This is a genomic window from Streptomyces sp. NTD107 (genome assembly GCF_059510435.1).
On sequence record NZ_JCAJZV010000020.1, the window covers coordinates 1 to 55,595 of the forward strand.

Consider the following 55,595-nt stretch of genomic DNA (forward strand, 5'->3'; position numbering starts at 1 on the left):
ACAGAGTAGGCCCGTTGGGGATTTCGATCCCCAACGGGCCTACTCTTGTTTTATGGACACGTACACGATCCGGGAGACCCGCCGCGAGGACTGGGCGCGGCTGCGGGAGCTGCGGCTGGCCGCGTTGCTGGACCCGTTGGCCGAGGTCGCGTTCTACCAGACCTATGAGGCCGCCCTGGAGATTCCCCAGGAGGAATGGGAGCGGCGGGCCGCCGGGGAGCGGGCCACCACCTTCATCGGCGAGCCCGGAGCGGAAACGGAAGTGGCGGGCACATCCTGGGCCGGCATGGTGACCGTGTTCCCGGAGCCCGCCCCCGGGGCGGGCCATTTCGTCGTGGTGGGTGTGTACGTACGCCCCGAGCATCGGGGCACCGGGCTGGCCAAGGCGCTCATGGAGCGGGCCATCGCCTGGGCCGGCGGCTGTGAGCTTCGGCTCCGCGTCCACGAGAACAACCCCCGGGCCGCACGCTTCTACACGTCGCTCGGCTTCCGCCCCACCGGCACCGACCACCCCGACCCCCGCATGCCGGGGTTCCGGGCGGTCGAGCTCACGCTCTCCCGATGACCGTCAGCTTCGGCTGTTCGGTGGTGAGGGCGTCCAGCAGGGCGGCACGGAAGGGGGCGGTGGGTGGGTGGTCGCCGATGATGTAGAGGGTGCCGCCCTCGTTGGCGAGGTTGTCCAGGGCCAGGGTGTCCACCCGGCCCGGGGTGCAGGACTGGCGGATGTGCAGCTGGTCAAGGCCGTCCAGGGCGCGGCCGATGAGGACCAGGGCGGCGTCCCTGCGCTCCGGCATGGTGGTGAGGGCGCTCTCCAGCTCCATGGCGGCGCCGCCGGCGGCGCGGGGGTGGGTGCGCAGGATCTTTCCGGGTTCGCCGGCGGCCTTGCCCGTCGCCTTGCCCTGGGTCCAGCGCTGGACGCTCTGGATCGGTTCGCCGGCCAGGGCGGCTGCGTGCAGATAGCAGCGCAGCAGCGTTTCGGCGGTCTCCGCGTCGAGTTGGAAGATGGGCTCGGTGGGGCGTACCGGGCCCAGCAGGGCCTTCGCCCGGGCCCTGGCACCTGGCATGTCCTCGGCCCCGCGCTGGGGCGTCCAGCGCAGCCGTACGGGGGCGTCCGTGGCGTGGCCCGGGTCGTAGACGTGGACGGGGCCCTGCTTGCCGCGCCGGGTGGCGGTCCTGGTCCACAGGCGGGCGGTGGGGTCGATGACGATGAGGCCCTCGGGGGCGGCCAGGACGGCTGCCACCAGATCCACCGGGTCCACCCGGTCCACCGGATCGGGGGCGGCCACCGGCTGTTGGGGCCGGGGCGACGCGTAGGTGGTGGCCGGGTTCGGGCTCGGAGCCGGGGCTGGGGCTGGGGCTGGGGCCGGGGTGGCCTCGTACACCGGTTGCTGCTCCGGCTCCTGCTGTACCTGTGGCTCGCGGCCGGGGCGGGCGCGCCAGCGGGAGACGTGGATGGCGATCCACAGCACGCCCCCGAAGAGCATGATGACCAGCACCAGGAAGACCAGCCACAGCAGCGGGGCGGCCGGCAGGGTTGCCGGGTCGGCCTGGGGCCAGGCGCCGGGGATGTCACCGGGCTGGGTGAGGAAGTGGCGCAGGGCGGTGGCGGTGCGCAGGAAGGTGACGCCGTCCGGCCAGGCGCCGTGGGTGACCCAGCCGGCGAGGCCGGTGGCGGCCCAGGTGAGGACGGTGAGGCCGAGGACGAAGCCGAGCCCGCCGACGAGGAGGGCGTCAGGGACGCCGCCGCGGCGGGGCGGGGGTGGGGTGCTGGTGCTCATCCGACGCCCTGCCGTTTCTCGAAGGAGATGACCCGTTCCTCCGTCTCGGCCTCGAAGGGGTCGGTGAGGCCGAGCGGGTTGGCGTTCTCGTCCGTGCGGCCGGCTTCGAGCGCGGCGCGTTCCTCGGACTGCTGGACGGAGGACTCGGTCATGGCGCGGTCGGTGAAGACGAGGGGGCGTTCTGACTCGGTGACCAGGTGCTTGACGACCTGGACGTTGCCGTTGACGTCCCACACGGCCATGCCGGGGGTGAGGGTGGGGATGATCTCGACGGCCCAGCGGGGCAGGCCGAGTACCTGTCCGGTGGTGCGGGCCTCGTCGGACTTCTGGGCGTAGATGGTTCTGGTGGAGGCCATCTTCAGGATCGCCGAGGCTTCCTTGGCGGCGGCGCCGTCCACGACGTCGGAGAGGTGGTGGACGACGGCGACGAAGGACAGGCCGAGGCGGCGGCCGAACTTCAGCAGCCGCTGGAAGAGCTGGGCGACGGAGGGTGAGTTGATGATGTGCCACGCCTCCTCGACCAGGAAGATGCGTTTCTTGCGGTCCGGCCGGATCCAGGTGTGCTCCAGCCAGACGCCGACGATGGCCATCAGGATGGGCATCGCTATGGAGTTGCGGTCGATGTGGGAGAGGTCGAAGACGATGAGCGGGGCGTCGAGGTCGATGCCGACGGTCGTCGGGCCGTCGAACATGCCGCGCAGGTCGCCGTCGACGAGGCGGTCCAGGACGAGGGCGACGTCCAGGCCCCAGGCGCGTACGTCCTCCAGGGCGACGTTCATGGCGTCGGCGGACTCGGGGAGTGGGTGGCGCAGGCGTTCGACGATGTCGGTGAGGATGGGCTGGCGGCCGGCTCCGGCCTGGGCGGCGGCCTGGTTGACGTAGGCGTGGGCGACTTTCAGCGCGAAGCCGGAGCGTTCGTCGAGGCCGCGGCCGAGGGCGACCTCGATGATGGTGCGGAGCAGGGCGAGCTGTCCGGTGGTGGTGATGGCCGGGTCGAGGGGGTTGAGCCGTACGGTGCCGTCGAGGGCGGCCATCGGGTCCAGGCGGATGGGGGTGATGCCCAGCTGCTGGGCGACGAGGTTCCATTCGCCGACGCCGTCCTCGCCCTGGGCGTCGAGGACGACGACCTGGCGGTCGCGGAAGCGGAGCTGGCGCAGGACGTACGTCTTCTCCAGGGCGGACTTGCCGTTGCCGGACTCGCCGAGGACCAGCCAGTGGGGGGCGGGGAGTTGCTGGCCGTAGAGCTGGAACGGGTCGTAGATGTAGCCCTTGCCGGAGTAGACCTCGCGGCCGATGATCACGCCGGAGTCGCCGAGGCCGGGGGCGGCGGTGGGGAGGTAGACGGCCTGGGCCTGTCCGGTGGAGGTGCGGACGGGCAGGCGGGTGGTTTCGGTGCGGCCGAAGAGCAGGCTGGTGAACGCTTCGGTGATGAGGTTCAGCGGGTCGCGGGCCGGCATGACGGCACCTCCTTGGGCGCCTGGGGGGTGATCATCGCCTGATCCCGGTGGCGAAGGGGAGGGTGTTGACGAACGCGCGGTGGTGCTCGCGGTCGCACCATTCCAGCTTGAGGTACGACTTGCCGGCGGAGGCGCGGATGGTGCGCTTGTCGCGGGCGAGGGCCTCGGGGTTGGGGGAGGAGACGGTGAGGTAGCCGACGAGGTTGACGCCGGCGGCGCCGGAGGCGAGGTCGTCGCCGCGCTGGTCGACGCGGCTGTGGGCGGCGACGTCGCGGGGGTCGACGGTGCGGTTCATCTTGGCGGCGCGGGCGGCCTCGGCGTCGTCGTTGGTCTTCTCGGTGAGCATGCGCTCGATGGCCAGCTCGGTCGGTTCGAGGTCCATGCAGACGGCGACGGTGCGGATCACGTCCGGGGTGTGGACGAGGATCGGGGCGAGGAAGTTGACGCCGACGGGCGTCATCGGCCACTCCTTGATCCAGGCGGTGGCGTGGCACCAGGGTTCGCGGGTGTCGGACTCGCGGGTCTTGGCCTGGAGGTAGGTGGGCTCGCGGGCGTCGAGCTCGGCCGGCCAGGCGTTGCGGCGGGACATCGCCTGGAGGTGGTCGATGGGGTGGTCCGGGTCGTACATGGAGTGGATGAGGGAGGCCAGGCGGGCCTCGCCGAGAGGCTGGCGGACGCGGATGTCGGCCTCGGTGAGGCGGGCGCAGATGTCGGCGAGTTCGCGGGCCATGATGACGGCGAGGGCGTCGTCCTGGGACATGCGGCGCCTGCCGCCGCGGCCCGGGTGTTCGGCGCGGTCCGCGCGGGCGACGGTCTGTGCCTCGGTGCTGAGGTCGCGGGAGTAGTGCATGCAGGCGACCAGGTAGGCGCGGTGCTGCTCGCTTGAGGTGGACACCATCGACTGGAGCTGTTCGTAGGAGTCCTGGAGCCAGGCGGGGGAGTTGGGGTCGCCGCGGTCGGTGACGTCGTTGGCGTGCGCGTCGGGGTCGGCCGGGAGGGTACGGGCGAGCATCTGGAGGCGGGTGACGTGGCCGTCGCCGTTGGCGACGTGCTTGAGGAGGGTGCCGAATCGTTCGACCAGGGCCTCCTGGTCCTCGCTGTCGCGCAGGCCGACGCCGGGGCCCTCGATTTCTATGGCGGCGGTGATGGTGCGTTTCTCGGTGTGGAGGAGGACGGCGATCTCGTCCGGGCCGAAGGGCGCGGCGAGCCACTGGACGCGGCCGACGCCGGGGGGTGCGCCGATCTCGACCTCGCGGCCGGCGAGGCTGGTGCCGGCTTCGGCGGCGGCGGAGCGGTAGGTGGCGCCGGTGCGCTGGGTGCGGCGGAAGTGTCGGTTGATTTCGAACCACTTGTAGAAGGTGCGGCCGTTGTAGGGCATGTAGATGGCCGCCAGGGCGAGGAGGGGGAAGCCGGCGAGGCCGACGATGCGGATGGTGAGCTGCGGGATGAGGATGCCGCTCATCATGCCGAGGAAGGCGCCGGCGACGATCAGGGCGATCTCGCCGGTTTCGCGGTTGCGGCCGACGAGGGCCTGGGGGCGGGCGCGGCCGATGAGGTACGTACGGCGGCGGGTGAGTGTGTGCGGCGGGCTGGTCACCTGCTGCTGCCTCCTCCTCGGTTACCGGGGGCGGCCGGGCCGCTGGGCGATCCGGCGCTTTTGCCGCCCCCGCCGCCCCGGCTGCCGTGCGCGGCGACCCCGCCGGCGACGCCGCTGCCGCCGCCCTGGGCGCCTTGCCCGCCGCCGGTGGCCTGGGCGGGGGCGGCATCACGGGCCCCGTGCGTACCCATGCCCTGGCGGAGGACGGTGGCGGGGGTGGCGATGGCGGCCTTGGCGGCGCGGCTGGAGGTGTCCTGGCGGGCGGCGCGGTGGCTGACGATCTCGTCGCCGAAGCCGGGGACGAAGCGGTAGATCATGGCGGACGCGAAGATCGCCAGCAGGATGATGGCCAGCCCGGAGACGACGGCGGAGAAGGCGGAGGGTCCCTCGGTGGTGGACAGGGCGGAGGCCAGGCCGAGGACGATCACGATGACCGGCTTGAGGAGGATGACGGCGATCATGATGCCGGCCCAGCGGCGTACGTGGCCCCACAGGTTCTTGTCGACCAGGCCGGCGTAGACGGCGGTGCCGAGGAGGGCGCCGACGTAGAGGAGGGCGGCGCGGATGACGAGTTCGAGCCACAGGACACCGGCGGCGAGGATGGAGATGAGGGAGACGACGATCAGCATGATCGGTCCGCCGCCGATGTCCTCGCCGGCGGCGAGGGCGGCGGAGAACGAGCCGAAGAACTGGTCGGAGTTGTCCCCTGTGCCGGTGACGATGCCGTCCGTGACGCCGTCGGTGGCGGCGACGACCACGTAGAGGATGAGGGGGGTGAAGGCGGAGGCCATGACGGTGAGCCAGAGGAAGCCGATGGCCTCGGAGATGGCGGTGGTCAGCGGGACGCCGCGGATGGCGCGCTTGGCGATGGCCAGCAGCCAGAGGATGAGCGTGAGGACGGTGGAGGCGGCGAAGACGACGGCGTACTGGCGCAGGAAGGCGCCGTTGGTGAAGTCGACGTTGGTGGTGCCGGAGACGGCGGCGGACAGCTGATCGACGATCCAGGCGGCGGCGTCGGCGCAGCCCTGGGCGAGGGAGGAGAGTGGGTCGAGGGTGGAGTCGAGGCGACTGGTGCCGCCGCCTCCGCCGCTGCCACTGCCGTTGCCCTCGCAGTAGTCGCGGGCGGAGCCGGTGATGAGTTCGCAGTCGGGGTTGCCCTCGTCCTCCGGGGCTGTCTCGTCGTCCTCGTCGGCTCGGGCGCGGGTGGCGAAGGCGAGGCTGGTGACGAGAAAGGCGGCTACGGTGGCCGTGAGTGTGGCCAGGCGCGGCCGGAGGCTAGCGCGCATAGGTGAACCCTCCGAACTCCTCGACGGCTTCCGCGATCTCATCGGCTCCGGATGCCCGGTTGTCCCCGGGGACCGGGGTCGGCCCCTCGGTCTGGGTGGTGCCGGTGACCTTCCAGTCGCCGGCTTCCCAGGTGAGGGTGAAGTTGATGGTGAACCAGGAGCTTCTGACGGGGGTCAGTGACTCGGAGCCGGCGAGGCCGAAGAGTCCTGAGCACCACACGGACACCTCGGCGGTGGTGCCGTCGGTGTAGGCGGTCAGATAGGAGCCGATGGGGGTGGCGCGGCTGACGAAGGTGAGGCCGTCGGGGGCGTTGCCGTCGGCGTCGAGGCCGACGCGTTCGTTGAACGCGGGGCTGTAGTCGGCGTTGAAGGCTTGGAGGAGGTCGGTTGCGGTGGCGGAGGCGCTGATGGTGGTCACGATCAGCTCGCGCTGTTGCGCGTTGAACATGCCTTCACCGCCGAGCGCGACGGCATAGTTCGTGGCGGCGCTTTCCGCGCCCTGCGCGGTCTGCGGGTGGCCGGAGGGGATGCCGTTGGTGAAGCCGTCCACGGGCTGTTCACCGGAGGGGGCGGTGGGGTTGGCCCCGGGCCGGTCGCCGTCGCCCGACCCGCCGCTGTCCCCGCCGCCGTTGCTGTCGTCGGCGCGGTTGGCGAAGACGATGGCGGCGATCAGGATGAGGACGATGCCGACGATGGTGACCACGCTGCGGCCCGGCGAGGCGGCGGGCTTCCGGGCGCCGAAACCGTCCTGTTCGGGCAGCCGGGTGCGGGTCTGTGAAGGGACGCCACGGTCGCGTTCGTCGTCGTAGCCATCGCCGCCGTAGCTCATGATCGTGCCCCCTCAACAACCGCCGTGAGTCTATTACCTCCTCACATGACGTTAGCGTCCCGGACCGACAACGGTGAGCTTTGGCCGGAACGATCAGTCAGCCTTGCCTGAGTTGGCCCGGTACGCGTTGTGAAGGTCTAGTGTGTGGCCCGCTCGGCGACGGCCCGCAGGAGGGCCGACCAACGGGCCGGCGTGGTGACCAGGACGGTGGCGGGGTCGTCGCTCTCCCGGAAGAGGAGGAGACCGTCCGGGCTGCGAGCGGATTCGAGGCAGTCCTGGTTGGGGTTGCCACTGCTGTAGCTCGACTTCTGCCACTCAAGGTCCGACACGGTTCGCCTCTTTCATGCTGTACAGCAGGTGTTGCAGCAATCCGAATGAGCCCTCGCCGTACGGGCTTTCAGGATCGAGGGGCGCCAAGGACACGTTACTCAGCCGCGCGAGGTGTGTCGTGAACTGGCTGATCTGATGCAGGTCGCCGAGGAACCCCGACGTAATCGGCTGCTCAACGTGGACGGTTCGCAGCTCAGGGACCTTGGCGTCGAAGATGGTGAAGGGTGCTCCTGGGGCGGCTGGGTTGGATGGGGTGTTGAACGGCATCACCTGGATGTTGATGTGGGGGAACTGCGATACCTCAATGAGGTACTCGACCTGAGCGCTCATGATCTTGCTGTCCACAAAACCCATGTGGAAGGCGGATTCGTGGATGATGGCGTGGAACTGTGGCACGGGGTCCTCGGCGAGTACCTGCTGTCGGTGCAGCCGGAAGTCGACGAATCGGTCGATGAGGTCTGCGGAGAGGTCGAGGTCCCCGTTCTGGAAGAGCGCCCGGATGTAGTCAGGGGTCTGGAGAAGCCCCGGCACGTAGAGCCACTGAAACGAGCGAAGTCCCGCTGCGTTGAACTCCAGTTCCGCGAGATCGAGTGCCTGGGTGCCGAGGAGTCGCTTGTATTCGGACCACCAGCCCCGACCCGTTGACTCGGCCATCGTGACCAGCTCATCGATCAGAGTTCCGCTTGTGCAACCGTATGCGGCGGCTAGTGTTCTGATCTTCTCGCCCGAGATGTGTGTGCGCCCCGCTTCGATATGGCTCAGGTGGGCACGCCCGAGTCCGACGACCGCGCCTGCCTGAGCTGCGGAAAGCCCGGTGGGTTCGCGTAGCCGCTGAAGTTCCTGGCCCAGGCGCCTCTGTCGCTGACTCGGGTTTGATCGCAGTCCCATGGCTCAACTCCATTCATATGAGACATCGCCTGTCAGGGCGTTCGATAAAAAATCACTCAATGGAGGGGAGGTATCACATGATGTTGCACACGCTACACGCGAGACTCTACCGTCGTGGACGTACCAACCTGGACCGCCATAAGTCCGAAGTGCACCGCAGCAGTGGGTCGTTGCGGCGAGCCACGGTGGGTGGCCGGTTACGTCCGAGAGGAGCTGGTCCGTCATGTGTGCCGTCGCTGTTCTTCCCCCGCTCGGCGGGGACTTCTCGTTCACCTTCCCGCCCGATATCCGCTGGGTGCGGAGCGCGCGGGAAGCGATCCGTACGGCCTTGGGGGCCGTGACGCACTCGTCCCCCGAGAAGGCCGATCTGGTGGAGAAAACCACGTTGCTGACCTCCGAGGTGGTGACCAATGCGGTGGTCGCGTCGTTGAACAGCGTGCGGCCCAGCCCCGTCGCGCTCTACGCGGCGTGGACCCCGGCGGGGGCGGTGCGGGTGTCTGTACACGACTCCGCGCCAGGAGTGCCGCAGCCCCCGGCCGGCTTTCCTCCGCCAGAGGACGAGCACGGCCGGGGCCTGCTTCTCATCGACCTCTACGCCTCGGAGTGGGGCGTGTGCCACCACACCCCGGGGCCGGGGAAGCTGGTGTGGTTCACGATCACGGGCGGTCTGCGGTGAGGCGGGGAGCCGGGACCGTCACGCTCACCAGTGGGCAACTGCGATCCGCCGCGAGGGTGGTGGAGCGGGTGACGGGGGTGCGGATCGACGTACCGCCGGATCCGGAGAAGCCGGTGTGCGGCAAACGGCACGGGGTACTGCGGGAGTTCGCGGCGCAGTTGCGGATGGCGGTGGCGCCGGACCTCGTACCGTTGCGGGCGGCTTCGGTGGCACGGCCGGCCGCCGGGCTTGACGCGTATCTGACGCCGGATCTGGCGGTCTGCCCGGTGGGGTTCCTGGGCTCGGACGAGTCGCTGCTGCATCCGCGTGCCGTCGAACTGGCGGTGGTGGTGCTGCCGGGCGGCGCGGACGGTTCGGTGGACGGCGATCCGGTGCTGGACGCGTACGCCGAGGCCAGGGTACGGCTGCTGGCGCTGGTGGACCCGGGGCGCGGCCTGTGGTCGCTGAACGGAGCGCCGGAGAGCGGCCGTTACCGGGACACCCAACGCGGCGGGTACGGAGACGGGATCACCCTCCCCGTACCGCTGGGCTGCCGGATCGACACGGCCCGCTTCCCGCGCTACGCGGCGGCCACCGGTCAGTAGCTGTGTGGTTGGAGGGTGAAGGTGAACTCGTCCTCGCGGTCCAGGGGACGCATGATGATGCCCTCCTCGGAGTCCTCATCGGGGACGAGTATGAACGAGCGGATCTCGATGTCGCAGCTGTCATCTGTCGTCCAGGTGGGGAGCAGCGGGCCGACCAGCACTGCTCCCGCGTCCGCGTAGACCAGGACGGACCGCCAGGAGCAGGAGTAGTCGGGAGCGTAGATGCTCAGTCCGTTCTCGCCGGGCTCGCCGCCGAGAACGTTGAGCTGGTAGGGCTCTCCATCGGCGGCCTCGGGCGCGCCCATCAGCTCGAAGTATTCGCTGGGCAGGTCGTAGGAGAAGGTGTAGCGCATCTGGCGAGGAAGACCCATCTCGTCGTCCTCGGGGCTGGGCGTCATCTCCATTTCGAGGTCCATGGAGGAGGAGGTCCAGGTCAGGATCTCTTCGGGAGTGTCGACCGGGGTGAGGGTCTGGGTGCCGAGGTCGCATGCGCTCTCGTCGAGGTTCTCCGGGTAGACGGTCAGTTCGCCCCGGGAGAACTCGATGTCGCCGGATGCCGAGGTGGTCAGTTCCTGGACGCGGTGGCACAGCATGTAGGGGGTGAGATACCAGGAGGTGGCGAGGGTCTTGGTGCGGTCCTGCGCGATGACCACGCGGTGGAAGACCTGGTCCTCCGGGTCGATGCCGTCATTGGCCTGACTGAGTTGACCGAGCCAGGCGCCCAGGTACTCCCGGCCGACGCCGTCACCGTCGGTAGCGGTCGGGTCGGGTTCGGGGGACGTGGGGGCCGGTGAGGGGTCCTTGGCCGTTTCGTCCTTGTCGTCGCCGCCGAGGTTGGTGGCGAGGACGATCGCTCCGATGAGCAGGAGGGGGACGGCGATGGCGGTGGCGATGATCCAGGGAGCGGTCTGCTTCTTCGCGGGCGGGAGCGTCGGGGTGAAGGGTGCGGTGGCCGGGCCGAAGCCCGCGGGTACGGCCGGCGTGGGGGCGTAACCCGGTCCGTACAGGGCGGGTACGGGGGACGGTGGGCCGGGTGGTGGGGCGGGGAGTGCTGGTGGCTGGTGGCTCCCGGGGGCGTCGTCGGCGTCCTCGGAGGTGAGCAGCGCGATGGCGTCCTTGCCGAGGCCGGCCAGGACGGTGGCGGGGAGCCAGTGTTCCTGGGCGGCGCGGGGGTCGGGTTGCTGGGAGTGGGCGAGGAATTCGTCGATCTGCGCGGGGGTGGGGCGGCCGGCGGGGTTCTGGGAGAGGCATATCTCGACCAGGGGGCGGATGCTGTCCGGGACGCCGGTGAGGTCCTCCTCGCCCTGGACGATGCGCAGCAGCATGGTGTGCAGCGTGCTGTCGAGGGAGCCGAACGGGCTGCGGCCGGTGGCGGCGAAGGTGAGGACGGAGCCGAGGGCGAAGATGTCGCTTGCGGTGGAGACGGGCAGGGCGCGGGCCTGCTCGGGGGACATGAAGCCGGGGGAGCCGACGATGGAGCCGGCGTGGGTCATGGTGGTGCCGGCGGGCTCGACGGCGCGGGCGATGCCGAAGTCGATGACGCGGGGGCCGTCGATGGTGATGAGGATGTTGGACGGCTTGAGGTCGCGGTGGATGAGTCCGGCGCCGTGGATGTCGCTCAGGGCCTGGGCGAGTCCGCCGGCGAGGTGGCGGAGGCTGCGCTCGGGGAGCGGGCCGTAGGTGGCGGTGACCACGGTGTGGAGGGACGGACCGGCGATGTAGTCGGTGACGACCCAGGGAGCGTGGCCGGTGGAGTCGTGGTCGAGGACCGGGGCGATCCAGCGTCCGCCGACGCGGGTCGCCGCTTCGATCTCGGCCTGGAAGCGGCGGCGGAAGTCGGGGTGGCCGGCGAGTTCGGGGCGGATCAGTTTGACGGCGACGGTGCGGCCCCGGGTGGATCGGGCCAGGTAGACGTGGCCCATGCTGCCTTCGCCGAGCTTGCCGAGCAGTTTGTACGTGCCGACCTGTCGCGGATCGCCCGCCCCCAGCGGTTCCATGCCCCGTTCCTCCCCGTCCCGTTGCCCCCAGCACGACGCCAAGCCCCACCGAGCTTACGTGTACGCGCCACCCCAGCCGGATATGGGTCCGGCGCCGGCCGATACGCGGCGTCGACGCTCGCGGTTCCAGCTGACGGACCGACAGCTCACTCTGTTGGGTCGGATTTACACTCCATGGAGAAGTTACTCAATCTCACAGAAAGTCGGATCGATGAGCGATGCGCGCGCTTCGATGAAGGATTCGATCACGCCGCTGAGAGCATCAGTATGATCAAGACCCTCCCCCCAGTCGATACTGATGACGTACCCGACTCCCGAGTCGTCAAAATATGACGTCACGCAAGGAGAAAAGCCGATTGCCATGTTCGGCCATACTCTGATGTCGTACTTGCTGTTCTCGACAGTTGACGATTCTGCGAGATCCAGAATATATCCCCTTTCGGAAATATAGTCCGCCACGCCTTGTGAAGAGCCGGAATGGGTGGATGTCAGGGCGAACGCCTTCTCGCCGTCGACATCTATTCGGCAGTGAGTTTCCATGCTTCCATCTCTTGCCTCGCCGTCGATCTCTACCGTTTCTCCGGGGGGAAACAATGGATCATACAGATCGATGTCGATATCGATGTCACACAGTCGGCCGGGAATGGTGTAGGTTCTCTCCCGTTCCTCCGATGTGGTGGTGCATGCGGTCACTGCGGCAATACATGCGGCGATAATCAGTGCGACCCTGGTTCGCTTCATTTCTGCTGCTCTGACGTGACCTTGGTTACGGCCGGTAGGCTCGATGTGAACCTGTGTCATATCCTGAACCCGCCTCTCTCTCCAAAGTTGTCACTGTCGTTGAGTAATTTTCAAACTCCGAGGTTTCAATCCCTGCTCGGCCAAGAGCGTTTTCCAGTGCGCTCGTTGCCGAAGTCACATGTGCTCTCCGGGCGTCGTCATAATCTCTTTGCGCCTGCCCGGTCGCTTCGATGGAGTTGTCGACGCGGAACTTTTGGAAGACGCCGCTGGAGGAATCCTGTACGAGTGAGTCGGTCATGGATGCCGCGCCACCGTTATCGATTGATCCATATACGGCGCCTCCGAGGAAGAAGGAGACGACAGCTTCCATCTCATCCACTGATGCATTGTGTGCGGCATCGGCAGCGATTTGCTCGTCGAATCGAGCGGTGGCGTATGCATCGGTCATGATGCCGCTGATCTGACCGTTTCGATTGGCGATATTTGCTGCGGCCTCACGGAGAGTGCTCTCGTCCCGACCATGATCTCTGACGGCATCATCCATCGATGCATGCATGTCAAACTCATTGGCGACGGTGATTTTTTGGTAAGCGTCGATATTCTTGCCGACCTCTGACAAGAGTGCTGCCGTCTGATTTCCAAATACGGCTTCCGGGTTGCCGTTGGTCATGTCGGTAGCAGCATGGGAGATATCGCTTATGTAGTCGGCGGCGATCGTGCCAAGCATGGGCCGCATGTCCGGAGTGGCCCGGCCGCCCCTGGATCGACTCGGGTCTTCGGCATAGGTGTCCCAGATCCGCTCTGCGATACGGATGTTGGCCTCGGAATGGCCCTCGTAGTCGGGGCCCGCCGCTCCACCCGAAGGACGGCCGGTGGCGGCGGTCTCCAGGGCCGCAGTCAGGCCGGGCGACGCATCATAAGCGCGGCCGCTGTTCATGTCACGGATCAGCTCGATGCCGTCGCGGTTGTAGTTGAGCCGCCGGCTTCCTTCGCCGTCGCCGATGAAGTATTCGAGGTTGTTGTTCTCGTCCGGATCGAAGAAGAGGGTGGTCGCATCGATGTTGTGCTCCGCCCCCATGAGCAGGAGGCGGTCGGTGCCGTTGTTCTTGGGATCCCAGCCGGTTTCGGTGTCAGGATAACGGTCGCCGATCCAGACTCCGGCGTTGGCTTTCTCTGTCGCGACCATGCCTGTCAGCACGTCGTAGTAGAAGACGTCATTCATCGGCTCGTCCGCGCTCTCCATGAGGTCGAGGAAGAGGTCATAGCCGATTCGTTCGTCCCGCACGGGGTCCAGCCAGAAGGGTTCCGTAGGCTCGTACATCCGCTCGGGGCCGATTGCTTTGAGGCTGTCGAGGCGTTCCCTGTAGGCACGGCCTTCATCGGTGCGCATCCAGGCGTTGTAGGCGGCGGATCCCGGTGGGTTGGTGGCGATGTCGATGGGGGGTTGCATGGCGGTGTTGAGGGTGTTGGCCATGCCGGTTCTGATGGCATCGACGTCGACGTTCGCCGACGCGAGTTCTGTCGCGGAGTGGTCCAGGTCCTGGGCCAGCGCCAGGTAGTTCTCCATGCCGATGGTGTCGATCACGGCATTGGCGAAAGCCGGGTCGTCCGAGTGGCGAGCGGCGAGTTCGCCCATGGCTCGCCACTCGGCCGGGGTGCGGTTTTCTTTGCCGGCCAGTTCTGCGTAGGTCTCCGCATCCTGCTCGACCTGACTCCGGGCCGCGTCTTCCATGGTGTTCAGGTCGGTGGGGCTGAACTTGCCGTTGCCTTCATCGATGATCTCGGCCAGGGCACGGGCTGCGATGCGGTCCGACTCGGCTGCCCGTGCGATGGTCTGGTCAATATGGACGGACAGCTCGCGCATTGCTGTCAACTTTTCCGGGGGAATGCTTTCTTCGGTTAGAAAGAGGCTGTTGACATTTGCTTGCTGGAGGGTGAGAAATGGCGGATCGGTTGAGCTGATGACGCCTTCGCGGGAAATGCTGACACCCCACGACTCGGAGCTCCGTTCGAATTCGAGTAGTTCCTGTCGACAGTTCCGCAGGTCGACCAGCAGGGCCCGGAGAATATTGTGGAGGGATTCGGCTTGACCGCGAGCGTGTGTGAACTTGGCTGCGGTCAGGCGAATATGTGCCTTGGAAACCGTGGCGTTGATGCCTGCCCACAGTGAGCTCTGCGCCATCCCGTTCATGGCCCCGGCGTCCCGATCCAGTTCGGACAGTTTGCCCGCAAGGACGTTGAGTGAGTTGACGGTATTGCTCAGTGTGTCGAGGTCAACGTTGCGGACGCTCTCGTAGGTCACGTCTGCTGCGAGTGGGACGGGATTGATGCTGGCGAAGAAGGAATCGGCGCCCGCGCCGGGCCAGTTGGGCATCAGGCTCGCCCCATGTCAATCTCGGTGGGTGGGAGCTCAGCCGGTGCCGGCTGAGGATCGTCAACGCCGGCCAGGGCGACGATTCTGGCGTAGCCGGATGATGACTGCTGTATCCGCTGGAAGTCCGCCTGGATCTGGTACTCCAGCTCGGTGTGCGTGGTCACCGTCTGGTCCAGGTGGCCGGAGATGCGGGCGCAGTCGTTCAGGAGATCGTCGACCTGGCGGCTCCAGCCGTCAGCCAGCAGGCCCAGGGAACGGCCGGTGGCGAAGCGGTGGGCGGACAGCGTCTCGCCGGCGGCGCGTTCGTCCGTTTCTGCCATGCGGCCGTGCTCGGCCAGCTCGTCGTGGAGTTGGCGGGCCGCGTCCGCGATGGGGTCCAGGTCTTCTGCGCTGACGACCAGGTCGTGCTGTTCGGGCATGTCTGGCGGCCCTCCCCCGTGCCGGTGTCATGGATCCGGTAAACAAGCCTAACAATGCGTTGTGTGACCGGATGGGGGGACTTGTAGGGTCTTCGGTATGGGTGCTGATGTGATGGTTCGGGCGGCTCGGGTGGATGAGGTCGAGGGGGTGCTCGGGTTCTGGCGGGAGGCCGCTGAGGGGGTCAGCATCAGTGATGATCCAGCCGGGGTGAGGCGGCTCATCGAGCGGGATCCGGGGGCGTTGCTCGTTGCCGAGCGGGGTGGGGAGGTCGTGGGGACCGTGATCGCCGGGTTTGATGGGTGGCGGTGTCACCTTTATCGGCTGGCCGTGGCGCCCGGGGCGCGGCGGCAGGGGGTGGGGAGTGCGTTGCTCGCCGCCGCCGAGCGGCGGTTCCAGGCGTTGGGTGGGCGGCGGGCCGATGCGATGGTGTTGCGGCGCAATGAGACGGCTCAGCGGGCATGGGAGGCCGGTGGGTACGGGCCCGAGGAGCAGTGGGTCAGGTGGGTGAAGCCTCTCGGCTGAGCCGGAGGGGCAGCTCGAACAGGGGGAACCAGCGGGTCACTTCCAGGAATGAGGTGATTCCGGTGATCCGGCCGTCCCGGGTTTCGATGACCTGGAGCGCCCAGGGTTCGCCGCCCGGGCGGTATTGGGCGAAGGCCGGGGAGCCGTTGGCGCGGGTGGGGATCAGGCGGGAGCCGCGGCAGCCGGCGCCGTGGCCTTCCAGCCAGGCGCGGATGTGGGTGGTGCCGCGCAGCCACAGGTCGAACGGGGGCATGGACAGCGTCGCGTCCTCGTGGAGGAGGGCGGTCAGGGTGTCCAGGTCGTATGCCTGGAAGGCAGTCAGGTAGCGGGACAGGAGATCGCTCTCTGCCGGTGCCAGTTCTCGCGGGGCCGTGCCCTGGATATTCGTCAGTGTGGTGCGGGCGCGTTGCAGGGCGCTGTTGACCGAGGGGACCGTGGTGTCCAGCAGCTCCGCGACTTCCGCGGCCCGCCAGCTGAGGACCTCGCGCAGGATCAGTACCGCGCGCTGGCGGGGCGGGAGGTGCTGGAGGGCGGCCACGAAGGCCAGGCGGACGGATTCTCTCGCCTCCGCCACCTCTGCCGGGTCGAGTCCGGTGTCCGGGATGGGTTCGATCCAGGCGGTTTCGGGGAGCGGTGCGCCCGGGAGGTGGTCGGGGGTGCCGGCGGCGGTCAGGTCCATCGGGCGGGCGCGGCGTTTGCTGCCGTCCAGCATCGTGAGGCAGACGTTGGTGGCGATCCGGTACAGCCAGGAGCGCAGCGCGGACCGGCCCTCGAAGCGGTCCAGGCCGCGCCAGGCGCGGATCATGGTCTCCTGGACGGCGTCCTCCGCCTCGAAGGCCGAGCCCAGCATCCGGTAGCAGTAGCCGGTCAGTTCCCGGCGGTATCGCTCCAGTGGTTCCGCTGTCGTGTCCCCTGTCATGGCGGCACCGTAGGGGGAGGCACTGACAGTTCCGCTCGTTCTCTTCTCTCCTTCCCAGTTATCCACAGGGGTGGATTCTTCTGTGGTGACGGTGTGTGATCTCGGTGTGACTTCATTTGATGCCGCTTGGGAGGAACTGGGGGTTCGTCATGGGGGAGTGCTGTTCGTCGAGGAGATGGTGCGGGTCGGGGTGTCGGTCGGGGCGGTGCGGCGGGTGTTGCGGCGGCAGGGGTGGCGGCGGGTGGCTGTGGGGGCGTACGCGGAGCCGGGGTGTGCGGTCAGTTTCTGGATGCGGTTGTACGCGGTGCAGCGGCGGCGGCCCGATGTGGTGGCCAGCCATCGGTCGGCCGCCGCGCTGCTCGGGTTCGATGTGCTGCGGCATGCCCTGGAGGTCACCCGGACCGGGGGTGGCGGTGCGTTGGCGGGGATGCGGGTGCATCGGGCGCCGCTCGGCGCGGAGGACATCGTGGTGATGGACCGGGGGGTACGGGTCACCGGGCCGGCGCGGACCGTTGCCGATGTGCTGCGGGCCGGGGTGGGGGACGAGGGCCTGGTGGTCGCTGATTCCGCTTTGCGGGGGCGGGCTGTTACCGCCGGTCAGGTCTCGGCTGCTTTGGCCGGGTTGCACGGCGGTCGGCGGGGGCTCGCCGCGTTGGCTCTGGCGCGGGGGGAGTCGGGGTCGCCGGCCGAGACGGTGGCGCGGTTGCGGATGGCGGAGGCGGGGCTCCGTCCCGAGTGTCAGGTGCGGTTGGGCGGGGTGCGGGTGGACTTCTTCTTTCCGGCGGCGGGTGTGGTGGTGGAGGTGGAGGGGTGCCGGTGGCACGGTGGTGTGGTCGCTCATCAGCGGGATGTGGTGCGGTTCAATCGGCTGATGGCGACGCCCGGGGTGCGGGGGGTGCTCCGGTTCACCGCGCTGGATGTGTTCCGGCGGCCCCGGTGGATGGTGCGTACGGTCCGGGGTGTGCTGGTCAGGGGGCCAGCCGGGCCGCCAGTGCCTCCGCCTCGTCCCGGGTGAAGGATCCGGAGATCTCCACCTGGCCGCCCTCGATGCGGGTCATGACGGTCGGAGCGGCCAGCAGTTCGCCGTCGAGCAGCATCGCCAGCTGGTTCTGCGGGGCGGGCCGGGCCGCCGCGATCTCGGTCAGGTCGGCGAAGCGGGCGCCGTCCTCCTCGGTGAAGCTGAGTTGGATGATCCAGGTGGCGCTCGTGCTGTATGTCGCGTTCGCCTCCAGCAGCGCCTGGACCGTCATGGTGTTGACCTCGGTGTCCAGCAGGAGGCAGGAACCGACAGCCGGGTCGAAGACCGCCGTGTGGCCGATGTCCTTGGCCCGCGGGCACCCTTCGTTCGCCAGGATTTCATCCACCGCGTGGATGTACAGCGGGGCGTCCGGGGTGCCGCCGGACGGGGTGCGATCCGGCTCCTGCTTGCCGCCCGCCGACTGGTAGGCGAGGAAGCCGAGCAGCGCGCCCACGATGATCAGGGCCGTGATCACCAGGAACGGGCCCGGGGAACGGCCGTCGGCGCCGGGTGGTTGGTGCGGTGCGGGGTAGGGCGGCCAGGGGGGTTGTGCCGGGTTTCCGGTGCCTCCTGCTATGCCACTCATCCCGGTCCCCTCTCCATGGACGCCTGTGCCGCATAAAGTTAGCGTCAGCGGCGCCCTTTCCGCTGGCAGACAGCAGAACGGCTAACGTACCCGGGGCGGCGAACAGTTCGGTGTGCCAGGGGGTGCAGAAGATGCAGGGCCGGGTTCTCGATGACCGGTACCAGATCGGGCCGCTGCTTGGAGCGGGCGGCATGGGCACCGTCTGGGAAGCGTTGGACATGCGGCTGGAGCGGCAGGTCGCCATCAAGGTGGTGAACACCTCGGCGGTCGGCCGCGATCCACAGGCCGGGCAGCGCTTCGCCCGGGAGGCCAAGCTGCTGGCCGGGCTGTCCAGTCCGTACATCGTCACCGTGCACGATGTCGGTGAGGCCGATTTCGACGGCAACACCGTGCTGTATCTGGTGATGGAGCGGCTGCCCGGCCGGTCGCTCGATCAGGTGCTGGCGGAGGAGATCCCGCCGCTGGGCGAGGTCGGCCGGTGGGGCGAGAAGATCTGCCGCGCGCTGGCCGTCGCCCACGACGCCGGGGTGGTGCACCGCGATCTCAAGCCCGGCAATGTGATGGTCGAACCGGACGGGCTGGCCCGGGTCCTCGACTTCGGTATCGCCGCCGTGCTCGCCGAGTCCACCGATCACGCCCGGCTCACCTCCACCGGGGTGGTCATCGGTACTCCCGCTTACATGTCGCCCGAGCAGGTCGAGGGCGGGACGGTCGACGCGCGCAGTGATCTGTACGCCTTCGGGTGCGTCCTCTACGCGCTGGCGACCGGCAGGCCGCCGTTTCACGGGGCCTCGCTCTACCAGCTGCTGCGGCAGCAGATGGAGACCGATCCGCCGCCCCCCAGCGAGCTGCGCCCCGAGCTGCCCCCGGAGTGGGACGAGCTGATCATGACGCTGCTGGCCAAGGACCCCGACGACCGGCCCGACAGCGCGGCGGAGGTCGCCGAGCGGCTGCGCGAGCTGGCGATCCTGGCCGTGGACCTGCCGGCCGAGCCGGTGGAGGAGGCGCTCGCGTACCAGCCGACCCGGGTGGATCCGCGGGCGGTGCTGCTGTCGAGCTGCCCGCGTCCGGGTGGCGGGCGGCTGCCGCTGGCCACCGGGCAGCGGCTGCTGCTGGACGATGTGCTGCCGGGCGCCGAGACCTTCATGATCGGGCTGGACTGGCAGCAGTTGGAGGATGTCGAGCCGGAGGACGCGCCCGAGGTGGATGCCTCCGCCCTGATCCTCGACGAGGACGGGCAGGTGCTCTCCGATCAGCACTTCGTCTTCTACAACAACCTCGATCCGGGAGACGAGAGCGTTCAGCTCGCCGCCGACGAGTCGGGTGAGTCGAGCGAGGCGCGGATCACGGTGCGGCTGCCGGAGCTGGACGAGCGGGCGATGACCGTACGGTTCGCCCTGTCCGTCCATGACGGCGAGGCGCGCGGGCACGATCTGTCGCAGGCGCGGGCGCTGCACATCCGGCTGCTCGACCCGGCCGGCGACACCGAGCTGCTGTGCTACGGCTTCCCGGTCGGCCCGGTGCACTGCACGGGGCTGACGCTGGGCGAGCTGACCCTGGGGGAGGACGGCTGGGGTTTCCACGCCATCAGCCGCGGGTACGCCGGCGGGCTCGGTGAGATCGCCGAGGTGCACGGGGTCAATGTCGGTGGCGAGGGTGATGGTGTTGGTGACGCCGGCGAGGACGCGGATGAGGAGGAAGACGCCTCACTTCAGGAAGCGTGAGGTGCGGCGGTCGGCCAGTGGTGTGCCGCCGGTCTGGCAGCTGGGGCAGTACTGGAGCGAGGAGTCCCGGTAGGACACCTCGCGGATGGTGTCGCCGCACACCGGGCAGGGTTCGCCGGTGCGCCCGTGGACGCGCAGTCCGCTTTTCTTCTCCGCCTTGAGCTTGCCGGCCGCGATGCCCCGGGAGCGGGCGATGGCGTCGCCCAGGGTGGTGCGGATCGCGTCGTGGAGGGTGGTGGTCTCGGCTTCGGTGAGGTTGCCCGCTGGCTTGAAGGGTGACATGCGCGCGACATGAAGAATCTCGTCGGAGTAGGCGTTGCCGATTCCGGCGATCGTCGACTGGTCGCGCAGGAAGCCCTTCAGCCGGCGGTTGTCCCCGGTCAGCAGCGAGGTCAGGGCGTCAACCGTGAAGGCTTCCGTCAGGGGGTCCACGCCGAGGCGGGCGATGCCGGGGACCTCGGCGGGGTCGCGGACCACGTACACCGCCAGCCGCTTCTGGGTGCCGGCCTCCGTCAGGTCGAAGCCGGTGCCGGGCTCATCGGCGAGGGTGACCCGCAGGGCGAGGGGGCCCTTGCCGGGGCGGGGTGGGGCGGCCGGCAGTTTCTCCTGCCAGCGCAGCCAGCCGGCGCGTGCCAGGTGGGTGATCAGGTGGAGTTCGTCGCCCGATCCGTCCAGCACCAGGTCCAGGAATTTGCCGTGGCGGTGCACCGCGGTCACCGTGCGGCCCGCCACGGCGGTGAGCGGCGGGTCGTACGTCTTCAGTACGTGGAAGGCCACCGGCAGCGCGCCGGCCACCTCGTGCCCGACGAGGTGGCCGGTCAGGAAGTCGCGCAGTGCCTCGACCTCGGGAAGCTCCGGCATATCTTCAGCATATATGTCCGGCTTGTCAGCGCTTGCGGACCACCGTCACGCCGTCCCGCAACGGCAGCAGCACGCTCTCCACCCGCTCATCGGCGGTGATCGCGTCGTTCAGCTCCCGGATCACCACATCCGCCTCGTCCCGGGCCGACGGATCCACCACCCGGCCGGCGCGCAGCACGTTGTCCAGCGCGATCACCCCGCCCGGCCGCAGCCGCGCCAGCAACTCCTCGTAGTACACCGGGTAGCCGACCTTGTCGGCGTCGATGAACGCGAAGTCCAGATACTCCTCGCGCGGCAGCGCCCGCAGCGTGTCGGCGGCCGGCGCGATCCGCAGGTCGATGCGGTCGCTCACCCCGGCCCGCTCCCAGTAGCGGCGCGCGATCCCCGTCCACTCCTCGCTGACATCGCACGCCACCAGTCGCCCGCCGGGCGCCAGGCCGCGGGCGATACAGATCGAGGAGTAGCCGGTGAAGGTGCCCACCTCCACCGCGTGCAGCGAGCCGGTCAGCTTGACCAGCAGCGTCAGAAACGTGCCCTCGTCGTGACTGATCTGCATGCCCGCGTTGCGCGGCAGCAGCCGGTGGGTCTCCTCGGCCAGCTCGCGCAGTACGTCGTCGGCGGGCGTGGCGTGCGCGAGCAGGTAGTCGTTCAGCGCGGGATTGACAATGTCGATGCTCATGGCGTGACTCTAGTCACCCCGGGTGGCCCGGCGGTGGGCCCGTCAGGCCGCGCCGGTCCCACACCGTACGGCGTCGGCCCGTACGGTCGCGGTCGCCGCCCCGGCGCAGCCAGAACGCCGACGCCACGCCGCCCAGCAGCCCGAACAGATGGCCCTGCCAGGACACCCCGGCCGCCGTCGGCAGCACGCCCCACAACAGCGAGCCGTACAGCAGGAAGACGGTCAGCCCCACGGTGATGTCCAGCGCGTTGCGCTCCACGAAGCCGCGCACCAGCAGATAGCCGAACAGCCCGAAGACCACCCCCGAGGCGCCGGCCGTGATCGATCCGCTCTCCGCCGTCACCCACACCCCCAGGCCCGAGACCGTGACGATGACGAAGGAGACGGCGAGGAACCGGCCGATGCCGCGCAGCGCCGCCAGGAAGCCGAAGATCACCAGCGGCCAGCTGTTGGCCGCCAGATGCTCGTACCCGAAGTGCAGGAACGCCGCCGGGTAGATGTCCAGCAGGGCCCCGGTGTCGCGCGGCTCTATGCCGTACTCGCACACCAGCGGCGGGTCGTAGTCGTACGGCAGGCAGTACGGGTCACTGCCGTCGGCGGCGGCCAGGATCCACAGCACCGCCAGCCAGGCCAGCATGAGCGCGCCGGCGGCCAGCGCGCGCCGGCCACGGGTTCCTCCGTACGGCATGGGCTTCCCCTCCCTGGTGCTCCGTCATGTCATGTCATGGTTGCAGCGGGCCGGGGATGTTGGCCCGCTCCGGGTTCTCGGCGCGCATCTCGCGCTGCGTCCGCAGGTACATGAGCGCCACCGTCAGATCCTGCGGGGTCAGCACGTCCCGGTTCTCCGGCGGCGGGGTCAGGCCGATCGCCGAGCCGCCGGTGAGCGTCATCCGCAGCGGCAGTTCGCCCGCGCCCGCACCGCCGAACTGCCCGAGGTCGAAGGTGACCTCGCTCAGCACGCCGTTGCGGATCGCCAGCTCGGCGCTGACCCGCTCGTCCGGGTCGGCCGGCGGGTGGAAGACGGGCGGCAGCCCGAACCGCGCGCCCTGCTCGGTCAGCAGCGTCAGCAGCGGGGACAGCGCCCGCTGCGCCTCCCCGGCCGGCAGCCGCACCTCGACCAGCTCGGCGCCCCGCCCCTGCTCGGCGCGGCCCAGGGAGGCCCCCGAACGCAGCGCCGTGCCGAGACCGGCGGCGAACCGCCACTGCCCGGCCGGGTCCAGGGTATTGCCGCCGTCCGACATCGCGGCGGCGAACAGCCGCGCCTGGCGTTCGCCGAGCACGGTGTGGTCGCTGACGGCGCGGGCGTAGCCGTCGTACTGGTACGGGTCGATCTCCACCCACTCGCCGCGCAGCGCGCCGCGCGCCACCCGCAGGGAGTCGGGGAGGGCGCCGGCGTCGCGGATGAAGTTGGCGGCCTCGGCGTTGGCGGCCTCGTCGCCCCGGTAGATGTCGCGGACGACGGTGTCGACGGAGACCCGTACGAAGGTTCTGCCCAGTATGTTCTTGACGCCGACCGCGTCCAGGCCGCCGAAGTTCAGGGCGACGGCGCCGGCCAGCGGGTCGGCGTTCTTGCGGTCCTTCATCCGGATCTCGCGCTCCGGGTCGCCGATGACCGCGAGCAGTTCCAGGTCGGCCAGCAGCCGCGCCTCGTCCATCGACGGCTCCGGGCCGCCGTCCCGCGCCGCCATCCGCAGCAGATAGTCGTACATCGCGTCGGGGGTGGCGTCGAGCGTGGCCTGGAGGGTCAGCCCCTCCCAGGAGAGCAGCTGATCGACGGCGCCGCTGACCGTCAACCCGGTCTGGGCCTGCTGGATCAGCGAGCAGCCGCTGGTGGTCACGGCGAGCGCGGCGACCCCGCCGAGGGCGGCCAGCCGGCGCAGTACGGTGCGGCGCGGGGTATCGATGTCGGGCTCCTGGGGCGGTGCGAGTGGGGGGACGGGTCCTGCCGTGCGGTTCCAGTTTCCATGGGCCGGGCGTCCACGGGGCGCGCGGGCACTCTTCTGTGGCGAAGGCGTCACCGTCCGGTAAGGGGACTGTTAGCTCCTTCGGGCCGGTTCGTTACGCTCGACCGCATGCCGAGCAGCGCCGTGACGAGTGGCCGACGCCCCTGGATCGTGGGGGTGTCGGGGGCCTCGGGCACCCCGTACGCCGCCGCCGTGCTGCGGGCGTTGCTCGCCGCCGGGGAGGCCGTGGACCTGGTGGTCAGCCGGGCCGCGCGGCTCACCCTTCTGGATGAGACGGGGGCGCCGTTCCGGGACGCGCACTGGCGGGCGGATCTGGCGGGTTGGCTGGGTCGGGGGGCCGACGGTGGGCCGGCGGCCTTCTCGGTGGACACCGGGGACGTACGGTACTGGCCCGCCGGTGATCTGGGTGCGGGTCCCTCCTCCGGTTCCTACCCGGCGAAGGGCATGCTGATCGTGCCCGCGTCCACGGCGGCGGTGGCCGGGGTGGCGCTGGGCCTGTCGAAGGATCTGTTGCAGCGGGCCGCCTCGGTGACGCTGAAGGAGCGCCGCCCGCTGGTGGTGGCGGTGCGCGAGTCGCCGCTGACCGGTCCGACGCTGCGGCAGCTGGTCGCGCTGGACGAGGCGGGCGCCGTGGTGGCCCCGGCCTCGCCCGCCTTCTACGCGGGGGCCCGTGACGTACAGCAGTTGGTGGACTTCGTGGCCGGGCGGGTGCTGGACGCGGCCGGGGTGGCGCACGACCTGTACCGCCGTTGGGATGGCGAGCTGGGGGCGGCCACCCGGGCGGACGGGCACAGTTAAGGCCACCGGGCGCGTATGCCTTAGATTCATCTGTGCAAATCGACCGGCCCAGGTGATGAGGAAGGCTCTGTGACGACGATGGACGCGGTGGACAGACAGCTCATCCAGGCGCTGCGCGAGAACGGGCGGGCCTCGTACGCGGAGCTGGGGCGCCTGGTGGGTCTGTCGGGGCCCAGTGTCACCGATCGCATCAACCGGCTTGAGGCGGCGGGGGTGATCACCGGCTACCGGGCGACGGTGGACGCGGGTTCGCTGGGGCTCGGGGTGACGGCGCTGATCGGGATCCAGCTGTCGGACGCGGTGGATCACGAGGATGTGGCGGGGCGGCTCAAGGAGCTGGCGGAGATCGAGGACTGCTGGTTCATCGCGGGCGACGACTCGTTCATGGTGAAGGTGCGGGCGCCGGACGTGGACGGTCTGGAGCGCACCATCCGGCGGCTTTCGGTGACCCAGGGGGTGTCGCGGACCCGGACGACGATCGTGCTGTCCACGAAGTGGGAGAACCGGGTCGGGGAACTGCCTGTCGGTGGTCAGGCGTAGGGTCATTGGGTGGTGTTGTGCGTGGGTACGTGCGCACCGGCGGCGCGGTTCAGGTGGTCGAGGCGAGGAGGCGCGAGGGATGGACGCGGGGCTCAAGCGGGACCTTGAGGCAAAGGTGCGCGCGGGGGAACGGCTGTCGCGCGAGGACGGCATCGCCCTGTACGAGGCGGACGATCTCGCGTGGCTGGGTGATCTGGCGCACGAGGTCCGCACCCGGAAGAACGGCGATGTCGTTCACTTCAACGTCAATCGCCACCTCAACATGACCAATGTGTGCACGGCTTCGTGCGCGTACTGCTCCTTCCAGCGCAAGCCGGGGGAGAAGGACGCGTACACCATGCGCATCGAGGAGGCGGTGCGGCTGGCGAAGGCCATGGAGGGTGAACGGCTCACCGAGCTGCACATCGTCAATGGCCTGCATCCGTCGCTGCCCTGGCGCTACTACCCGCGGTCGCTGCGGGCGCTGAAGGAGGTGCTGCCGGAGACGGTGTCGCTCAAGGCGTTCACGGCGACCGAGATCCATCACTTCGAGACCATTTCGGGGCTTTCCGCGTCCGAGATCCTTGATGAGCTGATCGATGCCGGTCTGGAGTCGCTGACCGGTGGCGGCGCGGAGATCTTCGACTGGGAGGTCCGCCAGCACATCGTGGACCACAAGACGCACTGGGAGGACTGGTCGCGCATCCACCGCCTCGCCCACGAGAAGGGGCTGAAGACCCCGTCCACCATGCTGTACGGGCACATCGAGGAGCGCCGGCACCGGGTGGACCATGTGCTGCGGCTGCGTGAGCTCCAGGACGAGACCGGCGGCTTCCAGGTCTTCATCCCGCTGCGCTACCAGCACGACTTCGTGGACATGAAGGACGGCAAGATCCGTAACCGGCTCCAGGCCCGTACGACGATGGCCACCGGCGCGGAGGCGCTGCGCACCTTCGCGGTCTCCCGGCTGCTGTTCGACAACGTGCCGCATGTGAAGGTCTTCTGGGTGATGCACGGGGTGCAGACCGCCCAGCTGGCGCTCCAGCACGGCGCGGACGACATGGACGGCTCGGTGGTGGAGTACAAGATCACCCACGACGCGGACAACTTCGGCACCCCGGACAAGCTGACCCGGGAGGATCTGCTGGAGCTGATCCGGGACGCCGGGTTCCGCCCGGTGGAGCGGAACACCCGGTACGAGATCGTGCGCGAGTACGAAGGACCGGACGCGGGGCGGCGGGAGTCGCCGCAGCCGATGCGGGTGTGAGGGGCGAGGGGCGGACGGTGATGCGGTACGTACTGGACCCGGAGGTCACCCCCGGGTTGCGGGACGAGCTGGCCGGGCTGTGGGCCGAGGTGGTCAACGCGGGCGGGGCGGTGGGCTTTCCGCCCGGGATCGGCCCGGCGGATGTGCTGCCGGAGCTGGACCGGCATCTGGCGGGCATCGCCGTCGGCACCACCCGGCTGCTGCTGGGCGTGGACGAGCGGGGCGGGGCCGCGGCCACCGCGTTCATCGCGCACACCGGCCACCCGCTCATGGCCCACTGGGTGTGGCTCAAGACGGTGATGGTGCGGCCCGCCGCCCAGGGCGGCGGGGCCGGGCGGGAGCTGATGGCCACGGCGGAGCAGGCGGTACGCGGCTTCGGCGGGATCAGCGCGATCCGGCTCACCTGCCGGGGCGGCCTGGGCCTTGAGCGGTTCTACGCCGCCTGCGGCTACAAGGAGGTCGGCCGGGTCCCGGACGCGATCGCGGTCGGGGGCGGCGAGCTGCGGGACGACATCATCATGTGGATGCCGCTGACCTAGCCCGGACGGCGATGTGCTTGACTTGACCGCCGACGGCACACATACGGCGCACATACGTACAGAACCCAGCGAACGCAGGAAAAGGGTCCCCACCGTGAGCAGCAGCAGCACCAAGAGCGCGACGCTTCGCTATACGGGTCTGCGGCTGGCGATCTTCGCCGGCTGTTTCGCGGTGGTCGCCGTCCTCGCGTACGTCGGCGTCATCCCGGAGAGCTTCGGGCGGGCCAACCCGCTGTGGATCGTGCTGCTGTCGCTGGTGATCTCGGCCCCGCTCAGCTTTGTGCTGCTGCGCGGGCAGCGCGACGCCATGTCGCAGCAACTGGTGCCCAAGGTGGACCGCGCGATGGGCAGACTCCGCGCCAACCAGGGTATGGAAGACGAAGCGGACGATGCCACCCGTTCCGCCTGAGCCGGTCGCGGTTCCCGGATCTCTCACATGTGAGCCAGGTCACGGTTTCCTGGTGCTACCGTGATGGACATGAACACAGCAGTCGCGCCGCGCCCCCTGCGAGGGGTCATGCTTGTCGCGCGCCTGCACATCGATCTGTGCCGCCGCCCCACCGCGGCCTGTCGTCGCTGACCCATTTCCGTCGCCGTCGCTGAACCTCTGGCCATCCGGCCGCCTCGCGGCGATCCTTCCTGCTGTGCGCCCCCAGGGCACTTCCTTGCCTTGCCCTGAACCATCCTGAAAATTCATTCTTTGACCGGAGTGTGCCCGTGTCCTCCCCGTCCTCCACCGCGGACTCCCCCTCGACCCCCGCCAGATCCCGGCTGTCCCTGCCGCCGTTCTGGGCCCAGATACTCATCGGCCTCGCCGCCGGTGTGCTGCTCGGCTGGATAGCCCGCAACTGGGAGGTGGACTGGCTGGGCCGCACCCTGGACGAGATCGGCGGCCGGTTCGTCCAACTGCTGCGGCTGGCCGTCGCCCCGCTGGTGTTCTTCGCCATCGCCGTCTCCATCACCAACCTCCGCAAGGTCTCCAACGCCGCCCGGCTGGCCGGCCGTACCCTGCTGTGGTTCCTGGCCACCTCGCTCATCGCGGTGGCCATCGGGCTCACCATCGGCCTGCTCACCAACCCCGGCTCCGGCTCCGGCCTGACCCCGGCGGACGGCGCGGCCCCGGAGAACTCCGGCTCCTGGCTGGACTTCCTCACCGGGATCATCCCCACCGACGTGATCACCCCCTTCACCGAGCTGAAGGTCCTCCAGATCGTCTTCCTGGCCGCCGCCGTCGGCATCGCCGCGCTCCAGCTCGGCGAGAAGGCCGCCCCGCTGGTCACCTTCGGAGAGACCGCGCTCGCGCTGCTCCAGAAGGCCCTGTGGTGGATCATCCGGCTCGCCCCGCTGGGCACCCTCGGGCTGATCGGCCGCTCCATCAACAACTACGGCTGGGACCTGCTCGGCGACTACGCCACCTTCACCATCGACGTGTACGTGGGCTCGCTGCTGGTGCTGTTCGGCGTCTACCCGCTGCTGCTGCGCTTCACCGCCGGCCTCAACCCGATCCAGTTCTTCCGCGGCGCCTGGCCCGCCATCCAGCTGGCCTTCGTCTCCCGCTCCTCGGTGGGCACCCTGCCGGTTACCCAGCGGGTCACCGAGCGGCTGGGTGTGCCGAAGGAGTACACCTCCTTCGCCGTGCCGTTCGGCGCCACCACCAAGATGGACGGCTGCGCCGCGATCTACCCGGCGCTGGCCGCGATCTTCGTGGCGCAGATCTTCGACGTCAGCCTCGGCATCCAGGACTATGTGCTGATCGCGTTCGTGTCGGTGATCGGCTCGGCCGCCACCGCCGGGCTCACCGGCGCCACCGTGATGACCACGCTGACGCTGTCCACGCTGGGCCTGCCGCTGGAGGGCGTCGGCCTGCTGCTGGCCATCGACCCGATCCTGGACATGATCCGCACCGCCGTGAACGTGGCCGGTCAGTCCGTGGTCCCGGTGATCGTCGCCGCCCGGGAGAACATCCTGGACCGGGACGCGTACGACAACGCCACCAGCTTCGACATCAACGAGGCGGCCACCGACGACGCGGCCGGCGGCCCGGCCCGCCCGGCGCAGCCGTCGGGACCGGCGGTCGCCACCGTCTAGGCTGTACGTATTCACGTACCCACGTACCCACGTACGTCGTGCAGAGCGCGATACGACGCCGCCCGCCCGTTGTGGCGGGCGGCGTCGTCGCACCCGGCTATCATGCCCATGGCAAAAAAAGACTTAAGGGTACAGCCGTGATCGCGCCGACCTTCCCCCGTCATTGGGCGGATGTGTGCCGGTACGACCGCCACCCCGCCGGACAAAGCCGTGGCGGTCCGGTGAAGGAGCCGGTCAGGCCGCCGCGCGGGCGGGCAGAATCCCGGAGAACCGCCGCACCGTGCCGGGAGTGCCCATGACGCCACCGCAAGACCCCCACGCACCACCACCCCCCGTCATCCGCCCCCGGCTGCGCCGCGCCCACGGCACCGTCATCGAGGCATCGCTGCCCGCACTGGTCCCCGCCGTCGAACAGGGCAGCCTCGCCGACATCCCGTTCGTCAACGCCCAGCAGGCCCCCGACGCCGTCGCGTTCAGCCGCAAGAACCGCGACGGCAGCTGGTACGACGTCACCTGCGCCGCGTTCGCCAACGAAGTGCTCGCCGTCGCCAAGGGCCTCATCGCCCACGGCCTGGCCCCCGGCGACCGGCTCGCCATCATGTCCCGCACCCGGTACGAGTGGACCCTCCTCGACTTCGCCGCCTGGGCCGCCGGACTGATCACCGTGCCCATCCAGCCCACCGCCACCGCCCGCCAGGTCAGCTGGATTCTGCGGGACGCCGGCGCCCGCGCCTGCGCCGTGGAGGGCGTCGAGGAGGCCCGTACCCTCACCGCCATCCGCGGTGAACTCCCGCACCTGGAACACCTGTGGCAGCTCACCGCCATCCACGGCAACGAGTCCAGCGCCATCGGCCAGATCTCCGCCGCCGGCCGCGCCCTGCCGCACAGCGCCGTCGCCGAACGCCGCCGGCAGCTCACCCCGGGCCACATCGCCACCCTCACCCACACCTCGGGCACCGCCGCCCTCCCGCAGGGCTGCGTCCTCACCCACGCCCATCTGTTCACCCAGATCGACAACGCCATCGAACTGCTCTACCCCATCCACCGTTCGATGACCGACCGGCCCGCCGCCACCCTGCTCGCCCTGCCGCTCGCCCACGCGCTGGGCCGTACCGTCGCGCTCGGCTGCGTACGGGCCCGGATCCGCCTCGGTCACGCGCCCGGCGACGCCCTGCCGGACCTGGCCGGATTCCGGCCCACCTTCCTGGTCACCACCCCCCACCTGCTGGAGCGGGTCCACCACACCACCCGGGCCGCCGCCGAGGAGGCCGGCCGCGTCGCCGCCTTCGACCGCGGCGCCGCCCTCGCCCGGCGGATCGGCGCCGCCGTCCAGGCCGAACAGCACGGCGTCGGCGACGGCCCGGGGCTCAGCCTGCGGGCCGGCCGACCGCTGTACGAACAGACCGTCTACCGGCGGGTGCGGGAGGCCCTGGGGGGCGAGATCCGCTACGTGATCAGCGGCGGCGCCGCGCTCAGCCACTCCCTCGCCACCTTCTACGAGGGCGCCGGCATCCCCGTCCACGAGGCGTACGGGCTCACCGAGACCGCCGCCACCGCCGTCCTCGCCCCGCCGCACGCCCCACGTCTTGGCACCGTCGGCTGGCCGCTGCCCGGCACCGCCATCCGGATCGCCGACGACGGTGAGATCCTGCTGCGCGGCGGCCAGATATGCAGCGGCTACTGGGACTCCCGCACCCGCAGCATCCGGCCCGTCACCGGCCCGGGCGGCTGGCTGCCCACCGGCGACCTCGGGGTGCTCGACGACGACGGCTATCTGACGATCGGCGGTCGCAAGCAGGACCTGATCACCACGGCGGACGGCGTGCCCTTCGCCCCCGGGCCGCTGGAACAGGCGGTACGCGCCGATCCGCTGATCGGCCACTGCGTGGTGGTGGGCGAGGGGCGCCCGTACCTCACCGCGCTGCTCACCCTCGACCCGGAAGGGCTCGCCCACTGGCTGCGGACCGCCGGGCGCCGGCCGGCGGCGGTCGAGCGGATGGCCGCTGACCCCGAACTGCTCGGGTACATCCAGCGGGTGGTGGACGAGGCCGGCCGCATCCAGCGCTTCCGGCTGCTGCCCCGCCCCTTCACGGTGGCCTCCGGCTATCTGACCCCGGCCGGCACGCTGCGCCGGGCGGCGGTCCTGCGCGACCATCCGGCGGAGATCGACGCCATGTACGAGCGCCGCCGGTGAACGGGCCGCTCGGGGCGGGGGAATTCAGCTAAGAGCGTAGGTCTGTGCGGCGGACCGTTCGCAGGCCCACCGCTTCGCCGATCGTGTCGGCGTCCTCTGCCAGCATCATCAGGATGAAGAAAAGGTATCCGACAAGCCAACGCCGCACCGCCTGCCGGAAACGCGGGTGGCCGGCGTCGGTCACGCGGACCACGCGCAGGCCGCTCAGCAGCTTTCCGGCGCTCGCCCGAAAGAGGCGGACCAGCAGCACATGATTGACGAAGGAGAGGGCCGCCGCCGTAACCGCGACGGCGGCGAGGAATTCTCCCGGGCCGTCGGTATGGGGGAACAATCCCTGGGATACCCCCAGACCCACCCCAAGCGCCAAAAGGACATCGAAGAGCACGCCGAGCAGCAGCCGCCCGCTGCCCGCTTCTGGCGGCGGCGCGAGGGGCCCGGAGCGCATTATCTGTCGCACGCATGACAGGACGCCGGCGACCGTCCCCCGGGTTCCGGGAAAGGCAGGAGCCCCCGCCACTGGCGGGGGCTCCTTGGGTACTTCAATTCGACGCCCTGGGGCGACGGATCAGGCCGGGGTGACGTTCTCGGCCTGCGGGCCCTTCGGACCCTGAGTGACGTCGAAGGTCACCTGCTGGCTTTCCTCAAGCGAGCGGAAGCCGGCAGCGTTGATGGCGGAGTAGTGCACGAAGACATCGGGGCCGCCGCCGTCCTGGGCGATGAAGCCGAAGCCCTTCTCGGCGTTGAACCACTTGACGGTTCCGGTAGCCATAAGCCCTCCCTGGGCCTATAAGGGTCGCCCTGCTCCAGAACCTGCAAGAAGTCTGAAAACGACGAAAGCCTGCGGTTACATGCTCCGCAGGCTCGTACTGCAAGGGAAACCAAACTGCAACTTGCTGCGAGCGTAGCACGCTGTGTGCACGACCGGAAGGATGGAAGTCCCCCGTCGGGGGGAATCGCAACTCACGGCCTGCTCGCATGACACCAGGCGTACCCTCACAGGGGTGAGTACACACCCCCGGACCCGTCCCCGTGTCGGGCACATTCAGTTTCTGAACTGTCTCCCCCTCTACTGGGGCCTGGCCAGGACGGGCACCCTGCTGGATCTGGAACTCACCAAGGACACCCCCGAGAAGCTGAGCGAGCGCCTCGTCGCCGGCGACCTCGACATCGGCCCGGTCACCCTCGTCGAGTACCTGCGGCACGCCGACGAGCTGGTGGCGCTCCCCGACATCGCCGTGGGCTGCGACGGCCCCGTGATGTCCTGCGTGATCGTCTCCCAGAAGCCGCTGGAAGACCTCGACGGGGCACGCGTCGCGCTCGGTTCCACCTCGCGGACCTCCGTACGGCTGGCCCGGCTGCTGCTCGCCGAGCGGTACGGCGTCACCCCCGACTACTACACCTGCCCGCCCGACCTGGGACTGATGATGCAGGAGGCGGACGCCGCCGTCCTCATCGGCGACGCCGCGCTGCGTGCCGCCCTGCACGACGCGCCCCGGCTCGGGCTTGAGGTGCATGACCTGGGGCAGATGTGGCACGAGTGGACCGGGCTGCCCTTCGTGTTCGCGATCTGGGCGGTCCGCCCCGAGTATCTGGCCCGGGAGGAGGCGACGGTGCGGGAGGTGCACCGGGCGTTCCTGGAATCCCGTGATCTGTCGCTGGCCGAGGTGTCCAAGGTGGCCGAGCAGGCCGCCCGTTGGGAGGCGTTCGACGCCACCGTGCTGGAGCGGTACTTCACCACCCTCGACTTCCGGTTCGGCGAGCGGCAGCTGGGCGGGGCCCGGGAGTTCGCCCGCCGGATCGGCTTCGCCGGGGCCGACCGTATCCGGCTGCTGCCGTCCGGCTGACCGGCTGATCCGGCCGACCGGCCCGGTCGACCCGGCTGACCTAGGAGATGACGTTGGAGCCGCTGGCGAGCGACGATCCGCCGGTCGTGGGCGCGTACCGGCTGCTGCGCCGGCTGGACCGGGGCGGCATGGGCCGGGTGTACCTGGGCCGCAGCGCCGGGGGCCGCACCGTCGCGGTGAAGGTGGTGCACGCGCAGTTCGCGGCGGACGAGCGGTTCCGGGCGCGGTTCGCGCGGGAGGTGGCGGCGGCCCGGCTGGTGGGCGGGGCGGGTGTGTACACGACACCCGTGCTGGACGCCGATCCGGGTGCCGCCGTGCCGTGGGTGGCCACCGGCTATGTGGCCGGGCCCGATCTGCGGCGCACGGTCAGCAAGGTGGGGCCGCTGCCGCTCCGCACGGTACGGGCGCTGGGCGCCGGGCTGGCCGAGGCACTGATGGTGGTGCACGGGCACGGCCTGGTGCACCGGGACGTCAAGCCGTCGAACGTGCTGCTGGCGGTGGACGGGCCCCGGCTGATCGACTTCGGGATCGCGCGGGCGGTGGACGCGGCCGGCGAACTGACCGCCACCGGGGTCTCGCTGGGCACCCCGGCGTACATGTCGCCCGAGCAGGTGATGGGCGCGGAGTTCGGGGAGGCCGGCCGGGTGGGGCCCGCCGCCGATGTGTTCTCGCTGGGCGCCGTGCTGGCGTTCGCCGCCGCCGGCCGGCCGCCGTTCCCGGGGGAGTCGGTGACCCAGCTGCTGTACCAGGTGGTGCACCAGGCGCCGTCGCTGACCGGGATTCCACAGGAACTGCGCGGCCTGGTGGCGGCGATGCTGGCCAAGGACGCGGCGGCGCGGCCCCCGCTCGGGGAGGTGGCGCGGGCACTGGCCGGGGACGGCGGGGCGGCGCCGCTGGTACGGGCCGGGTGGCTGCCGCCCGAGGTGCTGGAGGGGATCGGCCGGCGGGCGGTGCGACTGCTGGACCTCGACCTGGACGCGGGCGCGGGCGCGGGGGCGCGGCCGGAACCGGAGCCGGCGCCCGTACCCGTACCGCCGTCTGCCCCGCCGGGGTTCGGCCCGGCGATCCCGCTGCCCGCGGTGTCACCCCCGCCTCCGCCGCTCCCACCGCCACCCGCCGAGCCACCCCGCGCCCGGCGGCGCGGGCTGCGGGCCGCGCTCGCCGCCGCCTTGGTGCTGGCGCTGGCCGGGGCCGGCGCCGGGGTGTACGCCCTCAGCCGCCAGGACCCGGACACCCCGGATCCGGCGGCCGGCGCCGAGGAGCGCCCGCAGTCCGGGGAACCCGCCGCCGACGTGCTGCCCGAGGCGTTCCTCGGCGAGTGGGTGGGCGATCTGAACCTGGACATCGGCATCCCGGGCGGCCGGCTGTCGCTGACGCTCGTGGCGGGCGGGGTCGGCGAGGAGATCGGCTACGCCTCGACCAAGGATGTGCTGGGCATCGCCACCTGCGTGGACCGGATGACGCTGACCGGGGTCACCGAGGACGAGGCGGTCTTCGACGCGCTGATCGACACCGAGGAGTCCACCCTGGGCGCCTGTGTGACCGAGGAGTTCCAGATGATCCTGCGGCTGGACGGGGAGGGGCAGGTGCTGCGCTATACCAGCGTCCACCCGGACAGCGGGGCGCAGGGAGTCCTCAATCGCCCCGGTTAGCCCCTGGCGTACGCTGGCTTCCGGTAAGTGATCCGCTCTGTTCCGCCCGCCGAAGGGACGCCCTCCATGGCCCTGAGTGCCCCGCTCAAGTCCGCGCTCGACCGAGCCGCCGACGGTGGCCGGATCTCTCCGGAGGAGGCGCTGGAGCTTTACCGCAGCGCCCCGTTGCACGCCCTGGGGCGCGCGGCGGACGCGGCGCGCCGTAAGCGGTACGCGGGCATCGAGCACATCGCCACGTACATCATCGAGCGGAACATCAACTACACCAACGCCTGCGTGACGGCCTGCAAGTTCTGCGCCTTCTACGCCGCGCCCAAGAGCGACGACGTGTGGACCCGGGACCTGGACGACATCCTGCGGCGCTGCGCGGAGACGGTGGAACTGGGCGGCACCCAGATCATGTTCCAGGGCGGGCACCACCCGGACTACGGCGTCGAGTACTACGAGCGGCACTTCTCCGCCATCAAGGCGGCCTTTCCGCAGCTGGTGATCCACTCGCTGGGGGCCTCCGAGATCGAGCACATGGCGCGGATCTCCGGGGTGTCCGCGCAGGAGGCGATCCAACGGATCCACGCGGCGGGCCTCGACTCGTTCGCGGGGGCCGGCGCCGAACTGCTGCCGGAGCGCCCGCGGAAGGCGATCGCGCCGCTGAAGGAGTCGGGGGAGCGCTGGCTGGAGATCATGGAGACGGCGCACGGCCTGGGGGTCGAGTCGACGTCCACCATGCTGATGGGTACCGGGGAGACCAACGCCGAGCGGATCGAGCATCTGCGGATGATCCGCGACGTCCAGGACCGTACGGGCGGCTTCCGGGCGTTCATCCCGTACACGTACCAGCCGGAGAACAACCATCTGAAGGGCCGCACCCAGGCCACCATCTTCGAGTATCTGCGGATCATCGCCATCGCCCGGCTGTTCCTCGACAACGTGGCGCACATCCAGGGCTCGTGGCTGACCACCGGCAAGGACGTCGGACAGCTGTCGCTGCACTACGGGGCGGACGACCTGGGTTCGGTGATGCTGGAGGAGAACGTGGTCTCCTCGGCGGGTGCCAAGCACCGCTCCAACCGGCTGGAGCTGATCTCGCTGATCCGCTCGGCCGGCCGGGTCCCGGCGCAGCGGGCGACGACGTACGAGCACCTGGTGGTGCACGACGACCCGGCGAACGACCCGGTGGACGACCGGGTCGTCTCGCACCTCTCGTCAACGGCGATCGAGGGCGGCACGGCCCACCCGGAACTGAAGCTGCTGGACGCGCGGTAGGGGCTCGCTCACTCCTTGAGCAGCGTGCGCAGCGTGTGGGCCGGCGCGTGGTGACGCAGGCCCGCCCGGTACGCCATCGCCGCCACGAGGGCCAGGCAGGGTGCGATGATCGGGAGCGCCGCCCAGAGTGCCAGGCCCATGAAGACCTCCAGAAGGAGGGCCGCGGCGTACACGGAGCAGGAGAGCGGCGCGCACAGGACCGCGCAGGCGAGCAGCGGCAGAGATCGGGCCCGCCGGGTGGGCAGGAACCAGGCGACGAGTGCCACCGGGGACACCCAGCCGCCGACCTGGACGAGCATCACCCAGCTGAGGATGGACATGGGGCCGTCCCGGCGGCTGTCCCGGGAAGCCCAGACCAGCAGTGGGGCGGAGACCGCGAAAGGCAGCAAGAGAAGAAACGCCGCCAGCAACTGGAGAGCCCCACTTGCCGTCGGGGCCGTTTCACCGCTGTTCATCGCCGGCCCCGACACCCCCAGGGCGAGACCGAAGAAGGCGACCCCGATCAACGCCCAGCCGGCCAACGCACCGGGACCCGCCAGCGGGAAGGAGCTGATGTTGCCCACCCCTTCGGCCGGCCAGCGGCGGTCGCGATGGTTGCGGGTGCGGTGGATGTGGTGGGTGGTGGTGAGAACACGCCGGGCGGGCTCGGGGTCGAGCCCGCCGAGCAGAGCGGCGGCCGGGCGCCCGTCGTCCAGCCGGCCGAAGGTGTTGCGGGATCTCTCCACCCAGGTCCGGAGGAGTTCGCCGGCCCGGGGAAGACCGTCAGCCGGAGACCAGCCGATCAGCTCCGCGAGCCGGAAGACATCCTGGTCGTGGTGGCGCGGCACGATCTCATGGAGCAGGGTCGGCACGGCCAGGCGCGGGTCGAGCCGAAGTGGCTCGGGCGGCATCCAGTAGTGGGGCCTGGCGAGTCTCTGCGAGACATGCTCCACCAGCTGGGCCAGTCCGTCGCGGCCTTCCGGCCGGGGAAAACGGTAGGCGACCCAGATCCACGAGTTGGGCAGCGGGTGCGGCAGGCCATTGTCGGCGGGGCGATCACGGAGCGCGGCCTCGACACCCGAGTCGCGCAGCAGATCGGCGAGATACCAGGCCGCCTCGTCCCTGGGCGGAGAGAAGCGCGGCACGTCCGAGGCGAACAGCACGTCCGCCAGCGCCTTCGCCGCCGCCGGGGTACCGATGCGGAACAGCACCCGGGCCGCCACCGCTGGTATCCACCGGTTCGTGCCGTGCCGTTCCCCGTCCTGACCGGCCGCGATCCGGCCGAGTGCGGGCACGACGGCGTCGCCCTCCTCCAGCAGCACGTCGAGAGCCGGATCCTCGCCCCGGGACAGCGGCCGGCGATCGGCGTTCCCCCGGAGCAGCGTGCCCAACAGCGCCAGCAGCGCCGCCGGGTGGCGGCTGCGGGCCAGCGCGCGCAGCCGTCCGTACGCGCCGGGCCGCTCCGGGGAGAGGCGCACGTGGTCGCGCATCAGTGCGCCGGACGGGCGCGGGGAGGCCAGCAGCGTGGTGACGGCGGCGGTGAGCCGTTCCTCCGGCTCGTCCAGCAGCCCGTTCGCTCGCATGATGTGCCAGGTGGCGATGGTCTCGTCGCACACCCGGGCCGCCGCCAGGCACTCCAGGGCGAGCGGCAGGTCGTCGTGGGCCAGCTCCTCCACGTGGGGGCCGATGTCGTCGTGGGTCAGCCCGCACCAGAAGAGGAAGGTCTGCCGCCAGGCGTCCGGCCGGGTACGGACGGCCTCGAAGAGCCGCTCGCGGTCCGCTTCGGTGCCGTCCCGTACCGCTTCGGCGGTGAAGAACTCCCGCCAGGTGGGGTGGTCGAAGGCGAAGCCGGTGCCGCCGTCCACCCGGCGCAGCAGTCCGTGCCGCTCCACGATCTCGTCCAGGAGCGCCTGTGCCCCGGGCCGGCCCGGCTCGGGGAGACCGGCCTGTCGCAGCACGTCGGCGGCCAGCGACAGGGCCTGGGGGTGCGGGACGATGACCGGTGCGCCGTTCTTCTCGGGACGGAATCCGGCGGTGGCGACGGCCCGGAGTGCGAGCCGTTTGACGTCCGCCCGGAAGCGCTCGGCCGCCACCGTCGCCGGGCCGTGGGCCAGCAGGCTGTCGGCCCGGCGCTCGTACAGGTCGGCCAGGCCCGGGGGCGGCCCGGGTTCCGTGCCCCGGTCCGGGTCCTGTTCGCCGGTGAAGAGGCGGGCCAGCATGCCGGCCATCAGCGGGCGGCGGGCGATCTCGCGCAGCTCGGGGACCCGGTTCAGCTCGGCGCGGATCCGCGGTGCCTCCGTTCCCCAGGCACGCAGGAAACGGTCCACGTCCTCATCGTCGAATCCGCCCACCGGAGCGACGGTCGTGAACGCCGGTCCGAGCAGCCCCGGCCGGAAGACGGCGTCCCGGCAGGTGACGATGACGCGGCAGTCCGGGTAGCGCTCGGCCAGGGCCTGGATCTCGGCCACCGCGAAGCGCCGGCTCTCCGGATCCACCAGCTCGTCCAGCGCGTCGAGCAGAACCAGGGCACGACCGCGTCGCAGCGACCTGGCCAGCAGGTCCGCTCCGCCGGGCAGGCCCTGGCGGGTCTCCAGCTCCTCCCCGAGCGCCGCCTCCAGGCCGGTGCGGCCACCGGTGAGGCGGTGCAGCGCGAAGGCCACGGCCAGCTTCGGGGTCGCCCGGCCGGCGTCGCGTCGGGCCCAGCGCAGCAGTTCCTGCCGCAGGAACGCGCTCTTGCCCGCGCCGGGCGGCCCGGTCACGACGCAGCGGCCGACGCCGGCGAGCGTCGTGTGCAGGTCCTCGCCGGTACGGGCGTGCCGCAGCGGTACGTACGCCCCGTCCGGCCCGGTGGTGTCACCGGGTGGGGCGGTCGGCGCGGCGAGTCGCAGGATCCGCCGCCGGTAGCCCCGCAGCCGGAGTGATGCCGGCCGGCGAGCGCCGGGTGGCCGGGGGTGCGGGGTGCGGACCGGTTCGGGGGGCGCCTGGTGGATGTGCTGGGTGAAGGTCGAGCCGTCGCCGAGGTAGCCGATCGCGGTGTGCGCGCCCTGGACGACGTAATCTCGGTGCGGCTGGGGTGCTGGGCCTGTGCCGGCCGGTCCGCTCAGCCCTGCGGCGGACCGGGCATCGGAGGGGGGTTCAGATGCACATCCCCGTGGATCGTGCCGGCGACGATCGAGCCGTCACCGCCCCGTACCGTGAAGTCGCGGCCCACCGCCACTCCGTGCGGCCCCGCCTGTGCCCCGCCGGCCGGGGTGTGCCGGGCGAGCAGCCGGCTCAGCTCTTCGGCGGCCCGGTCGCGCGCCGGTCCGTCGAGCTCTTCCAGCAGCATGGCGAAGCGGGTCTGCCAGGAGGCGCCCTCGTGGGTCCTGAGGGTGTCGGCGTCCTCGGGGCCGGCGGTGCGCAGTGCGGTGGCGGTCCGGTCCAGCCGCGCCAGCTCCACCCGCTCACGCTCCTCGTCGCCCCGGCCGAACCAGCCGGCCACGGACTGCCGGAGCCCCGTCCACGCGTCCGTCCCCGCCGCGGTGACCACCGCCGTACCCCCGGCCGCCGCCAATGCGGTCAATGCCTGTTCGAGCACCGAGCCCTCCCCTGATCACTGTTGTCCCCCGCACCGTAACGGGATTGGCGTTCGGTGTCCTGGCCGGCGGCACAACCGGCGGTCGGGGGAGGGCGGTACGTGAACGGGAAGGGCCCGGCGCGCGGGCCGGCGTGCGGGTCAGCTGCCCAGGAGCGGCAGGCCGCCGAGGAGGCCGGTGACGGGGGCGGTCAGGCCGCCGAGGAGGTCGTTGGTCGAGGCCCCGTCGGAGAGCGGCTGGGTCAGGGTGGAGGTGCCGACCGACTCGAAGTCGGCGACCTGGGTGTCCACTCCGTTGGTCAGCGGGTCGACCCCGGTGCCGGCCAGCGGGTTCAGCTGGAGGTTCGCCGGGCCGGCCAGACCGTAGGTCAGCGCGGTCTGGGTGCCGGCCAGTGCGGCGCCGATGTTGTCGGTGGCGGCCGTGGCGGAGGCGCCGCCGGCGGCGGCCACGACGGCCCCCGTGGCGGCGGCGGTGGCGGCGGCGAGCCGCAGCGCGGGACGGGAGACGCGGGAGGGGCGGGAGTGGGAGCCCATGAATCCACCTGCTCGGGGTAGGAAGAAAGCGATACGGAACCGGCAGGCCACGCTAGTGGGATACCGGTCTCCACTTCCCCTCGATCCGCCGTAAATCCCCCGAACGGTGTATCGCGGTCAACGGGTCAACCGCGCCATTCCCCCACTCATCACTTGGGGTGAAGGTACGGTCATATGTCGGACTTCGGTCCGTTCCCTGCACCATCCTTGCGTCCATGGGAGTACTCATGACCGAGCGGCCACTGGACAAAGCCACTCCGGACAACTGGATGTCTCCGCCTGCGGGCTACTGGACATGCGAACAGGTCGAGGATCTCGACCTGCCGTTCGATTGGGAATTGCTGAAGGGGAAGATCGTGCCACGAGGACAGATGACGATGTGGCACGACCGGGTGCGGAACGAGCTCCACGTGCACCTGCGGGGCCTCTGTACGACTCCGTTGCGCGCGAACGTGGAACGCTGTGTGTCGCTCGATGCCGAGACGTTCATGAAGCCGGATGTCATCGTCTTCGACAAGACCGGCCTGGACGTCTTCACCACGAAATGCACCCCGGTGGCATCGCTCAAGCTGGCCATTGAGGTGGAGTCAACCGGTTCGCGGCTGGAGGACGGATTCGTCAAACCGCGGCTCCTGGCAGCGGCCGGGGTGCCCTGCTACTGGCACATCAAGCGGGGGGATGACGGGCTGCCTGTCGTCCACGAGTACTGGCTGCACCAGGAGAAGCGGGAGTACATCCCCGCCCCGACGCACCCGACGCACCACGACAAGCTGAGCACCGAGCTGCCTTTCCCCATCGAGATCGATCTGCGGGAGCTGGTCGAGCTGTGAGACAGGTCAGGGGACGGAGGGGCCGCTGATGTACCGGCCGTTCTCGTCGTAGGGCCAGGCGTTGGCCTCGCAGCCGTCGAGGCCCTTGATCTGCTGCATCATCGCGGGGGCCAGGGCGCCCGGTTCGGAGCAGCCCTCGTGGCCGTGGCCCAGGCGGTGGCCGACCTCGTGGTTGATGATCAGCGCGCGGTACTCGGTGACCGGGCCGGGGAACTGGGGCGAGCCCTCCATCCAGCGCAGGAGGTTGACCACCACGGTCTCCCCCACCTGGCAGTTGACCTCGCCGCGGGTGTCCAGGCCGTACTCTCCGCAGATGTCGTCCACCGTGCCCGGGGTGGCGACCTTCACCGTGAAGTCGACCGGGCCCTCCTCGGCCAGTTGGAAGGCGCTCACACCGTCGGTGGTCCAGCCGCGCGGGTCGGCCAGGATCGCCTCGATCTCCTCGGCGGTCTCCACCGGGTCGAGGTCGATACCGTCCTCGATCTGCACCATGTAGCGGCGGACGGTGCCCTCGCCGACCTGGTGGCCGGTGGCCGGGGCGGTGCGGAAGGTGCCCGGGCCGGTGGGCGGGATATCGATCGGCTCCGGTTCCGGGTCGGGGTCCGGTTCCGGCTCCGGTTCCGGGGCCCGTTCGGCACGGCCCTCCGGGCCCGGCACGGAGTCCCCGGCGACCGGGTCGGGGTCCGTACCCGGATCGCCGCCCAGGAAGACGCGGACGCCCATCCCCAGCATGAGCAGCAGGACAAGTCCCGCGGCGGCGAACAGGGCGACCGTACGTCGCCGCCGCTGGAGCCGGCGGCGCCGGAGGACGGCGCGCCCCGCTTGGCGGATGGTTCGGTCTACGGAAGGCATCGGCGATGACGCTACAACACGTTGATCACTCCGGCCGCCACTCCGGCCGCCACCCGGGGGACCCTGCCCGCCACCCCGGACCGCGACCCGCGACAATGGGACCGTGACCCGTGCCACGTTGGACAAGCAGCCCAGTGAAGTCGCCGCGATGTTCGACGCGGTGGCCGCGAAGTACGACCTCACCAATGATGTGCTGGCCCTCGGCCAGAACCGCCGCTGGCGCAAGGCCGTCGCCCGCGCGGTCGACGCCCGCCCGGGCGAGCGCGTGCTCGACCTCGCCGCCGGGACCGGCACCTCCTCGCTGCCGTTCGCCGCGGCCGGGGCGTACACCGTGCCCTGTGACTTCAGCATCGGGATGCTGAACGAGGGGAAGCGGCGCGAGCCCTGGCTGCCGTTCACCGCAGGGGACGCCACCGGGCTGCCGTTCCAGAACGACACGTTCGACAAGGTGACCATCTCCTTCGGACTGCGCAACGTCCAGGACACGGACGCGGCACTGCGCGAGCTGCTGCGGGTCACCCGGCCGGGCGGCCGGGTGGTGGTGTGCGAGTTCAGCCACCCCACGTGGCGGCCGTTCCGCACCCTTTACACGGAGTACTTGATGCGGGGGTTGCCTCCCGTGGCAGAAAAGGTGTCGTCCAGCCCCGACGCGTACGTCTATCTCGCCGAATCCATCCGCGCCTGGCCCGATCAGCCCGGCCTCGCCGCGCTGCTCCAGCGGGCCGGCTGGCAGCGGGTGGCCTGGCGCGATCTCACCGGTGGCATCGTGGCCCTGCACCGGGGCACCAAGCCCGCCTGCTCCACTCGACCCGCTTCATCCGTCTGACCTGCACAAACCCAGATCCGCTCATAGACTCGTAGCCGCCGAACCCGGACCGATGGGGAGAGCCGACCGTGGCTGACATCGATGCAAGCGCTTCCGAACACTCCGCTGATGTGATCGTCGTCGGGGCCGGACCGGCCGGCTCCACGACCGCGTACCACCTCGCCCAGGCCGGGCTCGACGTCCTGCTGCTGGAGAAGACCGCCTTCCCGAGGGAGAAGGTGTGCGGTGACGGCCTGACCCCGCGCGCCACCAAGCAGCTCGTCGGCATGGGCATCGATGTCTCCGAGGAAGCCGGCTGGCTGCGCAACAAGGGCCTGCGGATCATCGGTGGCGGCCACCGGCTCCAGCTGGACTGGCCCGAGCTGGCCGCCTACCCCGACTACGGCCTGGTACGGCGCCGCGAGGACTTCGACGAACTGCTCGCCCGGCAGGCGGAGAAGGCCGGTGCCCAGCTCTTCGAGCGCTGCAACGTGACCGGCCCCGTCCAGGACGACCGGGCGGCCGGGCGGATCGTCGGCGTCACCGCGAAGCTCGGCGAGGAGAAGCGCGAGGTCACCTTCCGCGCCCCCGTGGTGGTGGCGGCGGACGGCAACTCCTCGCGGCTCTCGCTCGCCATGGGCCTGCACCGGGACGACAAGCGCCCGATGGGTGTCGCGGTGCGCACGTACTTCACCAGCCCGCGCCACGACGACGACTATCTGGAGTCCTGGCTGGAGCTGTGGGACCGGCGCGGCGACGAGCCACGGCTGCTGCCCGGCTACGGCTGGATCTTCGGGATGGGCGACGGCACCTCCAATGTGGGGCTCGGCATCCTCAACAGTTCGAGCGCGTTCCGCGAGCTGGACTGGCGTGAGGTGCTCAAGGCGTGGTGCGCGTCCATGCCGGAGGAATGGGGCTACACCCCCGACAACATGACCGGCCCGATCCGGGGCGCCGCGCTGCCGATGGCGTTCAACCGGCAGCCGCACTACTCGCGCGGGCTGCTGCTGGTCGGCGACTCCGGCGGCCTGGTGAACCCGTTCAACGGCGAGGGCATCGCGTACGCCATGGAGTCCGGCGAGATCGCCGCCGAGGTGATCGTCCAGGCGCTGGCCCGGCAGTCCCCGGCGCAGCGGGAGCTGACGCTGCGCGCGTACCCCAAGACGCTGAAGGAGACGTACGGCGGCTACTACACGCTCGGCCGGGCGTTCGTGAAGCTGATCGGCAACCCGAAGATCATGAAGCTGGCGACGGATCGCGGGCTGACCCATCCGGTGCTGATGCGGTTCACGCTGAAGCTGCTGGCGAACCTGACCGATCCGACCGGTGGCGACGCCATGGACCGGGTCATCAACGGGCTGACGAAGGTCGCTCCGAAGGCGTAGCCGCAGCCGCGCCGCATGACCTCTTGTGCTGTGCTGTGCTGTGCTGTGCGAGCGCCGGCCCGCGACCGCCGAGCAGCCGGTGCCCCTCGCTGTCGCGGGCTGTGCCCACTTCACGGCGGGCGGCAGTGGCGCGGCGGTGGGCGGGTCGGGGCCCCGCGCTGCCGCACCGGGCCGGCGCGGCGCAGCCGCTCAGCGCGCCGTGCTGTGGGGGGTGGTGGCGCGCAGTTGCCGCGCGAAGGCATGGGCGGCCGGGGTCGTCCAGCGGCGGGGGTGGCGGGCCAGCTGGAGCGGTACGTCGGGGAGCGGCGGGCCGTCGATCCGGACCAGCCGGCCGTGCTGGAGCTGATCGCGCACCGTGCTCAGGGGCAGCAGTGTCAGCCCCAGCCCGGCGGCGACGCAGGCGCGGGTGGCGTCGACACTGCCGAAACGCGTCAGCCGGGGGCGGGCGCCGGGTACGGCGAGCAGCCGGCGTTCCAGGTCGTCGCTGTAGGAGCAGCCCTGTTCCAGCAGGAAGAAGCTTTCGGCGGCCAGTTCGGCCCAGGTCGCGGGGGTGGGGCGGTCGGCGAGCGGGTGGCCGGGGGCGCCGAGGAGGGTCAGCGGCTCGTGCCCGACCGGGTCGGCCGCGACACCGGAGACCTCGGCCTCGAACAGCAGCGCGAGGTCGAGCCGGCCGGCCAGCAGCCCCTCGACGCAGGCCGCGGTGCCGGCCGCGTGCAACTGGACCTCCACCTCGGGGTGGCTGCCGCGCAGGGCGGCGATCGCCAGGGGCAGCCGGGTCGAGCACAACGACTCCGGGGCGCCGACGACCACCCGGCCGGCCACCACGCCGTCGTCGGCGCGCAGCCTTGCGACCGCGTCCAGTACGTCCTCGGCCCGCGCCAGCAGCCGGCGGCCGGAGCCGGTGAGTACGGCGCCGGTGGGGAGCCGGTCGAAGAGCCGGGTGGCCAGCTCGCGTTCCAGGGTGCGGATGTGCACGGTGACCGTGGACTGGGCCAGATGCAGCTCGGTGGCGGCGGCGGTGAAGCTGCCGGTACGGGCCAGGGTGGTGAAGGTGTGCAGGAGGCGGGTGTCCACCCGTACAGGCTATGCGTGATGTCAATGGAGCGGATCGGAATCCATCGTTGGACGCGATGGGGGAGCGGGTGACAGCGTGACGGCATGACGATCGAAACGTTGCGCTACGCCGCCTTCACCCACGACCCGGCGGGCGGCAACCCGGCCGGCGTCGTCCTGGACGCCGCCGGACTCGACGCGGCGGCGATGCTCGCGATCGCCGCCGAGGTGGGGTACTCGGAGACGGTGTTCGTGACCGCCCGGAACGACGCGGAACGCCGCTTCGCAGTGCGGTACTTCAGCCCGCTGGCGGAGGTGGCGTTCTGCGGCCACGCGACGGTGGCGCTGGCCGTGGCGCTGGCGGAGCGGCTGGGCCCCGGCGACCTCACCCTCGACACGGCGGCGGGCGTGATCCCGGTGGCGACGGCGACGGCGACGGCGGCGGACGGCGCGGGCCGGGTCCGGGCGACTCTCACCAGTGTGCCGACCCACTCCCGGCCGGTGGGCGAAGGGGAGTTGGCACAGACCCTGAAGGCGCTGGGCTGGTCGGCCGGCGACCTGGATCCGGAACTCCCGCCGCGCGTGGCCTTCGGCGGCAACGACCATCTGATCCTGGCCGCCGCGACCCGGGCCCGGCTGGCCGACCTGGCGTACGACTTCGACGCGCTGGCCGAGGTGATGCGGAGCCAGGAGTGGACCACGGTGGACCTGGTGTGGCGCGAAGCGCCGCAACGGTTCCACGCGCGCAACCCCTTCCCGGTGGGCGGGGTGGTCGAGGACCCGGCCACGGGCGCCGCGGCGGCGGCGTTCGGTGGCTATCTCCGCGAGCTGGGTCTGGTGGAGGTCCCGGCGAGTGTCGCGATCCGCCAGGGCGAGGACATGGGCCGCCCCAGCGACCTGCTGATCGAGGTCGATCCGCGGGACCCCCGTACCCGGGTGACCGGAACGGCCGTCGCGCTGGGCTGAGCCGGCCGGGTGCGGACGTGCGGCGGGACCCTCGCACGATGCGGGTGCGAGGGTCCCGCCGGGACGCACGACAGCCGCCGTGGCGGTGTGGCGGTGTGGCGTTGTCAGAGGATGCGGACCGCGCCGGTGGGGGTGTCCCAGGACATGTCGCGCTGGACGACGCCCGTCGAGGAGTTCTGGGCGCCGATGAACTGTCCGCCGCCGATGTAGATGGCCACGTGGTACGCGCTGCCCGCGCTGCCCCAGTAGAGGATGTCGCCGGGCTGGAGGCTGCTCAGCGAGACCTGGGTGCCGGCGGTGGACTGCGGCTGGGAGGTGCGGGGGAGGGAGACGCCGGCCGAGGCGTAGGCCGCCTGGACGAGGCTGGAGCAGTCCCAGGCGTTCGGGCCGGTGGCGCCGAGGACGTAGGAGTCGCCGAGCTGGGACCGGGCGAAGGCGACCACGGCCGCCGCGCTGCCGCCGGCGGCCTCGGGGGCCGGTGCGGGGGTCGACTCGGTGGTCGCCGAGTTCGTGGACAGGGTGGTGCGCTCCGCCGCGCGGGAGGCCGCGGCCTGCTCCGCTTCGCGGGCCGCCGCCGCTTCCTCGGCTGCCTGGCGCTCGGCCTCGGCAGCCGCCTCGGCCGCTGCCTCTTCCTCGGCGCGCAGGTCGGCCGCCGTCTGCTGCGCGGCGGTGAAGGCGCGCTGTTCGGCGCGCAGGTGCTGCTGGCGCAGGCCGGTCAGGTCGGCGTACGCCTCGGTGGCCTGGGCCGCCTGGGTGCCCGCGGTGGAAAGGATCTCGTTGAGCGCGCGGAGTTCGGCGGTGGTCTCCACGGGGTCCTCGGCGGCGTTGGCGGGCGTGGCCGCGCCGGTGACGGCGACGGTGCCGACCACGCCGGAGAGGACTCCGCCGCGTATCAGAGTGCTGGCACGGGACGGCTTGCGGTGCCGGCCTCGGTAACGGATTGGGGACATGGACATCATCCGTACCAGTGATGTCCGGTTGTTCTCAATTGTTGTGGCGTGGGACACAGGTGCCGTACGCGAGGTTTTTAATGTGCCGTTGGTCCTTTTTGTTCCGCCTGAATGTGCCGGGGTGCGGGTTGGTTCGCGGGCTCTTGTGCTGGGCGTTGTCCGGAATGCCCCTTTGGCTAGCATGCGATGGGGCGGCGGGCAATCTGTCGCGGCGTCAGTTGTTACGTGCCGTGGCGTACGTCACGACCACCACTGGTCGTACGCCAGGCGAACGACCAGTGCCGTGACGACCACCAGCAGGACCGCGCGGATGAAGCCGCTGCCCCTCCGGAGCGCCATGTGGGCGCCGAGCCAGCCGCCCGCCATGTTGAACAGGGCCATGACGGCGGCCAGTTTCCACAGGATGGTGCCCTGGGCGGCGAAGCCCAGCAGGGCGCCGAGGTTTGTGCCGACGTTCACGACCTTGGCGGTCGCGGAGGCGGCGAGCATGTCCATGTGGAGGATCGCCACCAGGGATATGACCAGAAAGGTGCCGGTTCCCGGGCCGATCAGGCCGTCGTAGAAGGCCACCCCGACCCCGGCGACCGCGAGGGCCGACAAGCGGCGTCGGCGGGTGGCCTCGCGGGCCGCCGGCACTCTCCCGAAGTTCGGTTTCCAGACAACGAACGTCGCCACCCCCAGCAGGACGACCATGATCAACGGGCGCAGGACGTCCTTGTTCACTGCGGATGCGAACAGTGCGCCCCCGGTTGCGGAGAGGATCGCAAGGCCCGCCAGTCGCGCCGCCAGTCGCGCCGCCAGCCGCAGATCCACCGGAGCTTTGCGGGCATAGGTGACGGCCGCGATCGACGTGCCGGTGATCGCCACCGCCTTGTTGGTGCCGAGCGCGTACGTCGGAGCGTGGTTCGGGAGGCCGATGAGCAGGGCGGGGAGCAGGAGCAGACCGCCGCCGCCCACCACCGCGTCGATCCAGCCGGCGAGCGCGGCGGCGAGGCAGAGCAGGACGACGGTGGTCAGGGATATGTCGGGCACCGCTCGCCATTTACCAGATGACTGTCCCTGATGCGAATTTGCTTGTATGGCACAGGCAGTGGTAGAGGCACCGGCTTGTTTCGGGGCCCGGTTACTTCCCGATTTGGCGGGGCGTATCGGATTCGTCGCGTTGAGTGTCAGTGGAGTGGCTTACCTTGGGTTCGTCGCCTTCGTCGGGTGGGAGAGATCACAAACTTCGTCGGTGACCCAGTGTCGAAGGTCACAGGGTGCGGGCTTAGGATGCTCACCAGCCTTGTGAACTGACTCACATAGATCTGATCTTCATCGCTAGCAGTCGCCGTTGACTGGAAGGAGCGAGGTGCGGTGAACGCGTACGTTCCCATCCTCGTACTGGGGGCCCTCGGGGCCGGCTTCGTCGTGATGTCCCTGGTGCTCGCATCGATCGTCGGTCCCAAGCGCTACAACCGGGCCAAGCTGTCCGCGTACGAGTGCGGGGTGGAGCCGACACCCCAGCCGGCCGGCGGTGGCCGTTTCCCGGTGAAGTACTACCTGACGGCGATGCTCTTCATCATTTTCGACATCGAGATCGTCTTTCTCTATCCCTGGGCCGTGCACTTCGACGCACTGGGGATGTTCGGGCTCGCGCAGATGGCCGTCTTCGTCGGCCTCATCGGTGTCGCCTACGCCTATGACTGGCGCCGGGGAGGACTCGAATGGGACTGAGTTAGCCGGCGGAAGCCGGTGCGGGCCTGATACATGACAAACCCAGGAAGGGCGTTCCTATGGGTCTCGAAGACAAAATTCCCAGTGGATTCCTGCTGAGCACCGTTGAGCAGCTGGCCGGACTGTCGCGGAAGTCCTCGGTCTTTCCGGCCACGTTCGGCCTGGCCTGCTGTGCGATCGAGATGATGACGACCGGGGCCGGGCGCTATGACCTGGCCCGTTTTGGTATGGAGGTCTTCCGCGGCTCCCCGCGGCAGGCGGATCTGATGATCGTGGCCGGGCGGGTCAGCCAGAAGATGGCGCCGGTGCTGCGGCAGGTCTATGACCAGATGCCCAACCCCAAGTGGGTCATCTCCATGGGGGTGTGCGCCTCCTCGGGCGGGATGTTCAACAACTACGCGATCGTGCAGGGCGTCGACCATGTGGTGCCGGTCGACATCTACCTGCCGGGCTGCCCGCCGCGTCCGGAGATGCTGATGGACGCGATCTTGAAACTGCACCAGAAGATCCGTGAGGAGAAGCTCGGCGTCAACCGCGAGCAGGCCGCCCGGGAGGCGGAGGAAGCCGCGCTCAAGGCCCTTCCCACCATTGAGATGAAGGGGCTGCTGAGGTGAGCGACGCACGCCAGGCCGCCAGGCCGCAGTTGACATACATCCCGAACTTTCGCCTGGCGGGCGGAGAAGCGAACGGGGGCGTCCTGTGAGCGACGCACGCCAGGCCGCCAGGCCGCAGTTGACATACATCCCGAACTTTCGCCTGGCGGGCGGAGAAGCGAACGGGGGTGTGCGGTGAGCGACGCGAAGAACGGCGCGCACGAGCCGAGCGACAGTGAGCGCGCCGGCGGGGTGCCCGCCCCGCGGGGGAACACCGGGGAGACCATCGCCAGGCGGCGCGGGATGTTCGGCGCCAACAACGGCGGCGACACCTCCGGTTACAGCGGACTGCGGCGCACCGTACGGATGCCCGGGGCCTCGTCCCGGCCGTACGGGGGGTACTTCGACGAGGTCGCCGACGAACTGGAAGGGGCCCTGGAGGAGCAGAGCGTCGATCCGGGGACCGCGATCGAGAAGACCGTCGTCGACCGGGGAGAACTCACCTTCCACATCGCGCGGGAGTATCTGCCCCAGGTGGCGCGGATCCTGCGGGACGATCCCGCCCTGCGCTTCGAGCTGTGCACGGGCGTGAGCGGGGTGCACAACCCCGCCGACACGGACCGGGAACTGCACGCCGTCTACCACCTGCGGTCGATCACCCACACCCGGCTGATCCGGGTCGAGGTCTCCGTCCCCGACGCCGACCCGCACATCCCGTCCCTCGTCGACATCTATCCGACCAACGACTGGCACGAGCGCGAGACGTTCGACTTCTTCGGCATCGTCTTCGACGGCCACCCCGCGCTCACCCGGATCATGATGCCCGATGACTGGCAGGGCTTCCCGCAGCGCAAGGACTACCCGCTCGGCGGCATCCCCGTCGAGTACAAGGGCGCCCAGATTCCGGCTCCCGACCAGCGGAGGTCGTACAGCTGATGTCCACATCCCACACCACCCAGACCCCGCCCCGGGCGACGGCGTCGGCCGGGGCCCGGGAGACCACCGAGGGGACCGTCTACACCGTCAGCGGCGGCGACTGGGACGAGCTCGCCGAGGCCGCCGCGCGCCGTACCGACGACGAGAAGATCATCGTCAACATGGGTCCCCAGCACCCGTCCACCCACGGGGTGCTGCGGCTGATCCTGGAGATCGACGGCGAGACCGTCACCGAGGCGCGGGCCGGAATCGGCTATCTGCACACGGGTATCGAGAAGAACCTTGAATACCGGACGTGGACGCAGGGCACCACCTTCGTCACCCGGATGGATTATCTGACCCCCTTCTACAACGAGGCGGCCTACTGCCTCGGGGTCGAGAAGCTGCTCGGCATCACGGACGACATCCCGGACCGGGCCACCGTCATCCGGGTGCTCCTGATGGAGCTGAACCGGCTCTCCTCCCACCTGGTGGCCATCGCCACCGGCGGCATGGAGCTGGGCGCCACCACCGTGATGATCTACGGCTTCCGGGACCGCGAGCACTGCCTGGACATCTTCGAGCTGATCACCGGACTGCGGATGAACAGCGCGTACATCCGCCCCGGCGGCCTCGCCCAGGACCTGCCGCCCGGCGCCATCGAGCAGTTGCGGGACTTCATCCGCAAGATGAAGAAGAACCTGCCCGAGTACGACAAGCTCTGCTCCGGCAACCCCGTCTTCAAGGCCCGGCTGACCGACGTCGGTTACCTCGATCTCGCCGGCTGTCTCGCCCTCGGCGCCACCGGACCGATCCTGCGCTCCGCCGGGCTGCCGCACGACCTGCGCAAGTCCGACCCGTACTGCGGCTACGAGAGTTACGACTTCGAGGTGCCGACCACCGACACCTGCGACTCCATGGGCCGCTTCCTGCTGCGCCTGGAGGAGATGCACCAGTCACTCAAGATCATGGAGCAGTGCATCGACCGGCTTGAGCCGGGCCCGGTGATGGTCGGCGACAAGAAGATCGCCTGGCCCGCGCAGCTCGCCCTCGGACCGGACGGGCTCGGTAACTCGCTGGACCACATCCGCACCATCATGGGCACCTCCATGGAGGCCCTGATCCACCACTTCAAGCTGGTGACCGAGGGCTTCCGGGTACCCCCGGGGCAGGTCTACACGGCCGTGGAGTCCCCCAAGGGCGAACTCGGCGTGCACATGGTCAGCGACGGCGGCACCCGCCCCTACCGGGTCCACTTCCGCGACCCGTCCTTCACCAACCTCCAGGCGACCGCCGCGATGTGCGAGGGCGGCATGGTCGCCGACGTCATCGTCGCGGTGGCCTCCATCGACCCCGTGATGGGAGGAGTCGACCGATGACGGACGTCCAGCTGGGCATGCCCCAGCTCCCCGCCCCCGCCTACCCGGACGAGGTACGGGAGCGGCTGACCGCCGACGCGCGCGAGATCATCGGCCGCTACCCGGACTCGCGCTCCGCGCTGCTGCCGCTGCTGCACCTGGTGCAGTCCGAGGAGGGGTACGTCACCCGCACCGGCATGGGGTTCTGCGCCGATGTGCTGGAGCTGACCACCGCCGAGGTGACCGCCGTGGCCACCTTTTACTCCATGTACCGGCGCAAGCCGTCCGGCGACTACCAGGTCGGGGTCTGCACCAACACGCTGTGCGCGGTGCTCGGCGGCGACGCCATCTTCGCCGCGCTCCAGGAGCACCTGGAGCTGGGCAACGGGGAGACCACCGAGGACGGCAAGGTCACCCTGGAGCACATCGAGTGCAACGCGGCCTGCGACTTCGCCCCCGTGGTGATGATCAACTGGGAGTTCTTCGACAACCAGACCATCGAGTCCGCCAAACGGCTCGTCGATGATCTGCGGGCCGGCCGCAAGGTGCTGCCCACCCGGGGCGCGCCGCTGTGCGACTTCAAGAAGACCGCCCGCACCCTGGCCGGATTCCCCGACGAGCGGCCGGGCGCCACCGCCGCCGGCGGCAGCGCGGGCCCCGCCTCGCTGGCCGGGCTGCGACTGGCCAAGGGCGAGGCCGCCCCCGGCCGGGTGGTGCCCCAGCGGGGCGCCTCCCCGGCGGGCGAGCCGCCGCAGACACCGGCCGCCGACCCGCAGCACCCTGCCGGGCCGGCCGCCGAGGAGGGGGAGTGATGATCGTGAGCACCAATGACACCGCCCGCAGCGGTGGCCCCGAAAAGCTGCTCTCGCCCGTGCTGTCCGCCTTCTGGGACCAGCCCGACTCGTGGACGCTGGACACCTACCGGGCGCACGGCGGATACCGGGGCCTGCGCAAGGCCCTGGACATGGAGCCGGACGAGGTCATCGCCTACGTCAAGGACTCGGGGCTGCGCGGCCGGGGCGGGGCCGGATTCCCCACCGGCATGAAGTGGCAGTTCATCCCGCAGGGCGACGGCAAGCCGCACTATCTCGTGGTCAACGCGGACGAGTCCGAGCCTGGCACCTGCAAGGACATCCCGCTGCTGTACGCCAACCCGCATTCCCTCGTCGAGGGGATCATCATCGCCTGTTACGCCATTCGCTCCGCCCACGCCTTCATCTACCTGCGCGGTGAGGTGGTGCCCGTCCTGCGGCGGCTGCACGCGGCGGTGGCCGAGGCGTACGCGGCCGGGCTGGTCGGCAAGGACGCCCTCGGGCCGGGCAAGGACCTGGAGCTGACCGTGCACGCCGGCGCCGGCGCGTACATCTGCGGCGAGGAGACCGCGCTGCTCGACTCGCTGGAGGGGCGGCGCGGACAGCCCAGGCTGCGCCCGCCGTTCCCGGCGATCGAGGGCCTGTACGCCAGCCCCACCGTGGTCAACAACGTGGAGTCCATCGCCTCGGTGCCCGCGATCATGGACCGCGGCAAGGACTGGTTCAAGTCCATGGGGAGCGAGAAGTCCCCCGGCTTCACGCTCTACTCGCTCTCCGGGCACGTGGCCAGGCCCGGCCAGTACGAGGCGCCGCTGGGCATTACCCTGCGCGAACTGCTGGAGCTGAGCGGCGGGATGCGGCCCGGACACCGGCTCAAGTTCTGGACCCCGGGCGGCTCCTCCACCCCCATGTTCACCGACGAACACCTCGATGTGCCGCTGGACTACGAGGGGGTGGGCGCGGCCGGGTCGATGCTCGGCACCAAGGCGCTCCAGTGTTTCGACGAGACGACCTGTGTGGTGCGGGCCGTCACCCGCTGGACCGAGTTCTACGCGCACGAGTCCTGCGGCAAGTGCACTCCGTGCCGGGAGGGCACCTACTGGCTGGTGCAACTGCTGCGCGACATCGAGGCGGGCAAGGGCAGGCCCGGCGATCTCGACAAGCTCGCGGACATCGCCGACAACATCAACGGCAAGTCCTTCTGTGCCCTCGGGGATGGTGCGGCGTCGCCCATCTTCTCGTCGCTCAAGTACTTCCGCGCGGAGTACGAGCAGCACGTCACCGGGCGCGGCTGCCCCTTTGACCCCGCCAAGTCCACCGTCTGGGCGGACGACGACTCGAACGCATCCGTGGAGGTGAAGGCATGACGGTCACCACCGACGCCAAGACCGGTGGTGGTGGGCAGGCCGCCCGGCCGGCGGGGGAGGACCTGGTCTCCCTGACGATCGACGGCATCGGGATCTCGGTGCCCAAGGGCACCCTGGTGATCCGCGCCGCCGAACAACTCGGCATCGAGATCCCCCGGTTCTGCGACCATCCGGCGCTCGACCCGGCCGGCGCCTGCCGGCAGTGCATCGTCGAGGTCGAGGGCCAGCGCAAGCCGATGGCATCCTGCACCATCACCTGCACCGAGGGCATGGTCGTCAAGACCCAGCTGTCCTCGCCGGTCGCCAAGAAGGCGCAGCGCGGCGTGATGGAACTGCTGCTCATCAACCACCCGCTGGACTGCCCGGTCTGCGACAAGGGCGGCGAATGCCCGCTCCAGAACCAGGCGATGACCACCGGCGACCCGGAGAGCCGCTTCGAGGGCCGCAAGCGGACCTTCGAGAAGCCCGTCCCGATCTCCAGCCAGGTGCTGCTCGACCGCGAACGGTGCGTGCTGTGCGCGCGCTGCACCCGCTTCTCCAACCAGATCGCGGGCGACCCGATCATCGAGATGGTCGACCGGGGCGCCCTCCAGCAGGTCGGGATCGGCGAAGGCGACCCCTTCGAGTCGTACTTCTCCGGCAACACCATCCAGATCTGTCCGGTGGGGGCGCTCACCTCCGCCGCGTACCGCTTCCGCTCCCGGCCCTTCGACCTGGTGTCCTCGCCCGGCGTGTGCGAGCACTGCGCCGGCGGCTGCGGGATCCGCACCGACCACCGGCGCGGCAAGGTGATGCGCCGGCTGGCCGAGGAGAATCCCGAGGTCAACGAGGAGTGGATCTGCGACAAGGGGCGGTTCGGCTTCCGGTACGCGCAGCAGCGCGATCGGCTGACGATGCCGCTGGTGCGCAATGCCGGGACCGGGGAGCTGGAGCAGACCAGCTGGCCCGAGGCGCTGGAGGCGGCGGCCCGCGGGCTGGCCGGCCGGCGCGAGCACGGCGCGGCCGTGCTGACCGGCGGCCGGCTGACCGTCGAGGACGCCTACGCGTACGCCAAGTTCGCCCGCGTCGCGCTCCACACGAATGACGTGGACTTCCGGGCCCGGGTGCACAGCGCCGAGGAGGCGGCGTTCCTCGCCTCCCAGGTCGCCGGGCACGGCATCGACCTGGACGGCACCGAGGGGCTGAGCTTCACCGCCCTGGAGGCGGCGCCCACCGTCCTGCTGGTCGGCTTCGAGTCGGAGGAGGAGGCGCCCAGCGTCTTCCTGCGGCTGCGCAAGGCGCACCGCAAGCACGGGCAGCGGGTGTTCTCGCTGGCCACGCACGCCAGCCGGGGCCTGGCGAAGACCGGCGGCACGCTGCTGCCGGCCGCGCCCGGGACCGAGACCGCCTGGCTTGAGGCGTTGGCCAGTGGTACGGGGCTCGGCCCGGACGGCCGCGCGGCGCGCGAGGCGCTGGCCGCCGAGGGCGCGCTGATCGTGGTCGGCGAGCGGCTGGCCGGGGTCACCGGCGGGTTCACCGCCGCCGTGGCGCTGGCCGGGGCCGGCGGGGCCCGCCTGGTGTGGATGCCGCGCCGCTCCGGTGAGCGCGGCGCCATCGAGGCCGGCGCGCTGCCCGGGCTGCTGCCCGGCGGCCGGCCCGCCGACGACGCGCGGGCCCGCCGCGAGATCGCCGCCGCCTGGGGCGTCGCCGCGCTGCCGGACCGGGCCGGCAAGGACACCGGGCAGATCATCCAGGCCGCGGCGGCCGGCGAACTCGGCGCCCTGGTGGTCGGCGGGGTCGAGGTCGCGGACCTGCCCGATCCGGCGCTCGCCCGGCGGGCGCTCGACCGGATCGCCGCCGACGGCTTCCTGGTGTCGCTGGAACTGCGCCCCTCCGAGGTCAGCGACCGCGCCCACGTGGTGCTGCCGGTGGCGGCCGTCGTGGAGAAGGGCGGCACCTTCCTCAACTGGGAGGGCAGGGCGCGGCCGTTCGAGCCCGCCGTGAAACCCGACCAGATGACCCGGCGGCTCGTCCAGACCGACGCGCGCGCGCTCAACATGCTCGCCGACGCCATGGACATCCACCTCGGGCTGCCCGACCTGCCCACCATCCGGGCCGAGATCGACGGCCTTGAGCCATGGGCCGGCGACCTGCCGCTGGGCCCGACCGCCACCCCCGTGGAACTGCCGAGCCCCGCGCCGGGCGAGGCCGTCCTGGCCGGGCACCGGATGCTGCTCGACCAGGGCCTGTTGCAGCAGGGCGACGAGGCGCTGGCCGGCACCCGGCACGCCTCGGTGGCCCGGCTGTCCGCGGACACCGCCCGCGAGGCGGGCGTCAAGGACGGCGAGCCGCTGGCCGTCACCGGCCCGGCCGGCTCGGTGGTGCTGCCGCTGACCGTGACCGAGGAGATGCCCGACCGGGTGGTGTGGCTGCCGCTCAACTCGCTCGGCGGCGGCGCGTACCAGGATCTGGGCGCCGTGCCCGGCGCGGTGGTCACCATCGGCGCGGCCGTCGCCGAGGAGGTGAACGCCTG

At 70.5% G+C, this 55,595-nt stretch carries 53 protein-coding genes (1 of these 53 running past the window's edge); 27 read left to right on the forward strand and 26 right to left on the reverse strand.

Annotated features, from left to right (window positions below; genetic code table 11):
• Positions 1-52 precede the first annotated feature (52 nt).
• Entirely contained in the window at positions 53-565 is a 513-nt protein-coding gene (locus AC5WRL_RS26545) for a GNAT family N-acetyltransferase (protein ID WP_496091205.1), read from the forward strand.
• Here AC5WRL_RS26545 and AC5WRL_RS26550 read toward each other — a convergent pair.
• The 7 genes from AC5WRL_RS26550 to AC5WRL_RS26580 form a co-directional block, all read right to left on the reverse strand.
• Positions 549-1,778 carry a type VI secretion protein gene (locus AC5WRL_RS26550; RefSeq protein WP_496091206.1) on the reverse strand — a complete coding sequence of 410 codons (1,230 nt, stop codon included), beginning with the start codon at positions 1,776-1,778 and terminating at the stop codon, positions 549-551. The two genes, AC5WRL_RS26545 and AC5WRL_RS26550, sit on opposite strands and share 17 nt — an antisense overlap.
• On the reverse strand, positions 1,775-3,235 hold the full coding sequence (locus AC5WRL_RS26555) for an ATP-binding protein (RefSeq protein WP_496091207.1): 1,461 nt from the start codon (positions 3,233-3,235) through the stop codon (positions 1,775-1,777). The genes AC5WRL_RS26550 and AC5WRL_RS26555 overlap by 4 nt, the downstream gene beginning before the upstream one ends.
• A 31-nt stretch (positions 3,236-3,266) precedes the next feature.
• Positions 3,267-4,832 carry an SCO6880 family protein gene (locus AC5WRL_RS26560; RefSeq protein WP_496091208.1) on the reverse strand — a complete coding sequence of 522 codons (1,566 nt, stop codon included), beginning with the start codon at positions 4,830-4,832 and terminating at the stop codon, positions 3,267-3,269.
• Positions 4,829-6,118: a hypothetical protein gene (locus AC5WRL_RS26565; protein WP_496091209.1), complete on the reverse strand. Its 1,290-nt coding sequence runs from the start codon at positions 6,116-6,118 to the stop codon at positions 4,829-4,831. Before AC5WRL_RS26565 ends, AC5WRL_RS26560 begins: the two co-directional genes overlap by 4 nt.
• Positions 6,108-6,947, reverse strand: coding sequence for a hypothetical protein (locus AC5WRL_RS26570; RefSeq protein WP_496091210.1), 840 nt, complete (start codon positions 6,945-6,947; stop codon positions 6,108-6,110). The genes AC5WRL_RS26565 and AC5WRL_RS26570 overlap by 11 nt, the downstream gene beginning before the upstream one ends.
• Before the next feature lie 137 nt (positions 6,948-7,084).
• The gene (locus AC5WRL_RS26575; RefSeq protein ID WP_496091211.1) at positions 7,085-7,276 is read right to left on the reverse strand and encodes a DUF397 domain-containing protein; all 192 of its coding nucleotides are present in this window, start codon (positions 7,274-7,276) and stop codon (positions 7,085-7,087) included.
• Complete coding sequence (locus AC5WRL_RS26580) at positions 7,263-8,165, reverse strand: helix-turn-helix domain-containing protein (RefSeq protein WP_496091212.1); 903 nt, start codon at positions 8,163-8,165, stop codon at positions 7,263-7,265. Before AC5WRL_RS26580 ends, AC5WRL_RS26575 begins: the two co-directional genes overlap by 14 nt.
• 223 nt (positions 8,166-8,388) lie before the next feature.
• On the opposite strand from AC5WRL_RS26580, the gene AC5WRL_RS26585 reads away from it, so the two are divergent.
• Positions 8,389-8,841 carry an ATP-binding protein gene (locus AC5WRL_RS26585; RefSeq protein WP_496091213.1) on the forward strand — a complete coding sequence of 151 codons (453 nt, stop codon included), beginning with the start codon at positions 8,389-8,391 and terminating at the stop codon, positions 8,839-8,841.
• Positions 8,838-9,425 carry a hypothetical protein gene (locus AC5WRL_RS26590; RefSeq protein WP_496091214.1) on the forward strand — a complete coding sequence of 196 codons (588 nt, stop codon included), beginning with the start codon at positions 8,838-8,840 and terminating at the stop codon, positions 9,423-9,425. The genes AC5WRL_RS26585 and AC5WRL_RS26590 overlap by 4 nt, the downstream gene beginning before the upstream one ends.
• Here AC5WRL_RS26590 and AC5WRL_RS26595 read toward each other — a convergent pair.
• The 4 genes from AC5WRL_RS26595 to AC5WRL_RS26610 all read right to left on the reverse strand — a co-directional run bounded on the left by AC5WRL_RS26595 (position 9,419) and on the right by AC5WRL_RS26610 (position 14,956).
• Positions 9,419-11,422 carry a serine/threonine protein kinase gene (locus AC5WRL_RS26595; RefSeq protein ID WP_496091215.1) on the reverse strand — a complete coding sequence of 668 codons (2,004 nt, stop codon included), beginning with the start codon at positions 11,420-11,422 and terminating at the stop codon, positions 9,419-9,421. The two genes, AC5WRL_RS26590 and AC5WRL_RS26595, sit on opposite strands and share 7 nt — an antisense overlap.
• 183 nt (positions 11,423-11,605) lie before the next feature.
• On the reverse strand, positions 11,606-12,223 hold the full coding sequence (locus AC5WRL_RS26600; RefSeq protein WP_496091216.1) for a hypothetical protein: 618 nt from the start codon (positions 12,221-12,223) through the stop codon (positions 11,606-11,608).
• A complete protein-coding gene (locus AC5WRL_RS26605; protein ID WP_496091217.1) occupies positions 12,189-14,537 on the reverse strand; it encodes a hypothetical protein in 2,349 nt (782 codons plus the stop codon). Before AC5WRL_RS26605 ends, AC5WRL_RS26600 begins: the two co-directional genes overlap by 35 nt.
• The gene (locus tag AC5WRL_RS26610; RefSeq protein WP_496091218.1) at positions 14,537-14,956 is read right to left on the reverse strand and encodes a hypothetical protein; all 420 of its coding nucleotides are present in this window, start codon (positions 14,954-14,956) and stop codon (positions 14,537-14,539) included. The genes AC5WRL_RS26605 and AC5WRL_RS26610 overlap by 1 nt, the downstream gene beginning before the upstream one ends.
• Positions 14,957-15,053: 97 nt before the next feature.
• Between AC5WRL_RS26610 and AC5WRL_RS26615 the strand changes: the two genes are divergently transcribed.
• On the forward strand, positions 15,054-15,479 hold the full coding sequence (locus tag AC5WRL_RS26615) for a GNAT family N-acetyltransferase (protein WP_496091219.1): 426 nt from the start codon (positions 15,054-15,056) through the stop codon (positions 15,477-15,479).
• Here AC5WRL_RS26615 and AC5WRL_RS26620 read toward each other — a convergent pair.
• On the reverse strand, positions 15,454-16,398 hold the full coding sequence (locus AC5WRL_RS26620) for a sigma-70 family RNA polymerase sigma factor (RefSeq protein ID WP_496091220.1): 945 nt from the start codon (positions 16,396-16,398) through the stop codon (positions 15,454-15,456). The genes AC5WRL_RS26615 and AC5WRL_RS26620 overlap by 26 nt on opposite strands.
• A gap of 106 nt (positions 16,399-16,504) precedes the next feature.
• Between AC5WRL_RS26620 and AC5WRL_RS26625 the strand changes: the two genes are divergently transcribed.
• Positions 16,505-17,413, forward strand: coding sequence for a hypothetical protein (locus tag AC5WRL_RS26625; protein ID WP_496091221.1), 909 nt, complete (start codon positions 16,505-16,507; stop codon positions 17,411-17,413).
• Here AC5WRL_RS26625 and AC5WRL_RS26630 read toward each other — a convergent pair.
• A complete protein-coding gene (locus AC5WRL_RS26630) occupies positions 17,367-18,002 on the reverse strand; it encodes a SecDF P1 head subdomain-containing protein (protein ID WP_496091222.1) in 636 nt (211 codons plus the stop codon). The two genes, AC5WRL_RS26625 and AC5WRL_RS26630, sit on opposite strands and share 47 nt — an antisense overlap.
• A gap of 131 nt (positions 18,003-18,133) precedes the next feature.
• Between AC5WRL_RS26630 and AC5WRL_RS26635 the strand changes: the two genes are divergently transcribed.
• On the forward strand, positions 18,134-19,726 hold the full coding sequence (locus AC5WRL_RS26635) for a protein kinase domain-containing protein (protein WP_496091272.1): 1,593 nt from the start codon (positions 18,134-18,136) through the stop codon (positions 19,724-19,726).
• Here AC5WRL_RS26635 and AC5WRL_RS26640 read toward each other — a convergent pair.
• From AC5WRL_RS26640 to AC5WRL_RS26655, 4 genes are read right to left on the reverse strand one after another with little or no spacing between them, the layout of a single operon-like run.
• Positions 19,709-20,587 (reverse strand): Fpg/Nei family DNA glycosylase, encoded by an 879-nt coding sequence (locus AC5WRL_RS26640; RefSeq protein ID WP_496091223.1) that lies wholly within the window; start codon positions 20,585-20,587, stop codon positions 19,709-19,711. The two genes, AC5WRL_RS26635 and AC5WRL_RS26640, sit on opposite strands and share 18 nt — an antisense overlap.
• Before the next feature lie 25 nt (positions 20,588-20,612).
• The gene (locus AC5WRL_RS26645) at positions 20,613-21,266 is read right to left on the reverse strand and encodes an O-methyltransferase (protein ID WP_496091224.1); all 654 of its coding nucleotides are present in this window, start codon (positions 21,264-21,266) and stop codon (positions 20,613-20,615) included.
• 13 nt (positions 21,267-21,279) lie between these two features.
• A complete protein-coding gene (locus AC5WRL_RS26650; RefSeq protein ID WP_496091225.1) occupies positions 21,280-21,954 on the reverse strand; it encodes a rhomboid family intramembrane serine protease in 675 nt (224 codons plus the stop codon).
• A gap of 34 nt (positions 21,955-21,988) precedes the next feature.
• Complete coding sequence (locus tag AC5WRL_RS26655; RefSeq protein WP_496091226.1) at positions 21,989-23,284, reverse strand: hypothetical protein; 1,296 nt, start codon at positions 23,282-23,284, stop codon at positions 21,989-21,991.
• Positions 23,285-23,338: 54 nt separating this feature from the next.
• Between AC5WRL_RS26655 and AC5WRL_RS26660 the strand changes: the two genes are divergently transcribed.
• From AC5WRL_RS26660 to AC5WRL_RS26690, 7 genes are all read left to right on the forward strand, one after another.
• Complete coding sequence (locus tag AC5WRL_RS26660) at positions 23,339-24,028, forward strand: UbiX family flavin prenyltransferase (RefSeq protein WP_496091227.1); 690 nt, start codon at positions 23,339-23,341, stop codon at positions 24,026-24,028.
• A 78-nt stretch (positions 24,029-24,106) separates the two neighbouring features.
• A complete protein-coding gene (locus tag AC5WRL_RS26665; protein ID WP_496091273.1) occupies positions 24,107-24,568 on the forward strand; it encodes an Lrp/AsnC family transcriptional regulator in 462 nt (153 codons plus the stop codon).
• Positions 24,569-24,647: 79 nt separating this feature from the next.
• Positions 24,648-25,814 (forward strand): aminofutalosine synthase MqnE, encoded by a 1,167-nt coding sequence (gene mqnE / locus AC5WRL_RS26670; protein WP_496091228.1) that lies wholly within the window; start codon positions 24,648-24,650, stop codon positions 25,812-25,814.
• A gap of 20 nt (positions 25,815-25,834) precedes the next feature.
• Entirely contained in the window at positions 25,835-26,353 is a 519-nt protein-coding gene (locus AC5WRL_RS26675; RefSeq protein WP_496091229.1) for a GNAT family N-acetyltransferase, read from the forward strand.
• 94 nt (positions 26,354-26,447) lie between these two features.
• Positions 26,448-26,762, forward strand: coding sequence for a DUF4229 domain-containing protein (locus AC5WRL_RS26680; protein ID WP_496091230.1), 315 nt, complete (start codon positions 26,448-26,450; stop codon positions 26,760-26,762).
• Positions 26,763-27,064: 302 nt separating this feature from the next.
• Positions 27,065-28,441 carry a dicarboxylate/amino acid:cation symporter gene (locus tag AC5WRL_RS26685; RefSeq protein WP_496091231.1) on the forward strand — a complete coding sequence of 459 codons (1,377 nt, stop codon included), beginning with the start codon at positions 27,065-27,067 and terminating at the stop codon, positions 28,439-28,441.
• Positions 28,442-28,736: 295 nt separating this feature from the next.
• Positions 28,737-30,635: an AMP-dependent synthetase/ligase gene (locus tag AC5WRL_RS26690; protein WP_496091232.1), complete on the forward strand. Its 1,899-nt coding sequence runs from the start codon at positions 28,737-28,739 to the stop codon at positions 30,633-30,635.
• A 28-nt stretch (positions 30,636-30,663) separates the two neighbouring features.
• Here AC5WRL_RS26690 and AC5WRL_RS26695 read toward each other — a convergent pair whose 3' ends face one another.
• Both AC5WRL_RS26695 and AC5WRL_RS26700 read right to left on the reverse strand, forming a co-directional pair.
• Complete coding sequence (locus AC5WRL_RS26695) at positions 30,664-31,092, reverse strand: RDD family protein (RefSeq protein ID WP_496091233.1); 429 nt, start codon at positions 31,090-31,092, stop codon at positions 30,664-30,666.
• Between the two features lie 108 nt (positions 31,093-31,200).
• A complete protein-coding gene (locus tag AC5WRL_RS26700) occupies positions 31,201-31,404 on the reverse strand; it encodes a cold-shock protein (RefSeq protein WP_030736632.1) in 204 nt (67 codons plus the stop codon).
• 232 nt (positions 31,405-31,636) lie between these two features.
• On the opposite strand from AC5WRL_RS26700, the gene AC5WRL_RS26705 reads away from it, so the two are divergent.
• The 3 genes from AC5WRL_RS26705 (at position 31,637) to mqnC (ending at position 35,394) form a co-directional block, all read left to right on the forward strand.
• Complete coding sequence (locus tag AC5WRL_RS26705) at positions 31,637-32,479, forward strand: menaquinone biosynthetic enzyme MqnA/MqnD family protein (protein WP_496091234.1); 843 nt, start codon at positions 31,637-31,639, stop codon at positions 32,477-32,479.
• A 47-nt stretch (positions 32,480-32,526) separates the two neighbouring features.
• Positions 32,527-34,131, forward strand: a complete 1,605-nt coding sequence (locus AC5WRL_RS26710; RefSeq protein ID WP_496091235.1) for a serine/threonine-protein kinase — start codon at positions 32,527-32,529, stop codon at positions 34,129-34,131.
• A 66-nt stretch (positions 34,132-34,197) separates the two neighbouring features.
• On the forward strand, positions 34,198-35,394 hold the full coding sequence (gene mqnC / locus AC5WRL_RS26715; RefSeq protein ID WP_496091236.1) for a cyclic dehypoxanthinyl futalosine synthase: 1,197 nt from the start codon (positions 34,198-34,200) through the stop codon (positions 35,392-35,394).
• Positions 35,395-35,402: 8 nt separating this feature from the next.
• On the opposite strand, the gene AC5WRL_RS26720 is transcribed toward mqnC, so the two are convergent.
• The 3 genes from AC5WRL_RS26720 to AC5WRL_RS26730 all read right to left on the reverse strand — a co-directional run bounded on the left by AC5WRL_RS26720 (position 35,403) and on the right by AC5WRL_RS26730 (position 39,481).
• Positions 35,403-38,132, reverse strand: a complete 2,730-nt coding sequence (locus AC5WRL_RS26720) for an NACHT domain-containing protein (protein ID WP_496091237.1) — start codon at positions 38,130-38,132, stop codon at positions 35,403-35,405.
• Between the two features lie 341 nt (positions 38,133-38,473).
• Positions 38,474-38,950, reverse strand: coding sequence for a hypothetical protein (locus AC5WRL_RS26725; RefSeq protein WP_496091238.1), 477 nt, complete (start codon positions 38,948-38,950; stop codon positions 38,474-38,476).
• Positions 38,951-39,088: 138 nt separating this feature from the next.
• Positions 39,089-39,481 (reverse strand): hypothetical protein, encoded by a 393-nt coding sequence (locus tag AC5WRL_RS26730; protein WP_496091239.1) that lies wholly within the window; start codon positions 39,479-39,481, stop codon positions 39,089-39,091.
• A 227-nt stretch (positions 39,482-39,708) separates the two neighbouring features.
• On the opposite strand from AC5WRL_RS26730, the gene AC5WRL_RS26735 reads away from it, so the two are divergent.
• Positions 39,709-40,311, forward strand: coding sequence for a Uma2 family endonuclease (locus AC5WRL_RS26735; protein ID WP_496091240.1), 603 nt, complete (start codon positions 39,709-39,711; stop codon positions 40,309-40,311).
• Between the two features lie 6 nt (positions 40,312-40,317).
• Here AC5WRL_RS26735 and AC5WRL_RS26740 read toward each other — a convergent pair whose 3' ends face one another.
• A complete protein-coding gene (locus tag AC5WRL_RS26740; protein WP_496091241.1) occupies positions 40,318-41,163 on the reverse strand; it encodes a DUF3152 domain-containing protein in 846 nt (281 codons plus the stop codon).
• A 103-nt stretch (positions 41,164-41,266) separates the two neighbouring features.
• On the opposite strand from AC5WRL_RS26740, the gene AC5WRL_RS26745 reads away from it, so the two are divergent.
• Together AC5WRL_RS26745 and AC5WRL_RS26750 are read left to right on the forward strand one after the other, a co-directional pair.
• Complete coding sequence (locus AC5WRL_RS26745; protein ID WP_496091242.1) at positions 41,267-41,989, forward strand: demethylmenaquinone methyltransferase; 723 nt, start codon at positions 41,267-41,269, stop codon at positions 41,987-41,989.
• A 77-nt stretch (positions 41,990-42,066) separates the two neighbouring features.
• On the forward strand, positions 42,067-43,353 hold the full coding sequence (locus tag AC5WRL_RS26750) for a geranylgeranyl reductase family protein (protein WP_496091274.1): 1,287 nt from the start codon (positions 42,067-42,069) through the stop codon (positions 43,351-43,353).
• Between the two features lie 189 nt (positions 43,354-43,542).
• Here the strand turns inward: AC5WRL_RS26750 and AC5WRL_RS26755 are convergent, their stop codons facing one another.
• On the reverse strand, positions 43,543-44,427 hold the full coding sequence (locus AC5WRL_RS26755; protein WP_496091243.1) for a LysR family transcriptional regulator: 885 nt from the start codon (positions 44,425-44,427) through the stop codon (positions 43,543-43,545).
• 84 nt (positions 44,428-44,511) lie between these two features.
• Here AC5WRL_RS26755 and AC5WRL_RS26760 point away from each other — a divergent pair, with 84 nt between their 5' ends.
• Positions 44,512-45,372, forward strand: a complete 861-nt coding sequence (locus AC5WRL_RS26760) for a PhzF family phenazine biosynthesis isomerase (protein WP_496091244.1) — start codon at positions 44,512-44,514, stop codon at positions 45,370-45,372.
• A 104-nt stretch (positions 45,373-45,476) separates the two neighbouring features.
• On the opposite strand, the gene AC5WRL_RS26765 is transcribed toward AC5WRL_RS26760, so the two are convergent.
• Both AC5WRL_RS26765 and AC5WRL_RS26770 read right to left on the reverse strand, forming a co-directional pair.
• Positions 45,477-46,322 (reverse strand): C40 family peptidase, encoded by an 846-nt coding sequence (locus AC5WRL_RS26765; RefSeq protein ID WP_496091245.1) that lies wholly within the window; start codon positions 46,320-46,322, stop codon positions 45,477-45,479.
• A 240-nt stretch (positions 46,323-46,562) separates the two neighbouring features.
• Entirely contained in the window at positions 46,563-47,354 is a 792-nt protein-coding gene (locus AC5WRL_RS26770) for a sulfite exporter TauE/SafE family protein (RefSeq protein WP_496091246.1), read from the reverse strand.
• A gap of 324 nt (positions 47,355-47,678) precedes the next feature.
• On the opposite strand from AC5WRL_RS26770, the gene AC5WRL_RS26775 reads away from it, so the two are divergent.
• The 7 genes from AC5WRL_RS26775 to AC5WRL_RS26805 all read left to right on the forward strand — a co-directional run.
• Positions 47,679-48,038 carry an NADH-quinone oxidoreductase subunit A gene (locus AC5WRL_RS26775; RefSeq protein WP_030736578.1) on the forward strand — a complete coding sequence of 120 codons (360 nt, stop codon included), beginning with the start codon at positions 47,679-47,681 and terminating at the stop codon, positions 48,036-48,038.
• Between the two features lie 59 nt (positions 48,039-48,097).
• On the forward strand, positions 48,098-48,652 hold the full coding sequence (locus AC5WRL_RS26780; RefSeq protein WP_385594024.1) for a NuoB/complex I 20 kDa subunit family protein: 555 nt from the start codon (positions 48,098-48,100) through the stop codon (positions 48,650-48,652).
• A 174-nt stretch (positions 48,653-48,826) separates the two neighbouring features.
• The gene (locus AC5WRL_RS26785; RefSeq protein WP_496091247.1) at positions 48,827-49,567 is read left to right on the forward strand and encodes an NADH-quinone oxidoreductase subunit C; all 741 of its coding nucleotides are present in this window, start codon (positions 48,827-48,829) and stop codon (positions 49,565-49,567) included.
• On the forward strand, positions 49,567-50,925 hold the full coding sequence (locus AC5WRL_RS26790) for an NADH-quinone oxidoreductase subunit D (RefSeq protein ID WP_496091248.1): 1,359 nt from the start codon (positions 49,567-49,569) through the stop codon (positions 50,923-50,925). The genes AC5WRL_RS26785 and AC5WRL_RS26790 overlap by 1 nt, the downstream gene beginning before the upstream one ends.
• Complete coding sequence (gene nuoE / locus AC5WRL_RS26795; RefSeq protein WP_496091249.1) at positions 50,922-51,716, forward strand: NADH-quinone oxidoreductase subunit NuoE; 795 nt, start codon at positions 50,922-50,924, stop codon at positions 51,714-51,716. Before AC5WRL_RS26790 ends, nuoE begins: the two co-directional genes overlap by 4 nt.
• Complete coding sequence (gene nuoF, locus AC5WRL_RS26800; protein WP_496091250.1) at positions 51,716-53,083, forward strand: NADH-quinone oxidoreductase subunit NuoF; 1,368 nt, start codon at positions 51,716-51,718, stop codon at positions 53,081-53,083. The genes nuoE and nuoF overlap by 1 nt, the downstream gene beginning before the upstream one ends.
• Positions 53,080-55,595, forward strand: the 5' portion of a protein-coding gene (locus tag AC5WRL_RS26805) for an NADH-quinone oxidoreductase subunit G (RefSeq protein WP_496091251.1). Its footprint extends 1 nt past the window's final position; the window shows 2,516 of its 2,517 coding nt (coding positions 1-2,516); it begins with the start codon at positions 53,080-53,082; its stop codon straddles the right edge of the window (only 2 of its three bases are visible, at positions 55,594-55,595). Before nuoF ends, AC5WRL_RS26805 begins: the two co-directional genes overlap by 4 nt.

Coding starts and splice junctions, on each gene's coding strand:
- AC5WRL_RS26545 (WP_496091205.1), top strand. CDS start 53: ATGGACACGTACACGATCCGGGAGACCCGCCGCGAGGACTGGGCGCGG.
- AC5WRL_RS26550 (WP_496091206.1), bottom strand. CDS start 1,778: ATGAGCACCAGCACCCCACCCCCGCCCCGCCGCGGCGGCGTCCCTGAC.
- AC5WRL_RS26555 (WP_496091207.1), bottom strand. CDS start 3,235: ATGCCGGCCCGCGACCCGCTGAACCTCATCACCGAAGCGTTCACCAGC.
- AC5WRL_RS26565 (WP_496091209.1), bottom strand. CDS start 6,118: ATGCGCGCTAGCCTCCGGCCGCGCCTGGCCACACTCACGGCCACCGTA.
- AC5WRL_RS26570 (WP_496091210.1), bottom strand. CDS start 6,947: ATGAGCTACGGCGGCGATGGCTACGACGACGAACGCGACCGTGGCGTC.
- AC5WRL_RS26580 (WP_496091212.1), bottom strand. CDS start 8,165: ATGGGACTGCGATCAAACCCGAGTCAGCGACAGAGGCGCCTGGGCCAG.
- AC5WRL_RS26585 (WP_496091213.1), top strand. CDS start 8,389: ATGTGTGCCGTCGCTGTTCTTCCCCCGCTCGGCGGGGACTTCTCGTTC.
- AC5WRL_RS26595 (WP_496091215.1), bottom strand. CDS start 11,422: ATGGAACCGCTGGGGGCGGGCGATCCGCGACAGGTCGGCACGTACAAA.
- AC5WRL_RS26600 (WP_496091216.1), bottom strand. CDS start 12,223: ATGACACAGGTTCACATCGAGCCTACCGGCCGTAACCAAGGTCACGTC.
- AC5WRL_RS26605 (WP_496091217.1), bottom strand. CDS start 14,537: ATGCCCAACTGGCCCGGCGCGGGCGCCGATTCCTTCTTCGCCAGCATC.
- AC5WRL_RS26610 (WP_496091218.1), bottom strand. CDS start 14,956: ATGCCCGAACAGCACGACCTGGTCGTCAGCGCAGAAGACCTGGACCCC.
- AC5WRL_RS26615 (WP_496091219.1), top strand. CDS start 15,054: ATGGGTGCTGATGTGATGGTTCGGGCGGCTCGGGTGGATGAGGTCGAG.
- AC5WRL_RS26620 (WP_496091220.1), bottom strand. CDS start 16,398: ATGACAGGGGACACGACAGCGGAACCACTGGAGCGATACCGCCGGGAA.
- AC5WRL_RS26630 (WP_496091222.1), bottom strand. CDS start 18,002: ATGAGTGGCATAGCAGGAGGCACCGGAAACCCGGCACAACCCCCCTGG.
- AC5WRL_RS26635 (WP_496091272.1), top strand. CDS start 18,134: ATGCAGGGCCGGGTTCTCGATGACCGGTACCAGATCGGGCCGCTGCTT.
- AC5WRL_RS26640 (WP_496091223.1), bottom strand. CDS start 20,587: ATGCCGGAGCTTCCCGAGGTCGAGGCACTGCGCGACTTCCTGACCGGC.
- AC5WRL_RS26645 (WP_496091224.1), bottom strand. CDS start 21,266: ATGAGCATCGACATTGTCAATCCCGCGCTGAACGACTACCTGCTCGCG.
- AC5WRL_RS26650 (WP_496091225.1), bottom strand. CDS start 21,954: ATGCCGTACGGAGGAACCCGTGGCCGGCGCGCGCTGGCCGCCGGCGCG.
- AC5WRL_RS26660 (WP_496091227.1), top strand. CDS start 23,339: ATGCCGAGCAGCGCCGTGACGAGTGGCCGACGCCCCTGGATCGTGGGG.
- AC5WRL_RS26665 (WP_496091273.1), top strand. CDS start 24,107: ATGGACGCGGTGGACAGACAGCTCATCCAGGCGCTGCGCGAGAACGGG.
- mqnE (WP_496091228.1), top strand. CDS start 24,648: ATGGACGCGGGGCTCAAGCGGGACCTTGAGGCAAAGGTGCGCGCGGGG.
- AC5WRL_RS26675 (WP_496091229.1), top strand. CDS start 25,835: ATGCGGTACGTACTGGACCCGGAGGTCACCCCCGGGTTGCGGGACGAG.
- AC5WRL_RS26690 (WP_496091232.1), top strand. CDS start 28,737: ATGACGCCACCGCAAGACCCCCACGCACCACCACCCCCCGTCATCCGC.
- AC5WRL_RS26700 (WP_030736632.1), bottom strand. CDS start 31,404: ATGGCTACCGGAACCGTCAAGTGGTTCAACGCCGAGAAGGGCTTCGGC.
- AC5WRL_RS26710 (WP_496091235.1), top strand. CDS start 32,527: ATGACGTTGGAGCCGCTGGCGAGCGACGATCCGCCGGTCGTGGGCGCG.
- mqnC (WP_496091236.1), top strand. CDS start 34,198: ATGGCCCTGAGTGCCCCGCTCAAGTCCGCGCTCGACCGAGCCGCCGAC.
- AC5WRL_RS26730 (WP_496091239.1), bottom strand. CDS start 39,481: ATGGGCTCCCACTCCCGCCCCTCCCGCGTCTCCCGTCCCGCGCTGCGG.
- AC5WRL_RS26735 (WP_496091240.1), top strand. CDS start 39,709: ATGACCGAGCGGCCACTGGACAAAGCCACTCCGGACAACTGGATGTCT.
- AC5WRL_RS26740 (WP_496091241.1), bottom strand. CDS start 41,163: ATGCCTTCCGTAGACCGAACCATCCGCCAAGCGGGGCGCGCCGTCCTC.
- AC5WRL_RS26760 (WP_496091244.1), top strand. CDS start 44,512: ATGACGATCGAAACGTTGCGCTACGCCGCCTTCACCCACGACCCGGCG.
- AC5WRL_RS26765 (WP_496091245.1), bottom strand. CDS start 46,322: ATGTCCCCAATCCGTTACCGAGGCCGGCACCGCAAGCCGTCCCGTGCC.
- AC5WRL_RS26780 (WP_385594024.1), top strand. CDS start 48,098: ATGGGTCTCGAAGACAAAATTCCCAGTGGATTCCTGCTGAGCACCGTT.
- AC5WRL_RS26790 (WP_496091248.1), top strand. CDS start 49,567: ATGTCCACATCCCACACCACCCAGACCCCGCCCCGGGCGACGGCGTCG.
- nuoE (WP_496091249.1), top strand. CDS start 50,922: ATGACGGACGTCCAGCTGGGCATGCCCCAGCTCCCCGCCCCCGCCTAC.
- nuoF (WP_496091250.1), top strand. CDS start 51,716: ATGATCGTGAGCACCAATGACACCGCCCGCAGCGGTGGCCCCGAAAAG.